Source organism: Caulobacter sp. 17J80-11 (assembly GCF_014349105.1).
In the GTDB taxonomy this organism is placed as follows: Bacteria; Pseudomonadota; Alphaproteobacteria; order Caulobacterales; family Caulobacteraceae; genus 17J80-11.
The window spans coordinates 1-54,554 of the sequence record NZ_JACSJI010000009.1 but is presented as its reverse complement, the minus strand read 5'-3'; the positions used below and the strand labels follow the sequence as shown (position 1 = coordinate 54,554).

Annotated in this window: 56 protein-coding genes and 2 pseudogenes (1 of these 58 running past the window's edge); 30 read left to right on the top strand and 28 right to left on the bottom strand. The window is 69.5% G+C overall.

The features are described 5' to 3' along the window. A protein-coding gene (locus H8B08_RS10955; protein WP_187450241.1) for a rhodanese-like domain-containing protein crosses the window boundary here: on the top strand, positions 1-218 show its 3' portion. 124 nt of this gene lie to the left of the window's left edge; 218 of the gene's 342 nt are visible here — the last part of the coding sequence; the start codon falls outside the window, past its left edge; it ends in the stop codon at positions 216-218. Next, positions 218-634 carry a DoxX family protein gene (locus H8B08_RS10950; RefSeq protein WP_187450240.1) on the top strand — a complete coding sequence of 139 codons (417 nt, stop codon included), beginning with the start codon at positions 218-220 and terminating at the stop codon, positions 632-634. The genes H8B08_RS10955 and H8B08_RS10950 overlap by 1 nt, the downstream gene beginning before the upstream one ends. 40 nt (positions 635-674) lie before the next feature. Here the strand turns inward: H8B08_RS10950 and hemF are convergent, their stop codons facing one another. Continuing rightward, positions 675-1,547, bottom strand: a complete 873-nt coding sequence (gene hemF, locus H8B08_RS10945) for an oxygen-dependent coproporphyrinogen oxidase (RefSeq protein ID WP_187450239.1) — start codon at positions 1,545-1,547, stop codon at positions 675-677. Positions 1,548-1,662: 115 nt separating this feature from the next. Here hemF and H8B08_RS10940 point away from each other — a divergent pair, with 115 nt between their 5' ends. Next, positions 1,663-1,899 (top strand): DUF1653 domain-containing protein, encoded by a 237-nt coding sequence (locus H8B08_RS10940; protein ID WP_187450238.1) that lies wholly within the window; start codon positions 1,663-1,665, stop codon positions 1,897-1,899. On the opposite strand, the gene H8B08_RS10935 is transcribed toward H8B08_RS10940, so the two are convergent. Continuing rightward, complete coding sequence (locus tag H8B08_RS10935) at positions 1,863-2,327, bottom strand: tRNA (cytidine(34)-2'-O)-methyltransferase (protein WP_187450237.1); 465 nt, start codon at positions 2,325-2,327, stop codon at positions 1,863-1,865. The genes H8B08_RS10940 and H8B08_RS10935 overlap by 37 nt on opposite strands. Before the next feature lie 169 nt (positions 2,328-2,496). Here H8B08_RS10935 and petA point away from each other — a divergent pair, with 169 nt between their 5' ends. The 9 genes from petA to H8B08_RS10890 all read left to right on the top strand — a co-directional run bounded on the left by petA (position 2,497) and on the right by H8B08_RS10890 (position 10,313). After that, on the top strand, positions 2,497-3,039 hold the full coding sequence (gene petA / locus H8B08_RS10930) for a ubiquinol-cytochrome c reductase iron-sulfur subunit (protein WP_187450236.1): 543 nt from the start codon (positions 2,497-2,499) through the stop codon (positions 3,037-3,039). A gap of 11 nt (positions 3,040-3,050) precedes the next feature. Then, entirely contained in the window at positions 3,051-4,379 is a 1,329-nt protein-coding gene (locus H8B08_RS10925; protein ID WP_187450235.1) for a cytochrome b/b6, read from the top strand. A gap of 5 nt (positions 4,380-4,384) precedes the next feature. Then, positions 4,385-5,248 (top strand): cytochrome c1, encoded by an 864-nt coding sequence (locus H8B08_RS10920; protein ID WP_187450234.1) that lies wholly within the window; start codon positions 4,385-4,387, stop codon positions 5,246-5,248. A gap of 75 nt (positions 5,249-5,323) precedes the next feature. Further along, positions 5,324-6,205 carry an S-methyl-5'-thioadenosine phosphorylase gene (locus H8B08_RS10915; RefSeq protein WP_187450233.1) on the top strand — a complete coding sequence of 294 codons (882 nt, stop codon included), beginning with the start codon at positions 5,324-5,326 and terminating at the stop codon, positions 6,203-6,205. A gap of 25 nt (positions 6,206-6,230) precedes the next feature. Continuing rightward, complete coding sequence (locus H8B08_RS10910) at positions 6,231-6,650, top strand: hypothetical protein (protein WP_187450232.1); 420 nt, start codon at positions 6,231-6,233, stop codon at positions 6,648-6,650. Beyond that, positions 6,647-7,213 carry a hypothetical protein gene (locus H8B08_RS10905; protein WP_187450231.1) on the top strand — a complete coding sequence of 189 codons (567 nt, stop codon included), beginning with the start codon at positions 6,647-6,649 and terminating at the stop codon, positions 7,211-7,213. Before H8B08_RS10910 ends, H8B08_RS10905 begins: the two co-directional genes overlap by 4 nt. Continuing rightward, complete coding sequence (locus H8B08_RS10900) at positions 7,210-7,737, top strand: adenine phosphoribosyltransferase (RefSeq protein ID WP_187450230.1); 528 nt, start codon at positions 7,210-7,212, stop codon at positions 7,735-7,737. The genes H8B08_RS10905 and H8B08_RS10900 overlap by 4 nt, the downstream gene beginning before the upstream one ends. A 19-nt stretch (positions 7,738-7,756) precedes the next feature. Beyond that, on the top strand, positions 7,757-8,434 hold the full coding sequence (locus H8B08_RS10895) for a DUF6796 family protein (RefSeq protein WP_187450229.1): 678 nt from the start codon (positions 7,757-7,759) through the stop codon (positions 8,432-8,434). A gap of 244 nt (positions 8,435-8,678) precedes the next feature. After that, on the top strand, positions 8,679-10,313 hold the full coding sequence (locus H8B08_RS10890) for a M28 family metallopeptidase (protein WP_187450228.1): 1,635 nt from the start codon (positions 8,679-8,681) through the stop codon (positions 10,311-10,313). Positions 10,314-10,375: 62 nt separating this feature from the next. Here the strand turns inward: H8B08_RS10890 and H8B08_RS10885 are convergent, their stop codons facing one another. Together H8B08_RS10885 and H8B08_RS10880 are read right to left on the bottom strand one after the other, a co-directional pair. Continuing rightward, the gene (locus tag H8B08_RS10885) at positions 10,376-10,645 is read right to left on the bottom strand and encodes a hypothetical protein (RefSeq protein WP_187450227.1); all 270 of its coding nucleotides are present in this window, start codon (positions 10,643-10,645) and stop codon (positions 10,376-10,378) included. A 5-nt stretch (positions 10,646-10,650) separates the two neighbouring features. Then, positions 10,651-11,130, bottom strand: coding sequence for a hypothetical protein (locus H8B08_RS10880; protein WP_187450226.1), 480 nt, complete (start codon positions 11,128-11,130; stop codon positions 10,651-10,653). Between the two features lie 141 nt (positions 11,131-11,271). On the opposite strand from H8B08_RS10880, the gene H8B08_RS10875 reads away from it, so the two are divergent. Continuing rightward, a complete protein-coding gene (locus H8B08_RS10875; RefSeq protein WP_187450225.1) occupies positions 11,272-12,921 on the top strand; it encodes a M28 family metallopeptidase in 1,650 nt (549 codons plus the stop codon). A gap of 223 nt (positions 12,922-13,144) precedes the next feature. Here the strand turns inward: H8B08_RS10875 and ychF are convergent, their stop codons facing one another. After that, positions 13,145-14,245: a redox-regulated ATPase YchF gene (gene ychF / locus H8B08_RS10870; RefSeq protein WP_187450224.1), complete on the bottom strand. Its 1,101-nt coding sequence runs from the start codon at positions 14,243-14,245 to the stop codon at positions 13,145-13,147. Between the two features lie 173 nt (positions 14,246-14,418). Between ychF and H8B08_RS10865 the strand changes: the two genes are divergently transcribed. Continuing rightward, entirely contained in the window at positions 14,419-15,255 is an 837-nt protein-coding gene (locus tag H8B08_RS10865) for a pirin family protein (RefSeq protein ID WP_187450223.1), read from the top strand. Here the strand turns inward: H8B08_RS10865 and H8B08_RS10860 are convergent. Both H8B08_RS10860 and H8B08_RS10855 read right to left on the bottom strand, forming a co-directional pair. Beyond that, positions 15,252-15,488 carry a hypothetical protein gene (locus tag H8B08_RS10860; protein ID WP_187450222.1) on the bottom strand — a complete coding sequence of 79 codons (237 nt, stop codon included), beginning with the start codon at positions 15,486-15,488 and terminating at the stop codon, positions 15,252-15,254. The genes H8B08_RS10865 and H8B08_RS10860 overlap by 4 nt on opposite strands. A gap of 88 nt (positions 15,489-15,576) precedes the next feature. Continuing rightward, on the bottom strand, positions 15,577-16,344 hold the full coding sequence (locus H8B08_RS10855; protein ID WP_255500775.1) for a hypothetical protein: 768 nt from the start codon (positions 16,342-16,344) through the stop codon (positions 15,577-15,579). Between the two features lie 134 nt (positions 16,345-16,478). Between H8B08_RS10855 and H8B08_RS10850 the strand changes: the two genes are divergently transcribed. Together H8B08_RS10850 and H8B08_RS10845 are read left to right on the top strand one after the other, a co-directional pair. Beyond that, on the top strand, positions 16,479-17,867 hold the full coding sequence (locus H8B08_RS10850; protein WP_187450221.1) for a DUF4139 domain-containing protein: 1,389 nt from the start codon (positions 16,479-16,481) through the stop codon (positions 17,865-17,867). Positions 17,868-17,871: 4 nt separating this feature from the next. After that, positions 17,872-19,479: a DUF4139 domain-containing protein gene (locus H8B08_RS10845; RefSeq protein WP_370545456.1), complete on the top strand. Its 1,608-nt coding sequence runs from the start codon at positions 17,872-17,874 to the stop codon at positions 19,477-19,479. A 16-nt stretch (positions 19,480-19,495) separates the two neighbouring features. Here the strand turns inward: H8B08_RS10845 and H8B08_RS10840 are convergent, their stop codons facing one another. The 8 genes from H8B08_RS10840 to lgt form a co-directional block, all read right to left on the bottom strand. After that, a complete protein-coding gene (locus H8B08_RS10840) occupies positions 19,496-20,635 on the bottom strand; it encodes a TIGR02281 family clan AA aspartic protease (protein WP_187450220.1) in 1,140 nt (379 codons plus the stop codon). 129 nt (positions 20,636-20,764) lie between these two features. After that, positions 20,765-21,385, bottom strand: coding sequence for an aminoacyl-tRNA hydrolase (gene pth, locus H8B08_RS10835; RefSeq protein ID WP_187450219.1), 621 nt, complete (start codon positions 21,383-21,385; stop codon positions 20,765-20,767). Between the two features lie 182 nt (positions 21,386-21,567). Beyond that, a complete protein-coding gene (locus H8B08_RS10830) occupies positions 21,568-22,179 on the bottom strand; it encodes a 50S ribosomal protein L25/general stress protein Ctc (RefSeq protein WP_187450218.1) in 612 nt (203 codons plus the stop codon). 145 nt (positions 22,180-22,324) lie between these two features. After that, positions 22,325-23,380 carry a hypothetical protein gene (locus H8B08_RS10825; RefSeq protein WP_187450217.1) on the bottom strand — a complete coding sequence of 352 codons (1,056 nt, stop codon included), beginning with the start codon at positions 23,378-23,380 and terminating at the stop codon, positions 22,325-22,327. A 106-nt stretch (positions 23,381-23,486) separates the two neighbouring features. Then, a complete protein-coding gene (locus H8B08_RS10820) occupies positions 23,487-24,422 on the bottom strand; it encodes a ribose-phosphate pyrophosphokinase (RefSeq protein ID WP_187450216.1) in 936 nt (311 codons plus the stop codon). Between the two features lie 103 nt (positions 24,423-24,525). Further along, positions 24,526-25,302: a peptidoglycan editing factor PgeF gene (pgeF, locus tag H8B08_RS10815; RefSeq protein WP_187450215.1), complete on the bottom strand. Its 777-nt coding sequence runs from the start codon at positions 25,300-25,302 to the stop codon at positions 24,526-24,528. Next, complete coding sequence (locus H8B08_RS10810; RefSeq protein ID WP_187450214.1) at positions 25,299-26,366, bottom strand: class I SAM-dependent methyltransferase; 1,068 nt, start codon at positions 26,364-26,366, stop codon at positions 25,299-25,301. The genes pgeF and H8B08_RS10810 overlap by 4 nt, the downstream gene beginning before the upstream one ends. Next, positions 26,363-27,220, bottom strand: coding sequence for a prolipoprotein diacylglyceryl transferase (gene lgt / locus H8B08_RS10805; RefSeq protein WP_187450213.1), 858 nt, complete (start codon positions 27,218-27,220; stop codon positions 26,363-26,365). The genes H8B08_RS10810 and lgt overlap by 4 nt, the downstream gene beginning before the upstream one ends. Positions 27,221-27,374: 154 nt before the next feature. Here lgt and H8B08_RS10800 point away from each other — a divergent pair, with 154 nt between their 5' ends. From H8B08_RS10800 to H8B08_RS10780, 6 genes and pseudogenes are all read left to right on the top strand, one after another. Continuing rightward, positions 27,375-27,632, top strand: a complete 258-nt coding sequence (locus H8B08_RS10800; protein ID WP_163262697.1) for an accessory factor UbiK family protein — start codon at positions 27,375-27,377, stop codon at positions 27,630-27,632. Positions 27,633-27,723: 91 nt separating this feature from the next. Further along, positions 27,724-28,221 (top strand): YbjN domain-containing protein, encoded by a 498-nt coding sequence (locus H8B08_RS10795; RefSeq protein ID WP_163262696.1) that lies wholly within the window; start codon positions 27,724-27,726, stop codon positions 28,219-28,221. 211 nt (positions 28,222-28,432) lie between these two features. Further along, positions 28,433-29,242, top strand: coding sequence for a pyrroline-5-carboxylate reductase (gene proC / locus H8B08_RS10790; protein ID WP_187450212.1), 810 nt, complete (start codon positions 28,433-28,435; stop codon positions 29,240-29,242). 58 nt (positions 29,243-29,300) lie between these two features. Then, positions 29,301-29,855 carry a TetR family transcriptional regulator gene (locus H8B08_RS10785; RefSeq protein ID WP_187450211.1) on the top strand — a complete coding sequence of 185 codons (555 nt, stop codon included), beginning with the start codon at positions 29,301-29,303 and terminating at the stop codon, positions 29,853-29,855. Positions 29,856-29,867: 12 nt separating this feature from the next. After that, positions 29,868-29,954: pseudogene (locus H8B08_RS19570) on the top strand (hypothetical protein); the annotation flags it as partial. A gap of 53 nt (positions 29,955-30,007) precedes the next feature. After that, positions 30,008-31,792: an ABC transporter ATP-binding protein gene (locus H8B08_RS10780; protein ID WP_187450210.1), complete on the top strand. Its 1,785-nt coding sequence runs from the start codon at positions 30,008-30,010 to the stop codon at positions 31,790-31,792. On the opposite strand, the gene H8B08_RS10775 is transcribed toward H8B08_RS10780, so the two are convergent. The 7 genes and pseudogenes from H8B08_RS10775 to H8B08_RS10750 form a co-directional block, all read right to left on the bottom strand. Further along, entirely contained in the window at positions 31,789-32,346 is a 558-nt protein-coding gene (locus H8B08_RS10775; RefSeq protein WP_187450209.1) for an ankyrin repeat domain-containing protein, read from the bottom strand. The two genes, H8B08_RS10780 and H8B08_RS10775, sit on opposite strands and share 4 nt — an antisense overlap. A gap of 52 nt (positions 32,347-32,398) precedes the next feature. Then, the gene (locus H8B08_RS10770; protein WP_187450208.1) at positions 32,399-33,796 is read right to left on the bottom strand and encodes a serine hydrolase; all 1,398 of its coding nucleotides are present in this window, start codon (positions 33,794-33,796) and stop codon (positions 32,399-32,401) included. Positions 33,797-33,864: 68 nt separating this feature from the next. Then, positions 33,865-34,389 carry a hypothetical protein gene (locus tag H8B08_RS10765; RefSeq protein ID WP_187450207.1) on the bottom strand — a complete coding sequence of 175 codons (525 nt, stop codon included), beginning with the start codon at positions 34,387-34,389 and terminating at the stop codon, positions 33,865-33,867. A 100-nt stretch (positions 34,390-34,489) separates the two neighbouring features. Beyond that, entirely contained in the window at positions 34,490-35,695 is a 1,206-nt protein-coding gene (locus H8B08_RS10760; RefSeq protein WP_187450206.1) for a winged helix-turn-helix domain-containing protein, read from the bottom strand. Positions 35,696-35,733: 38 nt separating this feature from the next. Further along, positions 35,734-35,820: pseudogene (locus H8B08_RS19220) on the bottom strand (hypothetical protein); the annotation flags it as partial. Positions 35,821-35,845: 25 nt separating this feature from the next. After that, a complete protein-coding gene (ppk2, locus tag H8B08_RS10755) occupies positions 35,846-36,613 on the bottom strand; it encodes a polyphosphate kinase 2 (RefSeq protein ID WP_187450205.1) in 768 nt (255 codons plus the stop codon). Continuing rightward, a complete protein-coding gene (locus H8B08_RS10750) occupies positions 36,613-37,125 on the bottom strand; it encodes a hypothetical protein (RefSeq protein WP_187450204.1) in 513 nt (170 codons plus the stop codon). Before H8B08_RS10750 ends, ppk2 begins: the two co-directional genes overlap by 1 nt. 42 nt (positions 37,126-37,167) lie before the next feature. Here H8B08_RS10750 and H8B08_RS10745 point away from each other — a divergent pair, with 42 nt between their 5' ends. Together H8B08_RS10745 and H8B08_RS10740 are read left to right on the top strand one after the other, a co-directional pair. Continuing rightward, on the top strand, positions 37,168-37,923 hold the full coding sequence (locus H8B08_RS10745) for a 16S rRNA (uracil(1498)-N(3))-methyltransferase (RefSeq protein ID WP_187450203.1): 756 nt from the start codon (positions 37,168-37,170) through the stop codon (positions 37,921-37,923). A 132-nt stretch (positions 37,924-38,055) separates the two neighbouring features. Then, complete coding sequence (locus tag H8B08_RS10740) at positions 38,056-39,411, top strand: glutamate--cysteine ligase (RefSeq protein ID WP_187450202.1); 1,356 nt, start codon at positions 38,056-38,058, stop codon at positions 39,409-39,411. Between the two features lie 3 nt (positions 39,412-39,414). On the opposite strand, the gene H8B08_RS10735 is transcribed toward H8B08_RS10740, so the two are convergent. Then, positions 39,415-39,663, bottom strand: a complete 249-nt coding sequence (locus H8B08_RS10735) for a hypothetical protein (protein ID WP_187450201.1) — start codon at positions 39,661-39,663, stop codon at positions 39,415-39,417. 192 nt (positions 39,664-39,855) lie between these two features. On the opposite strand from H8B08_RS10735, the gene H8B08_RS19215 reads away from it, so the two are divergent. Next, entirely contained in the window at positions 39,856-39,984 is a 129-nt protein-coding gene (locus tag H8B08_RS19215) for a hypothetical protein (protein ID WP_255500774.1), read from the top strand. Between the two features lie 3 nt (positions 39,985-39,987). Here the strand turns inward: H8B08_RS19215 and H8B08_RS10730 are convergent, their stop codons facing one another. Then, positions 39,988-40,410: a DUF1330 domain-containing protein gene (locus H8B08_RS10730; protein ID WP_187450200.1), complete on the bottom strand. Its 423-nt coding sequence runs from the start codon at positions 40,408-40,410 to the stop codon at positions 39,988-39,990. A gap of 101 nt (positions 40,411-40,511) precedes the next feature. Here H8B08_RS10730 and H8B08_RS10725 point away from each other — a divergent pair, with 101 nt between their 5' ends. The 4 genes from H8B08_RS10725 to H8B08_RS10710 all read left to right on the top strand — a co-directional run bounded on the left by H8B08_RS10725 (position 40,512) and on the right by H8B08_RS10710 (position 45,018). Then, positions 40,512-40,847: a GIY-YIG nuclease family protein gene (locus H8B08_RS10725; RefSeq protein ID WP_187450199.1), complete on the top strand. Its 336-nt coding sequence runs from the start codon at positions 40,512-40,514 to the stop codon at positions 40,845-40,847. A gap of 133 nt (positions 40,848-40,980) precedes the next feature. Continuing rightward, positions 40,981-41,736, top strand: coding sequence for a DUF72 domain-containing protein (locus H8B08_RS10720; RefSeq protein ID WP_187450198.1), 756 nt, complete (start codon positions 40,981-40,983; stop codon positions 41,734-41,736). Positions 41,737-41,914: 178 nt separating this feature from the next. After that, the gene (locus tag H8B08_RS10715; protein WP_370545455.1) at positions 41,915-42,952 is read left to right on the top strand and encodes an NAD(P)-dependent alcohol dehydrogenase; all 1,038 of its coding nucleotides are present in this window, start codon (positions 41,915-41,917) and stop codon (positions 42,950-42,952) included. Positions 42,953-43,107: 155 nt separating this feature from the next. Continuing rightward, on the top strand, positions 43,108-45,018 hold the full coding sequence (locus tag H8B08_RS10710) for a peptide MFS transporter (protein ID WP_187450196.1): 1,911 nt from the start codon (positions 43,108-43,110) through the stop codon (positions 45,016-45,018). A gap of 140 nt (positions 45,019-45,158) precedes the next feature. Here H8B08_RS10710 and H8B08_RS10705 read toward each other — a convergent pair whose 3' ends face one another. The 4 genes from H8B08_RS10705 to tldD all read right to left on the bottom strand — a co-directional run bounded on the left by H8B08_RS10705 (position 45,159) and on the right by tldD (position 53,420). Beyond that, positions 45,159-47,237, bottom strand: a complete 2,079-nt coding sequence (locus H8B08_RS10705; RefSeq protein ID WP_187450195.1) for a TonB-dependent siderophore receptor — start codon at positions 47,235-47,237, stop codon at positions 45,159-45,161. Between the two features lie 191 nt (positions 47,238-47,428). Continuing rightward, positions 47,429-49,522, bottom strand: a complete 2,094-nt coding sequence (locus H8B08_RS10700) for a TonB-dependent siderophore receptor (RefSeq protein WP_187450194.1) — start codon at positions 49,520-49,522, stop codon at positions 47,429-47,431. Positions 49,523-49,602: 80 nt separating this feature from the next. Then, positions 49,603-51,687 carry a TonB-dependent siderophore receptor gene (locus H8B08_RS10695; RefSeq protein ID WP_187450193.1) on the bottom strand — a complete coding sequence of 695 codons (2,085 nt, stop codon included), beginning with the start codon at positions 51,685-51,687 and terminating at the stop codon, positions 49,603-49,605. Between the two features lie 302 nt (positions 51,688-51,989). Next, entirely contained in the window at positions 51,990-53,420 is a 1,431-nt protein-coding gene (tldD, locus tag H8B08_RS10690; protein WP_187450192.1) for a metalloprotease TldD, read from the bottom strand. Positions 53,421-53,675: 255 nt separating this feature from the next. Here tldD and coxB point away from each other — a divergent pair. Beyond that, the coding region (gene coxB / locus H8B08_RS10685) for a cytochrome c oxidase subunit II (protein ID WP_187450191.1) at positions 53,676-54,554 on the top strand (879 nt) is incomplete at its 3' end.

Here is a 54,554-nt window from a genome sequence, read left to right as displayed (position 1 = left end):
TGAACTACGACGAGGTGACCGATCGGGCGGCGGTCGTGCTGCCGGACCGGGGCGCGCCCATCATCGTGTACTGCGCCAGCGACACGTGCGCGAACTCGCACAAGACGGCCGAAGCGCTCACCGCGCTGGGCTACGCCGACGTGGCGGTCTACCCCGGCGGCAAGAAGGACTGGACCGAAGCGGGTCTTGCGGTCGTGTCCGAACGGGAGCCGGCGTGATGGTCGAAACTCGCCTGGCCCCCTGGGGCGCGCTGGCGCTGCGCCTCGCGCTCGGGACGATGTGGGTCTCCCACGGCCTGCTGAAGCTGCTGGTCTACACGCCGGCCGGCTTCGTCGCCTACCTGCAGTCCGTCGGTCTGCCGACCCAGGTGGCGGTTCCCGTGATCTTGGCCGAACTCGTCGGCGGCGCGGCCATACTGGCCGGCTTTCACGGCCGGTGGGCGTCGCTGGCCCTGTCGCCGATCCTGGTCGGCGCGACCCTGGCCCACGCGCCCAACGGCTGGGTGTTCTCCAGCCCGAACGGCGGGTGGGAGTTCCCCGTGTTCCTGATCGCGGCCTCGGCGGCGCACGCGCTGCTGGGCGACGGTCGGCTGGCGTTCAGGGCGTGGCGGCCGCTGGCTGCGCAGCCGGCCTGACCCAAAGCCCCGCCCGCCTCGGCCGACGGGGCGGGCGGGTTCAGGGCCACTTCACCTCGGGCGGCATGGAGCTGAGGATCGAGTCGACGTTGCCGCCGGTCTTCAGACCGAACAGGGTGCCGCGGTCATAGAGCAGGTTGAACTCGACGTAGCGGCCGCGGCGGATCAGCTGTTCCTCGCGCTCGGCGTCGGTCCAGGCCTCGTTCATGCGGCCGCGGACGATCTGCGGATAGACCGCCAGGAAGGCCTCGCCCACGTCGCGGGTGAGGGCGAAGTCGCGCTCCCAGTCGCCGCTGTCGTGGTGGTCGTAGAAGATGCCGCCCACGCCGCGCGGCTCGTTGCGGTGCGGCAGGAAGAAGTACTCGTCGCACCACTTCTTGTAGCGCGGCCACCATTCCGGATCGTAGCGGTCGCACGCGCCCTTCATGGCGTAGTGGAAAGCCTGGGCGTCGGGGGCTTCCTGGTCGCGCTGGTAGGCCAGCAGCGGGGTCAGGTCGGCGCCGCCGCCGAACCAGGCGCGCGAGGTGGCGATGAAGCGGGTGTTCATGTGCACCGCCGGCACGCGCGGCGAGCGCATGTGGGCGATCAGGCTGACGCCGGTGGCGAAGAAGCGGGGGTCTTCGTCGGCGCCCGGAATGGTCTTGGCGAATTCCGGCGAGAAGGTCCCGTGCACGGTCGACACGTGCACGCCGACCTTCTCGAACAGCCGGCCGTGCATCATCGACATGACGCCGCCGCCGCCGCCCTCGCGAACCCAGGGGGTGCGCTCGAACCGGCCGGCGGTCTCGCCGTAGAGGTGGGCGGGAGCCTCGTCCTCCAGGCGCTCGAACTCGGCGCAGATGCGGTCGCGCAGGGTCTCGAACCAGGCGCGAGCCTTGAATTTGCGGTCTTCCAGAACGGCGGGATCGGTCATGGGGGCTCAATAGCGGCGCCGGCGACCGCGAGCCACCCCGTGACGATACGTAGTCGACAGGGCGGGCTTGCGGCGGAATCCGGCGCCCGGCATTCGGGGGCGACAGGAGGACGGCATGGACGAACACGAAGCGCTCGGACTGGCGACTCACCGTCACTACAAGGGCGGGCTCTATCGGTTCCTCTTCGAGGCGCGCCATTCGGAGACCGAGGAGGCCATGGTGGTCTACGAGCACCTGTGGCCGCACGCCCGCGCGCCCTGGGTGAGGCCGGCCGAGCTGTTCTACGGCCGCCTGCCGGACGGGCGCCTGCGGTTTCAGCCGCTGGGCGGGGAGGGGAAGCCGTCGACCTGACGCAGCGCCTCGCCCAGCGCCAGCGCCGCGGCGGTGACCACGTTCAATGAGCGTGTCTCCGGCCGGATCGGGATGAACAGGCGCGCGTCGGCGGCCGCGTGCACTTCGTCGGGGACGCCGGCGCTCTCGCGGCCGAACAGCAGAATGTCCGACCGGCGGTACTCGAATCGGTGAAACGGCTCGGCCGCCCGCGTGGTGAACAGCAGGAGCCGCCCCTCGGGCCGGTTCGCCCCGTAGGATTCCCAGGAATCCCAACGGTTCGCGTCGGCCGCGCCGCCGTAGTCCATGGCCGCCCGCTTCAGCGCGCGGTCGCCTAGCGGGAAGCCACAGGGCTCGATCACGTCGAGGGCGACGCCCAGGCAAGCGCTCAGCCTGATCGCAGCCCCCAAGTTTTGCGGAATGTCAGGTTGAAAAAGCGCGAGACGCATTCTAAGGCCATGCCCAACGCGCGATCCGGGGGTTCGTCCGCGCGCCGTCCGGCTTGGTTAAAGCGCCCGGCGGTGTACGGCCGCAAGGGCTGACCTAAGGATCGGGCTCGAGAACTTTGTTAGTGACTGGGCCGCCTAAGGCGCGGCTCGAGCTCGAAAGGGTGATCAAGTGGCCGAAACGGTCGTGAACCCCAACCTGGAGGGGCAGGAGCCCACCCGGCGGGACTTCATCCACATCGCCGCCGGCGCGGCGGCGGTCGGTGGCGCGGCGATGTTCGCCTGGCCGCTGATCGACCAGATGAACCCCGCGGCCGACACGCTCGCCCTGGCGTCGATCGAATTCGATCTGACCAAGGTCACCGAGGGCCAGCAGGTCACCATCAAGTGGCGCGGCAAGCCGGTGTTCGTGCGTTACCGCACCCCGGCGGAAATCGAAGCCGCCCGCAAGACGCCGCTGTCCGACCTGAAGGATCCTCAGAAGGACGAGGATCGGGTGAAGCCGGGCCACGAGCAGTTCCTGATCCTGGTCGGCACCTGCACCCACCTGGGCTGCGTTCCGACCTTCGGCGCCGGCGAATACGGCGGCTGGTTCTGCCCCTGCCACGGCTCGGTCTATGACACCTCGGGCCGCATCCGTAAGGGGCCGGCTCCGAAGAACCTCGCGGTTCCCGACTACGCCTACTTGACCGACACCCGCGTCAAGATCGGCTAAGGCGCACCATCATGAGCGAACACGAATCCACTTACGTGCCCAAGACGGGCTTCGAGCGCTGGCTCGACACCCGCTTGCCGATCATCCGCTTTGCGGCTGACTACGCCACGATCCCGACCCCGAAGAACCTGAACTACTGGTGGACCTTCGGCGGCATCCTGGCCCTGTGCCTGGTGATCCAGATCGTCACCGGCATCGTGCTGGTCATGCACTACACGCCGAACGCCGACCTGGCGTTCGCCAGCGTCGAGCACATCATGCGCGACGTCCGTCACGGCTGGATGATCCGTTACATCCACTCGAACGGCGCCTCGATGTTCTTCCTGGCCGTGTACATCCACATGCTCCGCGGCCTGTACTACGGCTCCTACAAAGCCCCGCGCGAGATGATCTGGATCCTCGGCGTGGTGCTGTTCCTGCTGATGATGGCCACCGCCTTCCTGGGCTACGTGCTGCCCTGGGGTCAGATGTCCTTCCACGGCGCCGTCGTGATCACCAACCTGATCGGCTCGATCCCGATCGTGGGTGAATCGATCACCACCTGGCTGTGGGGCGGCTTCGCGGTCGACAACCCGACGCTGAACCGCTTCTTCTCGCTGCACTACCTGCTGCCGTTCGTGATCGCCGGCGTCGTGGTGCTGCACCTGTGGGCGCTGCACGCCGCGGGCCAGAACAACCCGGTCGGGATCCTGATCCCGCAGGAGCAGCGTTCGCGCGACACCGTTCCGTTCCACCCGTACTACACGGTGAAGGACGGCTTCGCGATCATCCTGTTCCTGATGCTGTTCGCGGTGTTCGTGTTCTTCAATCCGAACGCTCTGGGCCACGCCGACAACTACATCCCGGCCAACCCGCTGGTCACCCCGGCCCACATCGTGCCCGAATGGTACCTGCTGCCGTTCTACGCCATGCTGCGCGCCGTGCCCGACAAGTTCATGGGCGTGCTGGTGATGTTCGGCTCGATCGGCCTGCTGTTCGTGCTGCCCTGGCTGGACACCTCGAAGGTGCGCTCCATGCGCTACCGCCCGGCGATGCGCTGGTTCTTCTTCATCTTCGTGCTGGTGGCCTTCATGCTGGGCTGGTGCGGCGCGAAGTCTCCGGACGACCAGCTGATCCACGGCATCACGACCTTCCGGCTGTTCGACGGCGACCTGAACTCGTACCTGTGGCTGTCGCGTCTGCTGACGCTCTACTACTTCTCGTTCTTCCTGATCATCATGCCGTGGGTGGGCCTGCGCGAGACCCCGCTGCCGGTGCCGGAGTCGATCTCCAGCCCGGTGCTGTCTGGCCACGGTTCCGTCCCGACCGGCGCGGTCGCCGACGCCGAAAAGAAGGGTTGAGCTCGATGAAGCTCTCTGTCGTTAAAACCCTCGCTTCCGGCGTCGCCGCTCTCGCCCTCGCGGGCGCGGCGGCTCCGGCCCTCGCCTCGGGCGGCGCGGAACATCCGAAGGAAGTGGCCTTCAGCTTCGAAGGCCCGCTCGGCAAGTTCGACCAGGCGCAGCTGCAGCGCGGCTACAAGGTCTATCGGGAGGTCTGCTCGGCCTGCCACTCGATGAACCTGATGTCGTTCCGCAACCTGGGTCAGGAAAGCGGTCCGTTCTGGGATCCGAAGTTCAAGCACAACCCGAACGACAACCCGTACGTGAAGGCGATCGCCGCGGAGTACGAAGTCGACGACATCGACTCCGAAACCGGCGAGCCGGTGAAGCGCAAGGCCACCCCGGCCGACAAGTTCCCGTCGCCGTACCCGAACGCCACGGCGGCCGCGGCCGCCAACGGCGGCGCCGCGCCGCCGGACCTGTCGGTCATGGCCAAGGCCCGTCACGGCGGGGCGCGCTACATCTACTCGATCCTGACCGGCTACGTGAATCCGCCGGCCGGTCTGCACGTCGGTCCGAACCAGCACTACAACCCGTACTTCCCGGGCGACCTGACGTCGGCCTGGCACGGCGATCACAAGAACGTCCCCAAGGGCGGCTTCATCGCCATGCCGCAGCCGCTGACGGCCGGCCAGGTGACCTTCGACGACGGCACCAAGTCGACGCTCGAGCAGCAGGCCAAGGACGTCTCGGCGTTCATCGCCTGGGCCTCCGACCCGAAGGCGACCGAGCGCAAGCAGACCGGCGTGGCCGTCATGATCTTCCTGGCGCTGTTCGCCGGGCTGACCTACGCCTCCTACCGTCGGATCTGGCGCGGCATCGCCCACTGACGTCTGGTAGAGCTTTGCTCTAGGAATGAGCCCGCCGGCCCCGCGCCGGCGGGCTTTTTCTTTGCCGGAGGGACCATGGCCGATCGCGGCGGGGAGTGGGTGCTGGGCGTCCTGGGCGGCTCCGGCGTCTATGAGATCGACGGGCTGGAGAAGCGCGAGTGGCGCCGGGTGGACACCCCCTGGGGCCTGCCGTCGGACGACCTGCTGTTCGGCGAGATCGAGGGCGTGAAGGTGGTCTTCCTGCCGCGCCACGGCCGCGGCCACCGGCTCACCCCCTCGGGCGTGAACGGGCGCGCCAACATCGACGCCCTGAAGCGCGCCGGCGCCACCGACGTGCTGTCGCTGTCGGCGGTGGGCTCGCTGAAAGAAGACCTCCCGCCCGGCACCTTCGTGATCGTCGACCAGTACGTCGACCGCACCTTCGCGCGACCGAAGAGCTTCTTCGACGAGGGCCTGGTCGCCCACGTCTCGGTGGCCGATCCGGTGTGCGCGCGCCTTGCCGGTCTGGCCGCGGAGGCCGCCCGCGCGGCCGGCGCGCCGGTCGTCGAGGGCGGGACCTATCTGGCCATGGAAGGCCCGCAGTTCTCCACCCGGGCCGAGAGCGAGCTCTATCGCGCCTGGGGTTGCTCGGTGATCGGCATGACCAACATGCCCGAGGCCAAGCTGGCGCGGGAAGCCGAGCTGCCCTACGCCTCGGTCTGCATGGTCACCGACTACGACTGCTGGCACGCCGAGCACGGGCCGGTGGAGGTCAGCCACGTCATCGAGGTGCTGCTGGCCAACGCCGCCAAGGCCCGCGACCTGGTCGGCCGGCTGGCCCGCGGCCTGAAGGGGCCGCGCACCGCGGTCCCGGCCGACACGGCGCTGGAGCACGCCGTCATCACCCCGCCGCACGCCCGCGACCCCGAACTGGCGCGCAAGCTCGACGTGGTGGCCGGGCGGGTGCTCAACCGCTAGGCTCGCGCGAACGGGGGAGGAAGCCATGCGGGCGATCTTCGCGGCGGCGCTTGTGGCCGGGATGCTGGCGGCTGGTTCGGCCGAGGCCTGCCGCTCTTCGAAGTACGTCACATCGGTGACCTTCGACGAGGCGCCGCCCGAGCTGGCCTACGAGCCGCTGGCGCTGCGGGTGAAGATCACCCGCGTTCGGGACACGGGCGCGCCGCGTCGAAACAATCGGGCCTACGCCTGGGCTAGGGTCATCGGTGTGGAGAAGGGGGCTTATCGCGCGCGTACGGTGCGCATCGCGCTGGCGGTCAACTCCTGCGGGCCGTTTCCGAAGGTCGGCGACACCGGGCTGATCGTGGGCCATCTCGATACCGCCGCCGATGGCCAGCCTGTGTTCACGCCTCAGCTCGACAGCCCGGCCGAACGCGATGCCCGCAAGAAGAACCCCCGTGCGTGAAGGGCGGAGAGGGCGGTGTGCAGGTTAGGGGGAGGCACGACAAAAGCATGCTCAAGCTAAGCTCGATGGCTTTCGCCGTTGGCGTTGCGGCCTTGGTGGCTGGGCGCGCTGAGGCCTGTATCGTTTCAGAGGCCGTCGAATTGATGCTGCACGACGACGTGTCGGCCGCGACGTCTGACGAAGAGCTCGTTCTACGCGTAGAAATCACGCGATTTCCGAGTGAGGAGGAACTTCGCTCGAATGTACCGCATGTCATTTCAGTCGACGCTAAGAATGTAGAGATTGATTCAGCTTCGGTTCCGGTCCCCAGGGAGCAGCTCGAACTCTTGATCTATCCTCGCTACGTTTGGGCTGAAGTTAAGGCCGTCGAGCGCGGGCATTTTTCTGACCGCGTCGTAAGGGTTAGGTACCTGGACAGTTCATGCGGGCCGTTTCCGGCTGTCGGCGACAGGGGCCTGCTGATTGGCCACTTCGAGGTTCAGCCCGACGGTCAGCCCGCGTTTGTGCCTCGGATGGAAACCGAGGGTGATCGGAAGCTCCGCAAGGGACAGCCGGACCGATGAACCTGAAGGACGCCATCCGCACCATCCCGGACTATCCCAAGCCCGGGGTCATGTTCCGCGACATCACGACCCTGCTGGGCCACCCGCGCGCCTTCCGCCAGGCGGTGGACGCGCTGGTGCAGCCGTTCGCGGGGCAAAAGGTCGCCAAGGTGGCCGGGATCGAGGCGCGCGGCTTCATCCTGGGCGGGGCGGTGGCGCACCAGCTCTCGGCCGGCTTCGTGCCGCTGCGCAAGAAGGGCAAGCTGCCCCACCAGACCATCCAGGTGGAGTACGCCCTGGAATACGGCGTCGACGCCATGGAGATGCACCAGGACGCGGTGCTGGCCGGCGAGGAGGTGATGCTGGTCGACGACCTGATCGCCACCGGCGGCACCGCGGAAGCCGCGATCAAGCTGCTGCGCCAGGCCGGGGCCCGCGTCGCCGCCGCCTGCTTCGTGGTCGACCTGCCGGAATTGGGCGGGGCCGAGCGCATCCGCGCCATGGGCGTGCCGGTTTCCACCCTGGTGGCCTTCGAAGGGCACTGAGCCGCCTTCAGAGGCGCGCATGACCGTCTTCGAGCGGGCGCCCGGTCCCCGCACGATCCTGCTCACCGGGCTGTGCGGCCTGGCCGGCGCGCTGCTGCTGTTCGCCGGCGACATGCTGTTCTTCGGCCGCTTCGGCAGCGGGGCAGAGGCGGTGCTGGCCGAGACCACCGCCCGGGCCTCCACCGCCCGGCTGATCATCGGCGGCGCCGTCGCCCCGTTCGCCGGCCTCGGCTACCTGATCGGATGCGCGCACCTGTTCTGGCGGCTGGCGCCTGCGCCGGCCTGGGCGCGGGCCGGGGTCACTCTCGGCGCGGCTCTGCTGTTCCTCGCCGGCGCCTGCGTCCACGCCGCCTGGGGCGCCTACGCCCTGGCGATCCGGGCGGCGGCGACTGAACCCGCCCTGGCGCCGCTGAGGGACACGATCGGCGGCTATACCGACGTGCTGTTCGCGCTCGCCTACGCCGCCGGCTATCCGGCCGCGGTCGTGCTGTTCGTCCTGGTCGCGGCGGGCCGGACCTCGTGGCCGCGCTGGACGGCGCTGGTCAACCCGGTGCTGGTCAAGCCGCTGCTGGAGACCGCCGGCTGGATCCCCGCGCCGCTGGGCGCGGTCCTGGTCGGGGGCGGCTTCAATCTGGCGATGGCCGTGTTCTTCGCCGTCTCAATCGCCACCTGCGGTCGGCGTCTGACGCGGCTGTAACAAAACCGACATGGTTTCGCCCCGATCGCGGCCGGTTTCCGCCTCCGGGGTGCGGCATAAGCGTCGCCATGACGACCCTGACCCCGCTCGACCGCCTGTTCGTCGCCTTCAGCGCGCTGGCCCTGATCTGCGCCGCCCTGCAGGCGTGAGCCGCCGCCACGGCGATTTTTACGGAGCCTGAGCCGCCTCGACGGTCACCCCGCCGCGGGCGATAGTTCGCGCCCGTCGTCGTCGAGGTCCGCCCATGAAGCGTCTCGCCCTGGTCGTCGCCCTGCTGGCCGCGGCCGCAGCGCCCGCCTTCGCCGCCGACACGCCGGTCGATCCGGCCGCCATCTCCGCCCACGTGAAGGTCCTCGCCGACGACAGCTTCGAAGGCCGCGGCGTCGGCACTGAGGGCGAGAAGAAGACCATCGCCTACGTCTCCCGGCAGTTCGCCCAGGCCGGCTTCCAGCCCGGCGGGCCGGACGGCGAGTGGGTGCAGCCGGTGACCCTGCGCCGCTTCGAGGTGACCAACCCGGCCGCGCGCCTGCAGGTCGGCGGCTGGTCCCAGGCCCTGACCCAGGGCGAGCAGATCGTCATGTCGACCCGCCGGCCGGCCCGGCGCGTCGATATTCAGAGCGCGCCGCTGGTGTTCGTCGGCTACGGGATCAGCGCGCCCGAGCGCGGCTGGGACGACTACAAGGGCCAGGACCTGAAGGGGAAGATCGCGGTCGTCCTGGTCAACGACGCCGACTTCGAGGACCCGTCGCTGAACACCTTCGGCGGCAAGGCCATGACCTATTACGGCCGTTGGACCTACAAGTACGAGGAGGCCGCCCGCCGCGGCGCCGAGGGCGTGCTGATCGTCCACGAGACCAGGCCGGCCTCCTACGGCTGGAACACGGTCAAGAACAGCTGGTCGGGGCCGCAGTTCGACATCGTGCGCAAGGACCCGGAGAAGGAGCGCATCCCGCTCGAAGCCTGGCTGCAGCGCGACACGGCGGTCGAACTGTTCAAGCGCGCCGGCCTGGATTTCGAGGGCGAGAAGTCCAGGGCCCGCTCGCGCGACTTCCGGCCCGTGGTGCTGAAGGACGCCAGCCTGTCGGCGGCCTTCGACGTGGCGACCTCGACCATCCAGAGCAACAACATCATCGCCCTGCTGCCGGGTGCGAAGCGGCCCGGCGAGTACGTGCTGTACACCGCCCACTGGGACCACCTGGGCGTGGGCGCGCCGGACGCCAACGGCGACCGCATCTTCAACGGGGCGGTCGACAACGCCACCGGCGTGGCCGCCCTGATCGAGCTGGCGCGCCTGTTCGCCTCGGGCCCGCGCCCGGACCGCTCGATCGTGCTGATCGGCTTCACGGCCGAGGAGAGCGGCCTGCTGGGCTCCGAGTACTATGCGTCCAATCCGGTCTATCCGCTGGCCAGGACGGTGGCCGGCTTCAACATGGACGCCCTGAACGTCGCCGGCCGCACGCGAGACATCGGGGTGGTCGGCTCCGGCGAGACCGACCTGGAGGATGACCTGGCGCGCGTGGCCAAGACCCAGAACCGCGTGGTGGTGCCCGATTCCACGCCCGAGGCCGGCGGCTTCTTCCGCTCCGACCACTTCCCGCTGGCCAAGCGCGGCGTGCCGATGCTCTACGCCGGCGGCGGCGACGACTTCATCGACAACCCGGCCAAGTCGAAGGCCATCGTCGATGACTATGGCAAGAACCGCTATCACCAGGCCGACGACGAATGGAGCCCCGACTGGGACCTGCGCGGGGCGGCCGAGGACGTCTCCTTGCTCTACCTGATCGGCCTGGACCTCGCGAATTCGCCCCGCTGGCCGCAGTGGCGGGCGGACGCGGAGTTCAAGGCGGCGCGGGACGCGACGGCAGGGGAGCGGAAGTAGCACCACGGCCGTCATCCCGGCCGTAGCGGAGGGCAGCGCAGCGAAGAGCCGGGATGACGGCCCTAGGGTTCGTACTCCTCCGTCGTCCGCGGCGCGTCGGGCAGTTCGCGGTCCAGGCTCTCGCGGTACTTCACGCAGCCACGCAGGAACTGCGGCCAGGCGGGAACGGCGATTTCCTTCGGGATCGGCTCGGGCAGCAGGCCCCACAGTTGCGGGTGATGCCAGCACAGGTCCTGGCCGCTGGCGTCGCGGTGGGCGCGCACGCCGGCGCGCAGGCGTTTGGCCTCGGCCAGCAACTCTTCGCGGGTCAGGCCGTCGAGGTCCTCGTCCACCGCCCTCAGTCCGTCGCCAGGATCTCCGGCAGGCCGCGCTCGGCCGGCGCGCGGCCGAACACCGGGTGGTAGTACCAGCTGAGGAACCGCTCCTCCGCCTCGGCCAGGGACACCGGCGCGAAGCCTTCCTGTTCGGCGTAGTCGATGCGCCCGCAGCAGGCGGTCTTCCACCATATGCCGACCTTCTGCCCGGCGGCGGCGCGGACCAGGGCGGCCCGGTCGCTCCAGGCGTCGCCGCACAGCGCCTCGCCGCCGTCGCAGGCCTCCATCAGCTTCAGCGCGTGGGCCCAGCAGTCCCAGACGCTGGTGGCCGACGCGCCGACCTTCAGGGCGGCGCCGCGGGGCTCCAGCCAGGCGACGTAGACGCCCGGCGCGCCGCGGGCGGCGGCGTCGACGGCGACATCGAGGAGACGGCCCGTCGGCGTGACGGAGAACTCGATCCCCTTGCGGAATCCGAAGGCGCTCGGATGTTTCAGCAGATTCAACGGATAACCCCCTTCAGCCCGAAGGGGTGAACTGCGGCGCACGCGCGCAGGTTCCCGCGTTCCGGAGAACCATCTCGACCGCTGGGGTTCGAACTGTATAGTCCGCCGCCAGATGAAGTCATTCGTCGGGGTAGGAAACCAATGAAGCGTATCTCCCTCGCCGTGGCGGCCGTCCTTATGGCCTCCACCGCCACCGCCGCGCTGGCCGCCAGCCAGCCGCAGATCGACGCCGCCAAGATCTCCGAGCACGTGAAGGTGCTGTCGTCGGACGAGTTCGAAGGCCGCGGCCCGGCGACCCCGGGCGAAGAAAAGGCCATCGCCTACATCGCCAAGCAGTTCGAAGCCGCCGGCCTGCAGCCGGGCGGCCCGAACGGCTCCTGGTTCCAGGACGTCACCCTGCTGCGCACCCAGAAGACGGGCCCGGTGACCGCCTCGGTGAAGGCCGGCGCCTGGAGCCACGACTACGTCTACGGCAAGGAGATCGTGGTCGGCACGCAGCAGCCGGTGGACCACATCACCCTGAAGGACGCGCCGCTGGTCTTCGTCGGCTACGGCGTGCACGCGCCGGAGCGTGGCTGGGACGACTATGCGGGCCTGGACATGCACGGCAAGGTCGCCGTCGTTCTGGTCAACGACCCGGACTTCGAGGCGGACCTGGGCGGTCTGTTCGGCGGCAAGGCCATGACCTACTACGGCCGCTGGACCTACAAGTTCGAGGAAGCCGCCCGCCAGGGCGCCGCGGGCGTGATCATCGTCCACGAGACCAAGCCGGCCTCCTACGGCTGGGCCACGGTCGAGGGCTCCTGGTCGGCCCCGCAGTTCGACATCGTCCGCGCCGACCCGATGAAGGAGCGCGCGCCGGTGCAGGGCTGGGTCCAGCGCGACCAGGCCGTCGAGCTGTTCAAGCAGGCCGGCCTCGACTTCGAGGCGCTGCGCACCGCCGCCCACACCAAGGGCTTCAAGGCCGTGCCGATGAACGCCTCGTTCTCGACCGACTTCGCCGTCCAGGCCGACAAGACCGTCACCCACAACGTCATCGCCCGCCTGGTGGGCAAGAAGCGTCCGGGCGAGACCATCATCTACGGCGCGCACTGGGATCACCTGGGCCGCGGCGTGGCCGACGCCAACGGCGACGACATCTACAACGGCGCCCTCGACAACGCGTCCGGCACCGCCGGCCTGCTCGAGCTGGGCCGCGTGTTCGCCGCCGGCCCGCGTCCGGACCGCTCGATCGTGTTCATCGCCTACACGGCCGAGGAGAAGGGCCTGCTGGGCTCGGAATTCTACGCCGCCAACCCGGTCTATCCGCTGGAGACCACTGTCGCCGGCTTCAACATGGACGGCCTGCCGACCAACGGCCCGACCAAGGACGTGGAAGTCGTCGGCTTCGGCCAGTCGGACCTGCAGGACGACCTGCAGCGCGTCGCCGCCAAGCAGCATCGCGTGATCGTGGCGGAGTCCTCGCCGGAAGCCGGCCACTACTACCGTTCGGACCACTTCCCGTTCGCCAAGCGCGGCGTGCCGATGCTCTACGCCGGCGCGGGCGAGGACCTGGTCAACGGCGGCAAGGAAGCCGGCAAGAAGGCCTCTGAGGAGTACAACACCAAGCGCTACCACCAGCCCGACGACGAGTTTAACCCGAACTGGGACTGGAGCGGCGCGGTGCAGGATCTGGACATGCTGCGCCAGATCGGCATGGGCCTGGCCAACACCGATCGCTGGTCGCAGTGGAAGGCCGGCTCGGAGTTCAAGCCGGTCCGCGACAAGTCGGAAGCCGCCCGCAAGAAGTAAGCGCCGGCTGAAGCCTGAAAACGGAAACGCCCGCCTCGCAGGAGGCGGGCGTTTTTCGTTGGAGGGGCCGAAATCCTCGTCCTTCGACAGGCTCAGGATGCGGATGTCTAATCAAACGCAGTAGCCCTCATCCTGAGCTTGTCGAAGGACGAGGGCGGGCCCGCCGCAAAGCAAAACGGCCGCCCGTGAGGGCGGCCGTCGCGCGAACCGATGTGCCGTCGGATCAGACGTTGAAGCGGAAGTGCATCACGTCGCCGTCCTTGACGACGTATTCCTTGCCTTCCGAGCGCATCTTGCCGGCTTCCTTGGCCCCGTTCTCGCCCTTGAACTGGACGTAGTCCGGGTAGGCGATGGTCTCGGCGCGGATGAAGCCCTTTTCGAAGTCGGTGTGGATCACGCCGGCCGCCTGCGGGGCGGTGTCGCCCACGTGGATGGTCCAGGCGCGCGCCTCCTTCGGACCCACGGTGAAGTAGGTCTGCAGGCCCAGCAGGGCGTAGGCCTCGTGGATCAGGCGGTTCAGGCCCGGCTCTTCCAGGCCCAGGGTCTCCAGGAACTCCGTGCGCTCGGCCTCGTCCAGCTGGGCGATCTCGCTCTCGATCTTGGCCGAGATGACCACGGCCTTGGCGTTGTCGCGGGCGGCGCGCTCGGCGATCACGGCCGAGTACTTGTTGCCGTCGGAGGCCGAGCCCTCGTCGACGTTGCAGACGTACAGGGCCGGCTGGGCGGTCAGCAGCTGCAGCATGCGCCAGGCCTTGTCGTCTTCCTTCGACACCTTGGCGGCGCGGGCCGGGCGGCCTTCGCGCAGTTGGTCGAGCGCCAGGTTCACCAGGCGCAGCGTGTTGGCGCTCTCCTTGTCGGAGCCGGCCTTGGCGCGCTTCTCCAGGTTGGGGACGCGCTTTTCCAGGCTCTCGAGGTCGGCCAGCATCAGCTCGGTCTCGATGATCTCCAGGTCCGACAGCGGGTCGACCCGGCCCTCGACGTGGGTGATGTCGTCGTCCTCGAAGCAGCGGGTGACGAAGGCCACGGCGTCGCAGTCGCGGATGTTGGCCAGGAACTGGTTGCCCAGGCCTTCGCCCTTCGAGGCGCCGCGGACCAGGCCGGCGACGTCGACGAAGTTGATGCGGGCCGGGATGATCTCCTTGGAGCCGGCGATCGCGGCCAGCTTCTCCAGGCGCGGCTCCGGCACGGCCACGTCGCCCACGTTCGGCTCGATGGTGCAGAACGGATAATTGGCGGCCTGGGCGGCGGCGGTCTGGGTCAGGGCGTTGAACAGGGTCGACTTGCCCACGTTGGGCAGGCCGACGATCGCGACTTTGAGGGCCATGAACGTCTCGGGATGCGTGGCGGCCGTCAGGAGAAGCCGCGGATGTCGGCGCGCTATATGGCCGTTTCCGCCTTCCGGGGCAACGCGACGGTTCGCCGGGTGCGGCGTCCGCTCTTGGAAAGAACGGCAACCGCGCTAGATATCGTTTCGAGTTTGCAGCTGGAGACGTCGATATGGCCGAACGCGCGGTGCTGAAGGTGGTCAAGGGCATGGCCGCGTCCGACGGGGCGGGCGTGCGCCTGACCCGCATCCTGGGCACGCCCGAGGCCCAGATGTTCGACCCGTTCCTGATGCTGGACTACTTCGACACCGCCGAGGCGTCCGACTACGTCGGCGGCTTTCCCGACCACCCGCACCGGGGCTTCGAGACGGTCACCTACATGCTCGAAGGGCGCATGCGCCACGCCGACAATCAGGGCAACGCCGGGGTGATCGAGACCGGCGGCATCCAGTGGATGCGCGCGGGCAAGGGCCTGGTCCACTCCGAAATGCCGGAGCAGGCGGAAGGCCGCATGAGCGGCTTCCAGCTGTGGGTGAACCTGCCGCGTGAGCTGAAGATGAGCGCGCCGGCCTACCAGGAGTTCGACGCGCCGAAGATCCCGGTCGAGAGCCGCGACGGCGGCGCCAGCGTGAAGGTCGTGGCCGGCCGCACCGCGCAGGGCACGGCAGGGCCGGTCTCGGGCGGGGCGGTCGACGCCCTCTACTTCGACGTGACCCTGCCGCAGGGCGCGGTGTTCGAGGAGCCCGTGGCCACCGACCGCGCCGCCATGCTGGTGGTGTTCGACGGCGCGGTCCGCGTCGGCGGACAGGTGGTCTCGGCGCTCGGCGCGGCCTTCCTGGGCGAGGGCGACACCATCAAGGCGGAGAGCGTCGGCGACTGGCCGGCCCGCTTCCTGGTGCTGGCCGGCCGTCCGATCCGCGAGCCGGTGGCCTGGGGCGGCCCGTTCGTCATGAACTCCCGCGAAGAGGTGCAGCAGGCGTTCGAGGACTTCCGGGCCGGGCGGTTCTAAGCGGGCTTACGCCCCGTGAGGCGCGCCCAGATGCGGCGGCGCGCCTCGAAGACGGTCAGGCCAAGGGCGGCGGCGAAGGTCCACAGCACCGCCTCGCCGGAAAGGGCGGCCAGGGTGACCAGCACGGTGCGGGCCTTCAGGTCGACGCCCAGGTAGAGGCCCACGAACATGCCCGCCCAGGCGGCCACGCAGACGACGACGGCGACCGCCGGCAGGATCCACTTCAGCTTCACGCAAAACTCCCCTCGCGTTCGGGCGCGCTTATGAGCGGCCCGTCGAGGAGCTAGTCGCGCGAGGCGGCGTGGTTCTTACAGGATCGCCTTACGCGGCCACCTTGGCGGCGGCGAAGTCGCGCCAAACCTTGGCTTCCTTGCGGAAATGGGCGCGAGCCTTGGCGGCGCGCTTGTCGAGGTCGGCCAGCAGTTCGCGCGCCTCGTCCTTGCGGCCGATCTCGGCCAGGAAGGCGGCGTGGCGGGCGACGCCCTCCAGGCCCGGCGTACGGGCCGCGGCGTCGCGATAGGCGCGCTCGGCCTCGGCGTGGCGGCCGGCCCCATGCAGGGCGCGGGCGTTGACCAGCAGGGCGCGCGGCGCGCGCGCCTCGTCGCCCTGCAGGCGCGTCAGCACCTCCAGCGCCTCGGGGGCGCGGCCCAGCTCGACCAGGGCGCGGGCGCGGCCCACGACCAGGGTGGCGTCGTCGGCGTACATGCCCTGCATGGCCGCGGCGAACAGGGTCTCGGCCTCGTCCCAGCGGCCGAGGTCGGCGGCCGCTTCGCCCAGCTTCAGCCCGTTCTGGACCGACGGCGTGTCGTCGTAGGCGGCCTTCGCGGCGCGGTAGGCGCGACCCGGATCGATCGCGTCGCGGGCGGCCTCGCCCATGCGCCGCGCCTTGGGGTCACGGGACAACTCGGGCAGGAAGACGGCGAAGAAATAGACGATCGCGCCGAAGGGCTGGAACACCAGCATCAGCCAGATCCAGTACAGCTCCCGCTTGCTGCGCACCACGTGGATGCAGAGCAGGATGGCCGCCAGGGTCGACACGCCGACCGCGACCGGACCGAAGCCGGCCAGCATTCCAAACAAGGCACTCATACGCCCCTCCACTAAATCCCCGCCGCTCCGGTGACATGCACGGCCCAGCCGGTCAATCGGGCGATGCGCGCGGGGCGTGCATGCTCGACAGCTTCGCCGCAGCGTGACAGGCTTCTCCCATCGGGGGAGTAAGCATGCACCGACTGGCTTTCGTGGCGCTTTTGCTGGCGTCGGCCGCTCCGGCCATGGCCGAGGAGCCGAAGCGCTCCCTGACCATCTACAATTCCGACCTGGCGCTGGTCGAGGAGGTCCGCGACCTCAACCTGCCGGCCGGCCGCTCCAAGCTGGAGTTCAAGGACGTCTCCGCCGCCATCCGGCCGGAGACCGTGGCCCTGACCGGCGGCGAGCTGTCGATCGTCGAGCAGAACTTCGACTACGACCTGCTCACGCCCGCCAAGCTGATGGAGAAGGCGGTCGGCCGCGAGGTGCAGATCGTGCGCACCAACCCCGGCACTGGCCAGCAGACCACCGAACGGGCCACGGTGCTGTCGGTCAACAACGGGGTGGTGCTGAAGGTCGGCGACCATATCGAGGTGCTGCGCGACGACGGCGTGCCCACCCGGGTGATCTTCGACAAGGTCCCCGAGAACCTGCGCGCCCGGCCGACCCTGTCGGTGACGGTCGACGCGGAGAAGGCCGGCCCGCGCAAGGCGACGCTGAGCTATCTCTCGCGCGGCCTGTCCTGGAAGGCCGACTACGTCGCCCTGTTCGACGAGAAGGCCGGCAAGCTGGACCTGCAGGGCTGGATCACCCTGACCAACCAGTCCGGCACCGACTTCAAGGACGTCGACGCCCAGCTGGTGGCTGGCGACGTGAACCTGGTCAGCAATCCGGGCATGCCCGATTGGCAGTGGCAGCAGGAGCAGCAGCGGCGTCGGTCGGGGCAGAGCGCCGGCGGCGCCGAGATCGGGGCGAAGGCCGCGATGGCCGACTACTACCTTTACCCGCTGCCCGAACGCACCACCGTGGCCAACAACCAGACCAAGCAGGTCGGCTTCCTCGATGTTTCGGGCGTCGCCGCGCGCAAGGTCTACGCCTACAGGGCGTCCTGGTTCACCTCTTCGACCGAGCCGCTCAGCGCCGACGTGGTGCTGCAGTTTTCCAACTCGACCCGGGGCGGGCTGGGAGCCCAGCTGCCGGCCGGGGTCATGCGCGTCTACATGCGCGACCAGGCCGGCGAGCCGAAGTTCGTGGGCGAGAACCGGGTCGACCACACCGCCCAGGGCTCGAACCTGACGGTGAAGACCGGGGAAGCCTTCGACGTGACCGTGCAGCCGACCCTGGTCTCCCAGCGCAAGGTGTCGTGGTCTCGCTCGACCTACGAGATGTCCTACCTGGTCCGCAACGCGCGGTCTGAGCCGGTGACGGTCGAGATCGTCCAGGCCGGGCTGTGGCGCGACGGCAAGGTGCTCAAGGAAAGCCAGACGAGCCGCCGGGTGGACGCCCGCTCGCTGGCTTGGGACGTCGCCGTCCCGGCCGGCGGCGAGACCACCCTGACCTTCACCGTCGACAACGGCTGGTGAGGCCGTGCGTCGAGCGGCCCTGATCGCGGCCGTCCACGTCGCGGTCGTTGTGGCGGCCGGTCCGGCGGCGGCCCAGGTCGTGTCGGACCGCGCCGACGCGGTCGCCGTCACCATCTATCGTGAAGGCGACGCGCCGAGAGTGTCGAACTTCGCCGACGTCACGTTCTTTGCGCGGGGCGGGCTGGCGCTGATCACCGAGACCCGCACGGTCGATCTCCCGGCGGGACGCTACCGATTGACCTTCCGCGGCGTCGCCGACGGCGCAGTGCCGGAGACGGCGGCGCTTGAGGGCCTGCCCGGGGAGACCGTGGAGCGGAACTACGATTTCGACCTGCTCAGCCCGGGCGCCCTGCTGGACCGCTCGGTCGGCGAGCGGGTGAGGGTCGTGCGCACCAATCGCGCGTCCGGCGCGGTGGAGGAGCAGGACGCGGTTGTGCGCTCCGGCCCGCGGGGCGTCGTTCTGGAGACGGTCGACGGCGTCGAAGCGCTGGACTGCAGCGGCTCGACCGAGCGGCTGGTGTTCGACCGCGTGCCGGACGGCCTAACCGACCGGGCCACCCTGTCGGCGGTCGTCGACGTCCTGAAGCCCGGCCGCCAGACCGTGCGGCTGAGCTACATCGCCATGAACTTCAATTGGTCGGCGGATTACGTGGCGCGGCTTTCGGCGGATGGGCGGACGCTGGACCTGACCGGCTGGATCACCCTGGCCAACGGAGGGAGCACGACCTTCGTCGACGCGCCGACGCAGGTGGTGGCCGGAAAGGTGGCGCGGGATAGCTCCACGCGTTCGCCGGAGGCCAATCTGATCGGCGTCGCGCCGCAATGCTGGCCGGCTGCAACCACGACCTATGGCCGCGGCCGGACCCGCGAGCGGAGGGAGGAGGGGCCGGTCGTCCGCCAGGACTTCACCGAAATCAGCCCGGCCGAGGATATCGTCGTAACCGGCAGCCGCATCCGCCGCTTGGCGGAGGTCAGCGACCTCGGCGACTACAAGCTCTACACCCTGCCGGAGCCGACGACGGTGGCGGCGCGCCAAAGCAAGCAGGTGCGTTTCCTTGAGCAGGCGAAGGTGCCGGTGAAGCGGATCTATTCGGCGAAGGTCGGGATCGGCGAGCTGTCCCGCGACGACCGCGACGGCTCCGTTGGCCCCGACATCCGGGGCGCGACCGTCTTGCTGCGGATGAGGAACGAGGCGGGCGCGGGCCTCGGCAGGCCGCTGCCCGGGGGCACAGTGGCGGTGATGGAGGCGACCGGTGGCAGGCCGGTGCTGGCCGGCGAGGCCAAGCTGAAGGACATCGCCGTGGGCCTGCCGGTGGAACTGGAGATCGCCCGGGCGATCGACGTGACCGTCTCGCCGAAGCTCGTGTCCGAGCGCCGCCTGATGCGTGCCGGGCGAAGCTACGTTCGGTACGAAGTCGAGGTCGAGCTGACCAACGCCAAGCCCGTGCCGGTCGACCTGGAGGTGGCGCACGAGCCCGAGGGCGAGAGCGGCCTGCGCGTGGTGTCGGAGAGCGGCCGGCATGTCATGAAGGACGGCGCGCCGCTCTGGCCGGTGCGTCTGCAGCCCGGCGGCCGACAGGCTGTACGCTACACCCTGGAGGTCGACGGCTGAATCCGGCGCCGGCCGCTCAGTCCTTCAGCACCAGCTCCTTTTTGTGGTTGTCGATCGACCAGCTTTTGAAGCGGCGCAGGAAGCTCTGGCCCAGCAGGAGCTGGCCCTGGCGGCCGCGGGCGACTACGGCGGTGACGTTGTGCAGGGTGCGGTCGCCGACCGTCAGCGAGTGCAGGTTGTACATCTCGGCGGGCACCTGGGAGCCGTCGGCCAGCACGGCGTAGCCTGAGCCGAGGTAGTCGGACTGGCCGAGCTTCTTCTGGCGGACCAGTTCGCGGAACACGTCTTCCGACAGGCTGACCTGGCTGGCCCCCGAATCGACGGTGAAGTCGGCCTCTATGCCGCCGTCCAGCTTCACCGGCACATAGAGCACGCCTGGCCCGCGCTTCAGCGGGACGCGGGTCTCGCCCTTGCCCGGCGCCGGCGCGTCGCTGGCCGCGAGCTTGCCCGCGGCTGCGGTGACCGCGGCGTCGGCGGCGGCCTGCTGCGCGGCGGCGCCGCCGCGGCCGGCGCGGATGCGGGAGACCTTGGCGGTGAAGTAGGGCGTGTGGCCCTGGTCCTCGAGCGAGCGGTCGAAGCTCTCCAGCAGATTGATCGCCTCGTCGGCCCGGCCCTTGCGGACCAGCAGATCGGCCAGCGAGCCGCGCACGTCGACCAGCGACGGGACGATGTCCAGCGCGCGATAGTTGGCCTTGATCGCGCCGTCGACGTCGCCGGTGGCCTCCAGGCTGCGCGCCTGATTGGCGTAGAAGTCGTAGGTGTCGATCCCCAGCGCGTCGGCCTTGCGATAGTAGGGCAAGGCCTCCTTGTGGCGCCCGTCGCCGGTCAGGACGATGGCCAGCATCGCGTTGGCGCGCGCGTCGTCGGGATACTGCCTCAGATAGGCGATGTAGTTGGCCTCGGCGCACGGGATGTTGCCGTTGCGCAGGCACCGCTGCGCCTCCGAGATCGAGGGCACGCCCTTGGCGACCGCCCCGGCCGGAAGGGCGTGGGCGCCCTTCTTCAGGGCCATGTAGCCCGCGCCGGCCCCGAGCACGCCGAGGACGGAGATGACCAGGACGGTGACGTTGGGCCCGCGCTTGCGGCGGCGTCCCCCGGACATGCCCTGCAGGGTCAGGGGGCTGTCGGCGCTGTCGTTGGTCGGATCGGCGCTCATCGGGCGCGCTCGCGGGCGCGCGGCGGCAGGCGGTCGGCGTGCATGTCTACTCCCCCCGGAACAGGCCGGGGAGCCTATCCTTGCACACCGGTGAGAGCAATTCGGCCGGCGCGCAACTTCTGCGACGCGTCAGTCGCCGGCGCTGATCGCCCGGCGCGGGTCGGCCTTGGGCGCGGGGGCCAGGCGCAGGACCTCGGCCTGGTAGCGCTCGTCCTCGCCCAGCATCAGGAAGGGCAGGGCGTCGGCGCAGGCGCGGGTCAGGCCGTCGACCCAGGGCTGGTCGACCTTGTGGAAGTCCGACAGCACCCAGCCGTGCACCAGCTCCTTCTCGCCGGGATGGCCCACGCCCATGCGGGCGCGACGGAAGTCGGCGGTGATCAGGGCGATGGTGGAGCGGATGCCGTTGTGGCCCGCCGCGCCGCCGCCGGTCTTCATGCGGAAGCGGCCCGGGGCCATGTCGATCTCGTCGTAGAACACCACGACGTTCTCGGGCTTCAGCTTGTAGAAGCGCATGGCCTCGCCGATCGAGCGGCCGCTCTCGTTCATGTAGGTCTGCGGCTTCAGCAGCAGGGCCTTCTGCGGGCCCTGGGGCGTGTCCACGACCCCTTCCGAGGCGATGCCCTGGAACTTGCTGCGCTCGGGGCCGAAGCGCCAGCGGCGGGCGATCTCGTCGATCGCCATGAAGCCGATGTTGTGGCGGTTCTTCTCGTACTTCGGCCCGGGGTTTCCGAGCCCGGCCAGGATCAGCACGGACGCAGCTCCTAGCGCGCATTCAGGTCGAGTGGCCGCCGGTCGACCGCCCGGAATGCGCGCAAGTTGAAAGTTTGTGCACGTTCTAACGCAAAACCGGCTTCCACTTTTGCGGAACGTGCACAAGGAAACGGCCCCGTCCCGAAGGACGAGGCCGTCTACATATCAGATTGTGAAGGCGATCAGCCTTCAGCAGCCTCTTCGCCTTCGGCGGCTTCTTCAGCAGCCTGGCTGGCCGAGCCGGTGACGGTCGCGATCACGAAGTCGCGGTCGGTCACGGTCGGGGTCACGCCCTTCGGCAGAGCGATGTTGGAGATGCGCACGGTGTCGCCGATCTCCAGGCCGGTCAGGTCGACCAGCAGCTCTTCCGGGATCTGGTCGGCCGGGCAGGCGATCTCGACGTCGTGACGGACGACGTTCAGCACGCCGCCGCGCTTGATGCCCGGCGAGGCTTCCTGGTTCTGGAAGTGCACCGGCACCGAGATCTTGATCGTCTGGTGCTCCTCGACGCGGTACAGGTCGAAGTGCAGCGGCACGTCGGTGACCGGGTGGAAGTCGACGGCCTTGGCGATGACCGGCTGGGTCTCATTGCCGTACTTCAGGGTCACCAGGTGGCCCAGCAGCTTGCCGGTGTACAGCGCCTTGCGCAGCGCCTTGGTCTCCATGGAGATCGGCACCGGGCCGCGGTCGCCGCCGTACAGGACGCCCGGGGTTTGGTCGGCCCGACGCGCGGCGCGGGCGGCGCCCGTCCCGGTGCGCTCGCGAACTTCGACGTTGAGAACGATCTCGGCCATCTGCTTCAGCCTCAAAAACGAAACCGCCGCGCACCCGGCGCGGCGTGGGGGTTACCCCGGAATCTAAGAGCGCGGCTTAATACATGCTTCGACGGGGGTGCGCAACCGGCGCGGACCTGAGCCCGCGCCGGCGCGCTGATCCGTCCTATTTGCCGCCCTTCGGGCCCTCGGTCTGGACCGCGTTGGTGGTGTTGGAGGCCGCGTCCAGGGCCGCCGGCGCCGCCGGCAGCGGAATCGGCTCGCCCACCGGCGCGATCTTGCCGGCGACCTTGGTGATGCACTGGCCGGTGTCCATCAGGACGTGCTGGCCCAGGCAGAAGACGTCCTCGTAGTGCGGCTTGGAGACGGCCAGGCACTGGTAGAGGTTCAGCTTCGACAGGTTCAGGCACGAGGGACCGACGTTGTCCTCCAGCAGGGCGTTCACCTGCGTGGCGTTGTCGTCGCCGGCCGCGCCCAGGGCGGCCAGGGCGGCGATGGCCAGCGAGCGCTGCACCGCGGGGGTGTAGGGCTTCTCCGCGCCGGCCGTGACGGACGGCAGGCCGGTGCCGCTCAGGGCCGCCTGCAGCAGCTGGGCCGACAGATCGGTGGAGGGGGCGATCGGCTGCGAGGAGAGCTGCTTGGCCGTGGCCAGGCGCGCCTCGCGCTCCTTCACGAATTCCTTGGACCACTTCTGACGCTGGACGTCGTAGGCGGACTGCTTCACGGCCGAGCCGGCCTTGTGCACGGCCGCGCCGTCGGCGGTGAGTTCGGCGACCACGCGTCCGGCCGCGGCGTCCGCGCCCGGCAGCTGGGCGGCGTAGGCCGGGTCGGCGAAGATCTGGTTGACGATCTGCTGGCGCTGGGCCGGGTCACGGCCCAGCTCGCGCACCCCGGCGACGAAGGTCGGCTCCTGCAGGGCCAGCACGGCGCCGTAGGCGATCACGCCCTGGGCCAATTGCTTGGCCTCGTACGACTCGCCCTTGCGCAGCGACGCCTGGATGGACTCGCCGTCGGCGAAGTTCGCCTGAATTTCTTTCGCCTGGCTGACGTAGGTCTCGTAGGCCGCGGCGGCCTCGGCCACGCCCGACGACAGGGCGACGGGCGGCGGCGGCGGCGGCGGGGCGGGCGGCGGCGGAGCCGGGGGCTCCTGACAGGCGACCAGGACGAGGGACGAAGCGAACGCGCCCAGAAGCGCAGCGCGCCGCAAGTTCACCATGCTCATACCGACACGTCCCCCTTCGAACCCAAGTCAGGCGCCTGCCGCGACCGCGGGCGGACTATAGCGACAGTCCGGGGGTGATTCGACGGGGATTCTGGACGAACCTCGGTCAATCAAAAAGCTTTGATACCGATTCTTCGTTGGCGATACGGCGGATCGCTTCGCCGATCAGGGGCGCCACGGTGACGGTGCGCACTTTGCCGCAGGCCAGAACCTGCTCCGGCTGCTCGATGGAGTCGGTGATCACCAGCTCGCTCAGCACCGACTTCTTCACGCGCTCGACCGCCGGGCCCGACAGCACGCCGTGGCTGACATAGGCCGAGACCGAGGCGGCCCCGCGCTCGATCATGGCGGCGGCGGCGTTGCACAGGGTGCCGGCCGAATCGACGATGTCGTCGAACAGGATGCAGCGGCGGCCCGAGACGTCGCCGATGATGTTCATCACTTCGCTCTCGCCGGCGCGCGGACGGCGCTTGTCGACGATGGCGAGGTCGGCGTTCAGGCGGTCGGCCAGGGCGCGGGCGCGCACCACGCCGCCGACGTCCGGCGACACGATCATCAGCTCGTGGCTGTCCTCGTAGTTGTTCTTGATGTCCCGGGCGAGCACCGGGATGGCCACCAGGTTGTCGGTGGGGATGTCGAAGAAGCCCTGAATCTGGCCGGCGTGCAGGTCCATGGTCAGGACCCGGTCGGCGCCGGCGCGGGTGATCAGGTTGGCCACCAGCTTGGCCGAGATGGGCGTGCGGCCGCCGGTCTTCCGGTCCTGACGGGCGTAGCCGAAGTAGGGCATCACCGCGGTGATCCGCCGGGCCGAGGCGCGCTGCAGCGCGTCGATGCAGATCAGCAGCTCCATCAGGTTGTCGTTGGCCGGATAGCTGGTCGACTGGATGACGAAGACGTCCTCGCCGCGGACGTTCTCGTCGATGGTGGCGAACACCTCCATGTCGGCGAAGCGCTTCACCTGCGCCTTGGTCAGCGGCACGTCGAGGTAGTCGCCGATCGCCTGCGACAGGGATTGGTTGGAGTTGCCCGACAGCAGCTTCATGGCACGCGCCCTTCGATTTGACGCCGCGCTTCTAGCAGCGAACGCCCGAAGGGCAAGGGGCGCGACGCCGCGCCCGCGCCCGTTAAGATCGATTGTGACGGGCTCAGACCAGCGCGATCGCGCTCATCAGCCGGCCGTAGTCGCCCTCGTTGCGCTTGAAGGCGCGGCGGTTGGAGAAGAACAGCTCTTCCTCGGCGCAGGTGTCGTGGCCGATCCACTCGGCGTGTTCGACCCCGGCCTGCTCCAGCCGCCACAGCACGAAGGAGGGCAGGTCGAACAGCTGGCGGTCCGAGCCCTCGACCGGGCCGAAGAAGCGCGCCGAGCCCGGATCGTGGTGGACGAAGCGGTCCACGAACTCAGGCCCGACCTCGTAGGACTTCGGACCGATGCAGGGGCCGACGACGGCGTTGATACGGCTGACCGAGGCGCCGAGCGCGACCATGGCGCTGACCGCGCTGCCGACCACGCCGTCCAGCGCGCCCTTCCAGCCGGCGTGGGCGGAGGCGACGATGCGGGCCTCGGCGTCGGCGAACAGGATGGGCGCGCAGTCGGCCGACAGCGCGCCGCAGACCAGGCCCGGCGTCGAGGTGACGATGGCGTCGCCCTCCGGCCGCTGGCCGGCCCAGGGAGCGTCGGCCACCCGCGCGATCACCGAGTGGGTCTGGTAGCAGCTCAGCAGATTGTCCGGCCCGACCTCGAAGACCGCGGCGGCGCGGCGGCGGTTCTCGGCCACCGCCTCCGGGTCGTCCTTGGAGCCGGGTCCCAGGTTCAGGCTGGAATAGATGCCGGTGGAGACGCCGCCATGGCGGGTGAAGAAGGCGTGGCGCACGCCTTCGAGCTGGAGCCGCGGCGAGGTGAGGGCGGGGGGCGGGGTGGTCATGACGTCTCCTCGAATCCCGGAGGCACGGGGCCGGCGTGAACCGCGCAGGCCTTGAACAGGGTCCCCATCTCGGCCGGATCGACCAGCCGCGCCAGCTGGCGGGCCAGGGTCTCGGCCCGGTCGGGGCGGGCGCGGGCCAGGGTTGCGGCCCGCTGCTCGATCCCGAGGCGGCGCAGCAGCGCGCCTTGCGTGAGGATCGCGGCCTGTGCGCCGGCGCTCCGCGCCCCCGCGGCGAAGGCGGGGAAGTCGGCCCAGACGGTCAGGTCGGCTTCGCCTGGCGTCTCCAGCGGCGATATTTTGGTATGCGCCTTCAGCGCCTGCAGGGTGTCGCCGGGCTCGGGCCGGTCGCGGCCGTAGTCGATGAACAGCGCCGCCCCGCCTTGCGCGGCGATGCGGGCCCCGACCTCCGCGCCTAGCGCCGCCTGGGCGGGCGAGACTTCCCAGACCAGGCCGGCGGCGAGGTCCTCGGGCGCGTCAGCCGGCCGATGGCCCGGGGTCAGGCCGAAGGCGAGCTCGCCGTCCGGCGAAAGGCCGACCCGCCGTTCGGCCCAGCCGCGTTCGGCGCGCACGAACTGGTCGGTCGGCAGGCAGTCCAGCAGCTCGTTCGACAGCAGGATCAGCGGCGCGTCGGACGGGACCTCGGAAAGCGCGTCCGCCCAGCGGGGCGCAAGCGGCGCGTCTGCCAGGCGCGCGGCCTGCGCGGCGCGCAGCGGTTGGGACAGCTCCACCAGCCACAGCTCTGCGGCCGCCAGGAACTCCGGGACCAGGCGGGCGGCGCGCAGCACGTCGCTCATCAGCGTGCCGTCGCCCGGGCCCATCTCGACCAGCAGGACGCGGGGGGGCTGGCCGAGCCGGGTCCAGGTCTCGGCCGCCCACAGACCCAGCATCTCGCCGAACATCTGCGAGACCAACGGTGCGGTGATGAAGTCGCCCTCAGGCCCCAGTCGCGGGCGCGTGGCGTAGTAGCCGCCCTCGGGGTCGAACAGGCAGCGGGCCATGAAGGCCGAGACCGGCATGGGGCCGGTCTGGGCGATCTCGGCCTTCAGCCGATCTTCGAGGCTCATGCGGCGGCGGGGGCTTCCACGCGGCGCGCGCGCCAGATCAGCCAGAGGCCGACGGCGATCATCGGGATCGACAGCAGCATGCCCATGGTGACGTGGCCGCGCAGGAACTCCGGCATGTGCTGGTCGGGTTCGCGCACGTTCTCCAGCAGGAAGCGGCAGATTCCATAGCCGGTCAGGAAGATGCCGGTGACCAGGCCCTCCCGCGGCAGCAGCTTTTTCACGTAGGTCGCCCAGTACAGCACCAGGAACAGGGCCACGCCTTCCAGGCCGGCTTCATAGAGCTGGCTGGGGTGGCGCGGGACCACGCCGGCCGGGCAGTGGCCGTAGGTCGCCTCGATCGTGGCGTTGCAGAAGCGGACGCCCCACGGCGCGTCGGTGGGGCGGCCCCACAGCTCGCCGTTGATGAAGTTGGCGATGCGCCCGAAGAACAGGCCGATCGGCGCGGCCGGCGCGACCAGGTCGCCGATGCTCAGCAGGGCGATCTTGTTGCGCCGCGCGAAGAGCACGATGGCCAGGGCCACCCCGATCAGGCCGCCGTGGAAGGACATGCCGCCCTCCCACAGCTTCAGCATGCCGAGCGGCGACTCCCAGATCATCGACGGCTGGTAGAACAGGATGTAGCCGATGCGGCCGCCGCCGATGATGCCGACGGTGATCCACAGGATCAGGTCGTCCAGTTGCAGCTTGGTCAGGGGCGGGCCCTTGGGGCCCCACAGCGCTTCCCGGGTGAGCAGACGCGCCGCCCACCACCAGCCCAGCAGGATGCCGGCGACGTAAGCCAGGGCGTACCAACGCACGCCGAAGTTGCCCCAGTGCAGGTACGGAACGAACGGGTCGATGTCGGGAAACTGCACGGCGCGTCCTCGCAGGCTGTCAGCCTCGTTTAGCAAGCGACACCGCGTCCGTCGCCCCCTTCGAACCGGACCGTCGCGTCGGCGTCGCTCGCGCTCTATAAAGAAACGGTGCGGGCCGCTTCGGCCCTGAAGAGATCCCCCAGACGAGATCGCCATGCATACGCGCAATCCCCTCCTCGACGAGTTCGCCAAGCTGACCACCGGCGCCATGGGCCTGGCCCAGGCGGCGGGCGAGGAGGCCCGGGCCGCGTTTCGCGCCCAGGGCGACCGGCTGGTGGCCGAACTGGACCTGATCCGCCGCGACGAATTCGAGGCCCTGAAAGCCGAGGTGGCGGCGCTGCGGGCCGAGCTCGCGACCCTGAAAGGGAACACTTCTGTGGATGGCGCTCGCCCGGCAGACGACGCCGGTTGAGCTGGTTTACGAAGCGGTTACCCTCATGAAGCGGGACGTTTGAGTCGTCCGCCCGTTTCGCCCGGTCGGCGCCGAGTACGAGGGACCGCCTATGGACACCCGACCGGAAGAGCTGGACCTCGCCTTCGATCCCCTCGACGTCGTTGAAAACGTCCTGTCGGCGGAAAATCTCCCGTTCGACCGGACCGAGGACGGCGACCTGGCGTTCGCCCTGGCCGGCGACTGGCGCGACTACGAACTCTGGTTCGCCTGGCGCCCCGAGGGCGACTGCCTGCAGCTGTGCTGCTCGCTGGACCTGCGGGCGCCGAAGTCGAAGCGGGCGACCTACGAACTGCTGTCGCTGGTCAACCAGCGCGTCTGGCTGGGCCACTTCGAGATCTGGCCGGAGGACGGCGAGATCGTCTTCCGCCACTCCCTGGCCCTGCCGCACGGCGAGCGCCCGACCCTGGCCCAGGCCGCGTCCATGATCGACGCGGCGGTGGAAGCGGCCGACCGCTTCTTCCCGGCCTTCAACTTCCTGCTCAAGGGCGCCAAGACCCCGTCGGACGCCATGGCCTGCTGCATGTTCGAGACGGTCGGGCGGGCGTAAGCCGCCACCTATCAGTTCGTCATCCCGGAAAGCGCGCAGCGCTTATCCGGGACCCAGCAGCTCGACCTGAACGCTGCGAACGCGGCCTGCAACAAGCGCCGCGCTTGCTGGGTCCCGGCTCTCCGCTGCGCTTCGCTCCGCTGCGGCCGGGATGACGGTTTGAGATCATCGGCCGCGCGTGGGTAGAAGAGCGCGCGTTCCGGAGATTCCCATGACCGATCGATCCTTCTCCCCCGTCCTGCTTGTCGGCGCGGGGCGCATGGGCCAGGCGCTGATCCAGGGCTGGCGGCGCGCCAACGCTTTCCCGTTCTCCGACCTTCTGATCCGCACGCCGTCGCAGAAGCCCGAGTGCGACGCGGCCGCCGCCGAGGGCGCGGCCCTGAACCCGCCAGACGCGGACCTGGCGAACGTGCGCACCGTGGTCCTCTGCGTGAAGCCGCAGAAGTGGCGCGAGATCGCGCCGGCCTACGACGCGGTCCTGCCGAAGGACGCGGTGATCGTCTCGGTGCTGGTCGGCACCCGGGCGGCCGACCTCGAGGCCCGCTTCGGCGGCCGCCGCGTGGCGCGCGTGCTGCCGACCACGGGCGTGGCCCGCGCCGAGGGCGTGACCAGCCTCTACGCCGCCGACCCGGAGGCGCGCGCCCGCGCCGCCGCCCTGTTCGCGCCGATCTCGGCCGTCGTCGAACTGGAGCGCGAAGAGCTCATGGACGCCGCCGGCGCGGTCTCGGCTTCGGCGCCGGCCTACCTCTACGCCTTCACCCAGGCCCTGGAAGACGCCGGCGTCAGCGCCGGCCTGCCGGTCGAGGCGGCCCGCACGCTGGCGCGCGGCACCATCGCCAGCGCCGCGGCCCTGATGGCCGAGAGCGGGGCCGAGCCGGCCGACCTGATCGCCCAGGTCGCCTCGCCCGGCGGCACCACCCGCGCGGCGTTGGGCGTCCTGACCGGCGAGGGCGGACTGGAGCCGCTGCTGCGTGACGCCGTGGCCGCGGCGGTGAAGCGGGCGCAGGACCTGGCGGGTTAGGCTCTCGCAATCCGGCGTGAGAATGCTCACGTTTCGTCCGAGCAGAAGGCGACGCCTCATGACCGACCCCGCCGAAGACCTGCTGGACCGCGCCGCCGCCGCCGCGCTCGCGCTCGCGGCCGAGCGTCCGTGGGGCGAGGTCGCGCTGAAGGACGTGGCCAGGAAGGCCGACATCCCCTTCGCCGACCTCTACGTGCGGGCCTCAAGCAAGGCGGTGGTGGTCGACTGGCTGGCCCGCCGGTTCGACCTGGCGGCGCTGAAGAACGGCCATGACGAGGAGGCCTCGGCCCACGACCGGCTGTTCGACGCGGTGATGCGGCGGCTGGAGGCGATGGAGCCGCACCGCGCCGCCCTGATCGCCATGGCCGGCGAGGATCGGGCCGCCGTGGCGCTGCGTCTGCCGCGCACGGCGCGCGCCCTGCTGGAGGGGGCGGGGATCGACGCGTCTGGGACCCGCGGCGCGGCGCGCCTGGCGGCCATGACGGCGGTGTGGGCGCGGGTGCTGCAGGTCTGGCGCGACGACGAGGGCGCGTTGAACCGCACCATGGCCGAGATCGACAAGCGCCTGCGCCAGATGAACGACGGCCTGAAGCGGGTGGGCGCGGGGTTCTGACCGGGGCTCGAAATCCTCTTCCTTCGACAAGCTCAGGATGAGGATTTCGACTGCGCTTCCAGTAGCCCTCACCCTGAGCTTGTCGAAGGGCGAGGGCGGTCAGCCGCACAACCCTCGCAATCGGCCTTTCCGCGACCTATGTGGCCGCCCGTATGACCGACGACACCGACATCGACGGCGCGCCCAAGCGCGCCCTATCCAACGGCCAGGTGCTGGCCTTCGTCTGGCGCCAGTGGATGCGCCGTCCGAAGGCGTTCGCCCTGATCCTGACCTTCATGCTGGCGGCCACCGCCTGCGACCTGTCGATCCCGTGGGCGGCCGGCCACCTGGTCGACGTGGTCTCCGACCCGGTCCGCCGACCCGAAGTGGCCTGGGGCGCATGGGCGACCCTGACTGCGATCTACGCCCTGTTCTACGGCTTCAGGCAGGGCGGCTTTAGGACCATGAACCCGTTCGCCGCCAGGAACATGGAGGAGATGACCAACGAGGCCTTCTCCAAGGTGCAGGGCTTCTCGTCCGACTGGCACGCCGACACCTTCGCGGGCTCGACCGTGCGCAAGGTCAGCCGCGCCATGTGGGGCTATGACAGCGTCTCCGACGTGCTGATCCTGATGCTGGGGCCGGCGCTGATCGTGCTGTTCGGCCTGTCGCTGTCCATGTTCGCCCGCGACCCGCTGGCCGGGGCGGTCAGCCTGGGTATCGTAGCGCTCTACATGGTCGCCAGCATCCTGATCACCACCAAGTGGATCCGGCCGGCCAACCTGAAGTCCAACGCGCTGGATTCGAAGATCGGCGGCGCCCTGGCCGACGCCGTCGGCGGGGTGGCGGTGGTCAAGAGCTTCGGCGCCGAACAGCGCGAGGCGGCCCGCTTCGGCCAGACCACCAGCGCCTGGCGCGCGGCCACCATCCGCACCTGGAACCGCTTCGCCGACAACGGCCTGGCGATGAACGTCCTGCTGCTGATGCTGCAGGCGTCGCTGACCGGCGTGATGGTCCGCGGCTGGGCCGCGGGCACCGCCCAGCCCGGCGACGTCGCCTTCGCGGTCACCTCGTTCATGCTGATGGCCGGCTATCTGCGCAACTTCGGCGACATGGTGCGCATGCTGCAGAAGGGCATCGACGACCTGGCCGACGTGGCCGCCTATCACCGCCAGGACCCGCAGGTCGCCGACCGCGACGGCGCGCCGGCCTTCCGGCCGCGCCTGGGCGAGATCGCCTTCGACCACGTCACCTTCCGCTACAAGAGCCAGCCGAAGCCGGTCTACGAGGACTTCTCGCTGCGCATCGAACCCGGCGAGCGGGTGGCCCTGGTCGGCCCGACCGGCTCGGGCAAGTCGACCTTCGTGAAGCTGATCCAGCGACTCTACGACCTGGAGGGCGGCCGGGTGCTGATCGACGGCCAGGACGTTTCGGCCGTGACCCAGGCCAGCCTGCGGCAGGCCATCGCCGTCGTCCCGCAGGACCCGGCCCTGTTCCACCGCACCATCGCCGAGAACATCGCCTACGGCCGGCCCGACGCGTCGCCCGAGGAGATCGTCGAGGCGGCCAAGCGGGCGCGCGCCCACGACTTCGTCATGCGCCTGCCCAAGGGCTACGACACCCTAGTCGGCGAACGCGGCGTGAAGCTGTCGGGCGGCGAGCGCCAGCGCGTGGCGATCGCCCGCGCCTTCCTGGCCGACGCGCCCATCCTGGTGCTGGACGAGGCCACCTCGTCGCTGGACGTGGAGACCGAACGCGAGGTGCAGGCGGCGACCGAGGCCCTGATGGCGGGGCGCACCACCATCGTCATCGCCCACCGCCTGTCGACCATCCGCGGCGCCGACCGCATCCTGGTGTTCTCGGGCGGCCGCGTGGTCGAGGAAGGCCGCCACGGCGAACTGGTCGCCCAGGGCGGGACCTACGCGCGGCTGAACGCGGTGGCGGAAGGGGTGGCTTAAGCGGGCGCCGCCGTATTCGTCTGGGCGACGAGTAGCCCCTCGGCCATCGCGGCTTCTGCGGCGGTGCCGTCACCATCGGCGTTCCAAAGCGCGATGCTCCGTGCGATGTCGCGGTGTCCCCACATCATCGCGAAAGCGACGGCGTCCATGTCCTTCATGCGAGCGCCGTTGTAGCGCGCTTTGCTGTCAATGCCGGCCCTTAGAAGAAGGTCGGCGACCTCTCGCGATCCCCCGATGATCGCGCCGAAAAGCGGGTTCCGAACTGGCTCGTCAATGTCCAGGGTCGCCCCGCAGTCCAGGAGGTATCGGACAATGTCGACGTTTCCCTTCGATGCAGCGCATTCAATTGGGCGACCCTGACCGAGGTGGTCAGGCGCGTTGACGTCAAACCCCGAGCTGACCAGGTGCTTGACGATCTCCACTGTCCCGTGGGCTGACGCATAGTGCAGCCAAGTTCCGAAGCCGGGCACGCGAAACGCAACCATTTCCGGATGGTCCGTGAACAGCCTTTGCAGCTGATCAAGGGAGCCATTCCGAATTGCTTCGGTGATCATGGGGTATGGTTTCAACGGACTCGCCTCGTGTTATGGCCGCGTCGCCTCCGCCTCACTCCACCGCCGCGATCACGTCCCTGGTGAACCGCGCCACCTCGAACTGCTCGCCGCCGGGGCCGACGGCGTCGAAGCCGCGGCGCACGACCACCAGCTTCTTCGACGGCACGATGAAGACGTACTGGCCGCGGTTGCCGCGGGCCGCGTAGGTGCCCTCCGGCAGGCCGTCCTTGGCGCCGTACAGCCAGAACTGCGCGCCGTAGCCCGGGCCCTTGTCCGGCTGGGCCGGGGCGGGGGTGGCGACGTACTTCACCCACTCCGAGGGGATGATCCGCTCGCCGTTCCAGACGCCGTCGTTCTGGTAGAGCAGGCCGAAACGGGCCAGGTCGCGCGCGGTGGTCCACACCTGGCTCGACATGATGAAGTCGCCGTTCCAGTCGGTCTCCGGGAAGGTCCGGCGCATGCCGATCTTCCAGAACAGCTCCTGGAACGGGAAGGCCAGGTAGCGGTCGTCGTCGCCGACCGCGGCGCGAAGGGACCGCAGGGCCAGCAGGGTGTCGTCGTTGGCGTACTGCCAGCGCGTGCCCGGCGCCGCTTCCAGCGGCTGAGCGGCGGCCTTTTCCGCGACGGTGGCGCCGCCGACATAGATCTGGTCGGTGCGGTTGCCGGCCTTCTCGGCGTAGAGGCCGCTGCCCATGTGCAGCAGGTTCGCGAGCGTGATCTTCCCGCGCGGGTCGGCGGGCTTGCGCCACTCCGGCACCGGCGCCGGTTCGTCGACCTTCAGCAGGCCGTCGCGCACGCCGATGCCGATCAGGGTGCCGGCCAGGCTCTTGCCGGCCGACCAGGTGCGCTGGGGCGTATGCAGGTCGTAGCCCTCGCGGTAGCGCTCGGCGACGATCTTGCCGTCTTTCACGACGATAACCGCGGTGGTCTCCGAACCCTGACCGTAGGTGGCGTGGTCGAAGGCCGAGGCGATCAAGGCGTCGACCGCCTTGGCCTTGGCCTTCGGCAGCTTGGCGACGGCGTCGCGGTCGCCCATCGGCCAGGCCAGGCCGTCGGTGCTGGGCGGGGCTGAGACCTTCAGGGTGGGCAGCTTGGCGATCGCGTCGGGGCCGGCGCCGATCGGCAGGGTGGTGCAGCCCAGGTTGGGGCGGAAGGCGGCGATGCGCGGCGGCATGTCCGGCGCGAACGGCACCGACACGGTCTTGGCTTCGCGGTCGATGGCAGCCGGCAGCTTGGCGATGGGCTCGCGGTATTCCTGATAGATCAGGCCCAGGTCGTCGGCGGTGATCTGCGCCTCGCTCTGGCCGGCGTCGAAGGCGCCGCTGCACAGGAACGAGGCCTTGTAGCCCGCCACCAGCGCCGCGAAGTGGCGCGGGGTCTCCTGGGCGTGGGCGGCGCCCGCTGCGAGAGCGATGACAGCGCTGGACAGCGCCAGGGTGGAAAGCCGCATTGTTGGTACGCCCCCGGACTCGATAGGGGCGCATCGGGCCTCGTCAGGGCCGGAAGGTCAAGCCTGCCTCAGGCCGCGTGCTGCTGCACCAGCCGCGCCCAGGGCCGCAGGCCTTCGGGGGTGTGCGTGTAGCCCGCCTCGACCAGGTCGTCGGGGCCGGCGTTCTCGACGAGCAGGTCTTCCTCGGGCGTGATCACCCAGGTCTGACCGCCGTCGCGGACGATGATCATGCCTTCGCCCCGGCGCAGGGCCTCGGACCAGTACTTGAACTGGCCGTAGTAGGGCGCCTCGCGCCAGCGGCCGACCGGGGCCAGCGGGTCGACGTCGACCCACAGGGCCACGCCGTCGGGCTCCGAGCGCAGCACGAAGCCGGCCACGTCGGGACGCCAGCGCGCGTCCAGCAGCGGGTGCTTCAGCCACAGGCAGGTGAAGGTCTTGCAGGTCTTGGGGTGACGGCCCCAGATCGCGCAGCCGCTCTCGCAGGAATGGCCGCACAAGAGCCCCGCCGGCTTGCGGAGCTCGTCGATATCGTAGAGGCGGCAGCACAGGTTGCAGTCGCCGCAGGCCTTGGCCGGTGCTTTCCCGGTCGTCATCGCTCGCTGAACCTTCTGTCCAGACCGGGTCTCAAGCCGGCTCCCCAGCGATGCACGATGAATTTTTTATAAACCGTTATTATCGACGCAGGGGGACGGCCTATTCGAACGGCGTCCGCCGCAGCGCCTCGTCCAGCGGCTCGCCGCCGTCCAGCGCCACGTCCTTCAGTCCCAGCCAGCGCGCCATGGCCGAGAGGTCGGCGGCCAGGGCCGGGGCGACCGCGTCGGGGTTCACGCCTTCCTCGGCGTGCGCGGCCTTCACCCGCAGCAGGCCGGCGGCGCGGTCGGACTTCAGGTCCAGGCGCGCGGGGATGCGGTCGCCCTGGAGCCAGGGCAGGACGTAGTAGCCATGGGTGCGCTTCTCGGCCGGCGTGTAGATCTCCAGCCGGTAGCGGAAGTCGAACAGCCGCTCCGCCCGCTCGCGCCGCCAGACCAGCGAGTCGAAGGGCGAGAGCAGGGCGGAGCCCGCCACCTTGCGCGGCCGCCGCGCGTCGGGCGCCAGGAAGGCCGGTCGGCCCCAGCCCTGCACGCTCGCGGGCTCCAGCTCGCCGGCCTCGACCAGCTCGGCGATGCGGGCGCGGGCGTCGGCCACGTCCATGCGGAAGTAGTCGCGCAGGTCGCCTTCGGTGGCGACGCCCATGGCGCGGGCGGCGATGCGGATCAGCTCGCGCTGGGCGTCGGCCGGCGCGGGCGTCGGCGCGCTCGCGACCCCGGCCGGCAGCACCCGCTCGGTCAGGTCGTAGACCCGCTCGAAGCCGCGGCGGGTGGCCGTGGTGATGCGGCCCGACCAGAACAGCCACTCCATGGCCCGCTTGCCGTCGCTCCAGCCCCACCAGGCCCCGGCCGCCTTGCCGCCTTCGCTCAGGTCGCCCGCGGCGATCGGGCCGCGGCTCTCGATCTCGCGCGCCACCGCCTCGATGAAGTCGCGACGCTCGGCCCCGAAGCGGGCCACGTTGCCCCACGTGCCTTCGCCGGCCTCGGCGCGGGCCATGCGCCAACGGAACAGCGGCTGCAGCTCGACCGGGATCAGAGAGGCCTCGTGGCCCCAGTACTCGAACAGCTGCTTCTTGCGCCCCCAGGCGGCCTCTTCCAGCAGGGTCTGCGGATAGGCGCCGAGCCTGGCGAACGGCGGCAGGTAGTGCGAGCGCGCCACCGCGTTGACCGAGTCGATCTGGATCAGCCCGACCCGCTCGAACACCCGCTTCAGGTGCGCGCGCCCGGGCTCGCCCGCGGGCCGCCGGTCGGCCAGGCCCTGGGCGGCGATCGCGATCCGGCGCGCCTCGGCGCGGGAGAGGGAGACGGTCATGGGGGAGATGTAGCGGCGTTCGCGGGATTTGGCGCGGGCCGCCCTCGTCCTTCGACAAGCTCAGGATGAGGGCTACTGAATGCACAGTAGAATTCCTCATCCTGAGCCTGTCGAAGGACGAGGATTTCGGAACCGCGATCAGCGGTGGACCTATCGCGCCAGCCGCCCGTCGGTGAGCGCCGAGGCCTCGAACGGAAAGACCACGTCGGGATCCGGCGGCTGCAGGTCCTTCGAAAGGCCCGGGCAGCCGATCGCCTTCAGGGCGTGGCGGATGATGTTCAGCCGCGCGGACTTCTTGTCGTCGGCCCGCACGCAGAACCACGGCGCGTAGGTCGTGTGGGTGCGGGTCAGCATCTCGTCGCGCGCGGCGGTGTAGTCGTCGAACTTCTCGACCGCGACGGCGTCCAGCGGGCTGATCTTCAGGAGCTTCAGCGGGTCCTCGCGGCGCTCCTCGATGCGCTTGGCCTGCTCCTTGCGGGAGATGTCCAGCCAGTACTTGCCCAGCCGGATGCCGGACTCGATCAGCATGCGCTCGTAGATGGGCGCATCGCGCAGGAACTGCTCGGTCTGCTCCGGCGAGCAGAAGCCCATCACCCGCTCGACGCCTGCGCGGTTGTACCAGGAGCGGTTGTAGAGCACCCACTCGCCCTCGCTGGGCAGGTGGTCGCTGTAGCGCTGGAACCACCACTGGGTGCGCTCGCGGTCCGAGGGCTTGGGCAGGGCCACCACCCGGGTCGAGCGCACCGAGAGGTATTCGGTGATGCGCTTGATCGTGCCGTCCTTGCCGGCGGCGTCGCGGCCTTCGAACACCCCGACCAGCTTCATGCCCTTTTCCAGCGCCCAGACATGGGTGCGCACCAGGCCGACCTGCAGCGCCTCGAGTTCCTCCTCGTAGGCCGCGTCGTTCTTGCGGCCCATCAGCCGGCTTTCCGGAAGACGAGCTTGTAGGTGAGCGGCTTGGGCAGCTTGGGGCTGGTGACCGTCGCGGCCAGGGTCAGGCGCCCGTCGGCGCCGACGGAGTAGACGTTCTTGCGCACGCCGTCCGGCGCGCTGAAGGTCTGGATCAGCTGGCCGCCGGCGATGTGGTTGCTGAGGTCCAGCACCTCGCCGTCGCGGCGCTTCCACTTGACCGTAGAGCCGTCGGCCGGGCCCACCGCGGGCGCGTAGCCGTCGAAGCTGACGCTGATCTTGCCGGGCGGCAGGGTGATGCCGAGGGTTTTGTAGACCGGATTGGTCTTCATCAGCCGGCTCTTCGCAATCGGACGGATCGCGAAGTTCATCGCGGCGATCGCCTTGTCGATCGCAGCCGAGACGTTGTCGCTGGCCTGGGCGTCCAGCGTCCAGTTGCCGGCCAGCGGATCGGCTGGCGCGGCGGCGAAGAGCAGGGGCGCGGCGGCCAGGGCGGCGAGGGCGAGGCGTCGGTCCAGCATGGCGTTCTTCCTTCGATCGACGCGGAGGGCTAAGTCGCGCGGATGATCCGTCTTCACGTCGAACCTTCGCTCAGCGCCGGCGCCCGAGTCGAGCTTCCGGCCGACCAGGCGCGCTACCTCCTGACCGTCATGCGACTCCAAACGGGCGAGGCGGTGTTGCTGTTCAACGGCCGCGACGGCGAATGGCGGGCGCGGCTGGCCGAGACCTCCAAGCGCGCCTGCGTGCTTGAGGTGGAGGAACAGACCCGCGCCCAGGCCGGCGTGCCCGACGTCGAGCTGGTCGTCGCGCTCGTCAAGCGCGCGGCGCTGGAGACCATCGTCGAGAAGGCGACCGAGCTGGGCGCGGCGCGCGTGCGGCTGGTGACCACGCGGCGCACCAACGCCGACCACACCAATGTCGCGCGCCTGCAGGCGATCGCCACCGAGGCGGCCGAGCAGACCGAACGGCTGGACGTGCCGCAGATCCTCGCGCCGGAGAAGCTGGAGCGCCTGCTGGACGGCTGGGACGCGAACCGCCAGCTGATGTTCTGCGACGAGGCCGGCGACGATCCCCAGGCCGAGTGGGGCGGGGCGGCCGGACGCGCCCAGCCGGCCCTCGACGCTTTGGGCGGGAACGAAAGCAGGTCTTGGGCTATATTGATCGGGCCGGAAGGCGGTTTCGATCCCGCCGAGCGGGCGCGGCTGCGCGAACTTTCCTTCGTCACGCCGGTGACCTTGGGGCCGCGCATCCTCAGGGCGGATACGGCGGCGATTTCGGCCCTGACGCTCTGGCAGGCCGCGCTGGGCGACTGGGCCTGAACGTTGGGGCTGAACTACAAGCTCTGCGTTAGGGGCTTGAGCCGGTCGCCTGTACCGCCCATGTAGCGGCCACTGTTGCGAATTGCGCGGAAGGGAGGCGCGAACCTCCCCGCCATCTGGGAGTCCGAATTCATGGCCGACGTCGTGCTGGACCGCCCGCTGGTCTTCGAGGACCTGGTGGCCTACCTGGCCAAGGGCTCCAAGCCCCGCGAGCAATGGCGCATCGGCGCCGAGCACGAGAAGTTCGGCTTCCGCCTGAAGGACTTCCGCCGCCCGGCCTACGAGGGCCCGGACGGCATCCACGCCATGCTGCAGGGCCTGACCCGGTTCGGCTGGACGCCGGTTTCCGAGGGCGGCCACGTGATCGCGCTGGAACGCGGCAAGGCGTCGGTGACGCTCGAGCCGGGCGGTCAGTTCGAACTGTCCGGCGCGCCGCTCAGCGACATCCACGAGATCTGCGACGAGACCGGCAGCCACCTGCGCGAGGTGAAGGCGGTGGCCGACGAGATCGGCTTGGGCTTCATCGGTCTGGGCTTCGATCCGATGTGGCGGCGCGAGGACGTGCCGATCATGCCCAAGGGCCGCTACGACATCATGCGCGCCTACATGCCCAAGAAGGGCACGCTCGGCCTCGACATGATGCTGCGCACCTGCACGGTGCAGACCAACCTCGACTTCGGCTCCGAGGCCGACATGGTCGAGAAGTTCCGCGTCGGCCTGGCCCTGCAGCCGATCGCCACCGCCCTGTTCGCCAATTCTCCGTTCACGGAAGGCAAGCCGAACGGCTTCCTGACCTTCCGCGCCAACGTCTGGACCGACACCGATCCGGACCGAACCGGCATGCTGGACTTCGTGTTCAAGGAGGGCTTCGGGTTCGAGGCCTACGCCCGCTACGCGCTCAAGGTGCCGATGTACTTCGCCAAGCGCGACGGCAAGTACGTCGACCTCTCGGGCCGCAGCTTCGAGGCCTTCATGAAGGGCGAGCTGGCCGAACTGCCGGGCGAGCGTCCGACCCTGAAGGACTGGGCCGATCACCTGACCACCCTGTTCCCGGAAGTCCGCCTGAAGAGCTATCTGGAGATGCGCGGGGCCGACGCCGGTCCGTGGAGCCGCATCTGCGCCCTGCAGGCGTTCTGGACCGGCATCATGTACGACGCCGACGCCCAGGCCGCCGCCTGGGACCTGGTGAAGGACTGGCCGATCGAAACGCACGAGAAGCTGCGCCGCGACGTCACGCGCCTGGGCCTGAAGGCGGTGGTGAACGGCCGCAGCGTTCAGGACATCGCCAAGGACGTGCTCGACATCTCCCGCCACGGCCTGCGCCGCCGCGCCCGCTTCCACGCCGGCCTGGTCGACGAGACCGGCTATCTGTCGGAGCTGGACGAGATCGCCGAGAGCGGCATGACCGCGGCCGACCGCCTGCTGGAGCGCTACCACGGGCCGTGGAACGGCGACGTGACCAGGGTCTACCAGGAGTTCGCGTACTAGGGGCTACGCCCGGCCGCCGCCGTAAGCGCTGGTGAATTGTTGCGCTTCGGCCAGTCGGCGACGCACCTGGTGCTGAACGCTTTCGTCTTCCGAAGGCGTTCCGGCGTGTGTATGCGCCGTGTCGGACAGCACGTCGTTCAGTTCGTCCAGAAGCTCCGGGTGCCGGAGGCTGAGCACGCGTATCAGGGCGTCGACAATCCGTTCCTGAGCCAAGAAGCGGGCGTCGGCCGCCGTCGAATAGGTGGCGTTCATCTGGCCGGATTCCGTTTGCTGCTTTCCCGGGTCAAATGGCGCGCCTTGGACCGACTCTCAACCGGAGCGGCCGCCCGCGAGGGCCGCGCCTACGGGAAACACCGGAATGTCCGTCGCCGAGGACGCCGCCTAAGCAGGACGGGCGCCCGGGGCCGTCCACGCCCGGACGGCCCGGCGCGGGGAGCTGCGGCGATGTCCTACGAGACCATGTATGAAATCCTGATCCTGGCCGTGTTCGGGGCCTTCATGGGCGCGCTCGCCTACGCCCGGTTCGTCACCCAGCGCCCGGCCCGCAAGCCGCGGGAAGTCTCGAAGCGCTGAGCCCTAGAGCGGCGCGGTCTGCACCAGCGGCAGCAGCCGGGAGTCCTCCAGCGCCGCGGTCCGGTGGCCGATCCCGGCCAGGTAGGCGGCGTCGGAGGCGAAGGCCAGGAAGCTCTGCAGGCTGGACTGACGAACCAGCATGGCCGCGTCCCAGCGCTCGTCCGCGGGACCGATGAGGAAACCGCCGCCGTCGCCGTAGAACCGCAACTCGCCGCCGCTGGCCGTGAGGAAGGGCAGGGTGTGCCGGATATAACGGTCGAAAGCTGCGGCGCCGCTGATCGGGGCGGCGGGCGCCAGCTCCGGCGCGGCGGCATAGTCCGCGACCGCGCGAAACCGCATCAGGTTCAGCATGACCACCGGCCCGACGATCCCGCGCATGAACAGGGCGCGCCCGGCCGCTTCAGTCGGTTCGAGGTGGGCGGTCATGGCGGCTCCTTGCGGCTTTCCGCCGCCAATATCGCCCGGGTAAATTGACCGCAAGTGTTTCATCCGGGTAGAACCCTGCCGAACCTCACGGAGCAGGGCTGATGGACGCCGCCGATCGGAGGGCCGCCGCCGCGGCCTACAAGGAACGCAAGACCGCGGCGGGCGTGTTCGCCGTCCGCTGCGCCGCGACTGGCCAGGTCTGGGTCGGCGAGAGCCGCCACCTGGCCACCCAGCAGAACGGCCTGTGGTTCTCGCTCAAGCACGGCAGCTGCATGAACCGGGACGTGCAGGCGGCGTGGGCAGCGCACGGGGAAGACGCCTTCAGCTTCGAGCCGTTGGAACAGCTGGAAGCCGACCTCTCGCCCTACCTGGTTCGCACCGCGCTGAAGGAGCGCTCCATCGAGTGGCGATCGAAGCTGGCGGCCGCGCGGCTCTGACGCGTCGACCGCAGACGATTCCCCAAGGCGCTTGGCGCGCCATACGCCCGAGGTTTACGAAGGGCCCGCAATCCTCGTCCTTCGACAGGCTCAGGATGAGGGCGGGCCGGCGTACAGGGAACGGGGCACACCAATGAGCGGAAAGATCTACGTCGGCGTCGGCGGCTGGACGTTCGAGCCGTGGCGGGGGCCGTTCTATCCGGACGGCCTGGCCCAGAAGCGCGAGCTTGAATACGCCTCGCGCCAGCTGACCTCGATCGAGATCAACGGCACCTACTACTCCACGTTCAAGCCGGACAGCTGGATGAAGTGGGCGGCCGAGACGCCCGACGGCTTCGTGTTTTCGGTGAAGGCCAGCCGCTACTGCACCAACCGCAAGGTGCTGGCCGACATGGGCGAGTCCATGGACCGCTTCCTGTCCCAGGGGCTGACGGCGCTGGGCGACAAGCTGGGCCCGATCAACTGGCAGTTCATGGGCACCAAGAAGTTCGACGCCGAGGACTTCGAAGGCTTCCTGAAGCTGCTGCCCAGGGAGAAGGACGGGCTGCGCCTGCGCCACGCGCTGGAGGTCCGTCACCCCAGCTTCGACACCCAGGCCTTCTACGACCTGGCCGCCAAGTACGGCGCGGCGATCGTCTACGCCGTGGACGACGAGGAGCCGAACTGGCCGCGCATCGACCAGCCGACCGCCGACTTCACCTACGCCCGGCTGATGTCCAGCCGCGAGGACGAGCCGACCGGCATGACGGCTGCGGAGCTCGACGCGGCGGCGAAGCAGGCCGAGGGGTGGGCGAAACGCGGCGACGTGTTCGCCTACTTCATCTCCGGCGCGAAGGTGCGCAATCCATCCGCGGCCGTGGCGCTGATCGAGCGGGTCGGCCGGCCCTGATCTCCTTCTCCCGGTCGGGAGAATGAAGGGGCCCGCCCGCGAAGCGGGTGGGAAGGATGAGGGGCCCGCGGTCGGCCGCGTAACCCCTCACCCTCCCATGCTTCGCATGGGCCCCACCCTCTCCCTCTGGGAGAGGGATTCCGATAGCGTGCAAACGGCACAGCTTGGAGAACCGTCCGTGATCCCCGTGAAAGGCTACGCTGCGTTCGACGCCGAGACCCCGCTCAAGCCGTGGTCGTTCGAGCGGCGCGAGCCGGATCCGGGCGAGGTGCTGATCGACATCCGCTGGTGCGGCGTCTGTCACTCCGACGTGCACCTGGTGAAGAACGACCTGGGCAACACGCGCTATCCGCTGGTGCCCGGCCACGAGATCGTCGGCACGGTCGCCAAGGTGGGCGAGGGGGTGACCCGCTTCCGCCCCGGCGACCGGGTGGGCGTGGGCTGCATGGTCGACTCCTGCCGCCACTGCGGCGAGTGCGCCGAAGGGCTGGAGCAGTACTGCGATCACATGGTCCCGACCTACGGCGGGACCGACAAGCACGACCAGCCGACCCAGGGCGGCTACTCGACGAAGATCACCGTCGACCAGGACTTCGTCCTGACCATCCCGGCCGCCATCCCGTTGGAGAAGGCCGCGCCGCTGCTGTGCGCGGGGATCACCACCTGGTCGCCGCTGAAGCGGTGGAAGGCCGGGCGCGGCACGCGCGTGGCGGTGATCGGCCTGGGCGGTCTCGGCCACATGGCGGTGCAACTGGCCGTGGCGCTGGGCTGCGAGGTGACGGTGATCTCCACCTCCGACCGCAAGAAGGCCGACGCCCAGCGCTTCGGCGCCCACGACTTCCTGATCTCGAAGGACCGCGACGCCATGCGCGCCGCGCGCGGCCGCTTCGACCTGATCCTCAACACCGTCTCGGCCACGCACGAGATCGGCCAGCACGTGGGCCTGCTGGCCCGCGACGGCACCATGGTGATGCTGGGCCTGACCACCGAGGCCCTGCACGTCAACGCCCTGCCGCTGATCGCCCGCCGGCGCAGCGTGGCCGGTTCGCTGATCGGCGGGATCCGCGAGACCCAGGAGATGCTCGACTTCTGCGCCGAGCACGGCATCGCCGCCGAGGTCGAGACCATCCGGCCCGAAGGGATCAACCAGGCCTACGAGCGCATGCTGAAGAGCGACGTGCGCTACCGCTTCGTCATCGACCTGTCGGCGATGTGACCGATCGCGCGACACCTCGCCGCTTGGCGCATGGCCGCACCCGCCTTAAGGGTACTTGCTTGTAAACCCTTACAGTGCGTGATCTCATCCCGCGCTTATGGGGGGCGGCCGTGGTGTAAATCTCTGCGCCGCCTTGGGAAACGCGAAGGTCGCGCATGAATAATATCGTCATCCTGGTCGGGCTGGTGATCACCCTGGTGACAGGGATCCCCGTCCTGATGCAGATCCTACGGAATCATCCGAAGGGCCTGATCATCCTGTTCTTCGCCGAGATGTGGGAGCGCTTCTCCTACTACGGCATGCGCGGGATCCTGATTTTCTATCTCACGCAGCACTTCCTGTTCGACGACAAGTTCTCGAGCAACCAGTACGGCTCCTACACCTCTCTGGTGTATCTGCTGCCGCTGCTGGGCGGCTTCGTCGCGGACCGTTTCCTGGGCACCCGTAAGGCGGTGGCGTTCGGCGCCCTGCTGCTGGTGTTCGGTCACCTGCTGATGGGCGCCGAAGGCGACCCGGCCAAGCAGCACCTGACCTTCCAGGGCCAGCAGTACGAGATGCAGATGGAAGGCCGCGGCGCCGACCGTCAGGTGCGCCTCGTCGTCGACGGCAAGCCCTTCGAGTACAAGGCCAGCCCGGACGGCGGCCTGGAAATCCAGGGTCTGCCGGCCAACGCCTCGATCCCGGCCGTGCTGCCCAAGGGCGAGTTCAAGCTGACCGAGACCCGCGACCCGCTCTACGTCAACATCTTCTACCTGGCCCTGTCGCTGATCATCATGGGCGTCGGCTTCCTGAAGCCGAACATCTCGACCATCGTCGGCCAGCTGTACCCGGAAGCCGACCCGCGTCGGGACTCTGGTTTCACCCTCTACTACTACGGCATCAACCTCGGCGCGTTCTGGGCCTCGGCTCTGTGCGGCTACCTGGGTCAGAACGTCGGCTGGTGGGCGGGCTTCGGCCTGGCCGGCGTCGGCATGCTGGCCGGCTACGTCGTGTTCGTGCTCGGCAAGCCGCTGCTGCAGGGCAAGGGCGAGCCGCCGAACCCGGAACAGCTGAAGAAGCCGCTGGTCGGCCCGATCAACCGCGAGTACCTGATCTACATCCTGGGCCTGCTGGGCGTGGGCGTGGTCTGGCTGCTGGTCCAGCGCAACGACTGGGTCGGCATCGCGCTGAGCGCGGGCATCATCGCCTCGCTGGCGGCGATCGCCTTCATCCTGGTGTTCGTCTGCAAGAACTGGGTCGAGCGCCAGCGCATGCTGCTGGCCGTGGTGCTGATCTTCGGCGCGGTGGTGTTCTTCACCCTGTTCGAACAGGCCGGCACCTCGCTCAACCTGTTCGCCGACCGCAACGTCGACCTGAACATCACCCAGGCGCCGATGGTCATGTTCAACGGCCTGCTCACCTTCGCCACCGAGGCGCAGCTGAAGGCGGCCGGGATCGCCCTGTCGAACGGCATGTTCACGCCGACCGGCATCTGGATCGACTCCCAGATCACCGCGGCTCAGACCCAGTCGTTCAACGCCGGCTTCATCCTGATCTTCGCCCCGATCTTCGCGGCCCTGTGGGCCTTCCTGGGCCGGCGCAACAAGGATCCGAACCCGGTGCTGAAGTTCGGTCTGGGCCTGCTGCAGGTCGGCCTCGGCTTCCTGGTGGTGGTGTGGGCCGCGAACAGCGGCCTGGTCAGCGACGCCTTCCGCGTGCCGCTGATCATGCTGGGCCTGCTCTACATGCTCCACACGACCGGCGAGCTCTGCCTGTCGCCGGTGGGCCTGTCGGAGATCACCAAGCTGTCGGTGGCCTCGGTCGTCTCCTTCATGATGGCCGTGTGGTTCCTGGCCAGCTCGATCGCCCAGTTCGTCGGCGGCTGGATCGCCGGCATGGCCGGCACCGAGACCGTCGGCGGCCAGGTGCTGGACCCGAAGGCGGCCCTCGACACCTCGCTGAACATCTTCGAGATGCTCGGCTGGTGGGGCGTGGGCTTCGGCGTCGCCTTCCTCGTGATCAGCCCCTTCATCAAGAAGTGGGCCCACGGGGCGGACAACACGACCGGCGGCCCGGCTGGCCACTAAGGGCTGAGGGGCGGTCCGCCGCCCCGGTCCCGCAAACGCTGAAGGGCGGCGCGCAAGCGCCGCCCTTTTTCGTTGCGCAACGAAAAGGGCGGGCGACGTCTCCGTCGCCCGCCCTCGACAGGTCGCTCCCGGATCCGGCGTCAGCCGCCGAAGGTGCGCCGCACGCGGAAATAGACGAACGGATCGAAGTCCAGGTCCTGGTCGGCGACGTAGGACAGCGCGCCGCCGGCCCGCGCGCCGGTCGGGCAGACGTCGGCGGCGCAGTCGTAGACCCGCCGGATCGTGCGATAGTCGCGCGAGTCCAGGTTCTGGGCCTCCAGCCGCAGCGACAGGTTCGGCCTCACCCGGTACTCCACGAAGGCGGTGTACCAGGCCCCCAGCTCGATGGTCCGCACCTCGTTGACGTTGAAGGAGGTGAACTCCCTGGCGAGATAGGCGTCGATCCCCCAGTTCAGCTTGTGCAGCGGCAGGTCCTGGGTGAAGTGCAGCTCGCCGCTGAGCGGCGGCTGGTCCGAAATGCGCCGGTCCTCGCCGGTGGTGGGATCCGTCACCGACGACCAGCTCCAGGTCGCCGCCGCCTTCAGCAGGCCGCCCTTCACCGCCAGGCGCTCCAGCGGCAGGGTCAGGCTGACCTGCACCTGATCGCTGGTCCCGTCGCCGAGATTGCCCGCCGCGTCGAACACCTCGTCCGGCTCGGGCGCGGCGCCGTCGCCGACGGCCACCGGCACCCGGTCGACCACGTCCTCGATGGCCTGGTGGCGCAGCGTCAGCACCGCCGCGCCATCCTTCCAGAACCGCCGCTCGTAAGCCGCCTCGTAGGTCCAGGACTTCTCCGGGGTCAGTTCGCGCGCGCCGGCGCTGGTGACGCCGGTCGAGGCGCTGAGCGAGGACACGAAGTCGCCGAAGTCGAGCTGGCCGACCTCACGCTCGACGCGCAGCCGCAGCTGGCTATGGCCGTCCGGCGACCAGGAGGTGACCAGACGCGGCTTTGGATAGACGAACGAGCTCTCGGCGCCTCCGTAGCTGGTCTGGCTGATCTTCGACAGCTCCACCCGCGCGCCGGCCTCGACCGTCAGGGTCTTGCTGGGTTTCCAGGCGCTGGACAGGAAGCCCTCGCCGCGCAGCTCCTCGACCCGCACCTGCTCGTCGCCGAGGTCCACCGGGGCGCCGCCGACCGTCATGGCCACCGTGCTGTCGAGGAAGTTGAAGGCCGCCTCCGCCCCCCACTCCAGCGACAGGGCGTCGGACTTGCGGAAGCGCACCACGCCGCGCGCGATGCTCTCGCCGGCGCGCGCGTCCTCGGTGAAGCGCACGTCGCCGGGCGCGGTCTGGTGCAGCAGGTAGGCGGTGTCGCGCAGCTGCTGGATCAGCACGGTCTGCAGCTCGGTGCGCGGGCCCAGCGCATGGTCGTACTGCAGGCCCAGCTCGCCCGCGACCTGGTCGTTGTCCTGGCTGGACAGGGCCAGCCGCGGCGCGGGCAGGGTGCGCGCCTCGTCCATGCTCCAGCCCCAGCTGTCGTATTCCAGGGTGGCGTTGGCGCTGAGCTTGCCGCCGGCCAGCGGGGTCTGGAAGCCGCCCTTCAACCGCGCGCCGTCCGCGCCGGCGGTCTCGTCGCGGTGCGCGCGCTCGATCTCGGCGCCGCCGGGGCCGTAGCGGACGCGCGGGCCCTCGCCGGCGTCGTCGTCGACGTTGGTGTAGGCCAGCAGCGAGCCTTCCAGCCGCTTGCCGTCCCAGTTGCGCGAGCCCTCCAGGCGGAGGGCGGGCGTGACCCGGCCGTCCGGATAGAACTGCGAGCCCAGCGCGACCAGGCCGCGGGCGCCCGCGCCCTTCTTGCGGATCACGTTGGCGAGCACGGTCTGGCCCTGCATGTCCACGCCGGGCGCGCCGCCGCGGATCAGCTCGATGCGCTCCACCTGCGAGGCGGGGATGCGGGTCAGCAGGTCGTCCAGGCGGTCGCGCTTGCTGGCCGGGCGTTCGCCGTCGATCAGCACGTTGCCGGCCGCGCCCGCGAAGCCGCGCACGCTGTCGCCGGCCTCGAAGGTGAAGCCCGGCAGCCGCTTGATCATGTCCATGGCCGTGTTCGGCCGGGCGTCGGCGAAGAAGGCCGGCTCGAAGGCGATCACGCCCTGGGCGGCCCCGGCCGACGGGCTCGCGGCGGCCTGGGCGTGAGCCTGGGTCGCGGCCGCGGCGAGGGCCACGGCCAGAATGGTGCGCTTCAACTGAAATCCCCCCGAGGCCGGCGCAAACCGGCTACTTCGGCGCAAGTAATGCCCCGAGCTTCGCCGGAGGCGCCAGTCGTTCCGTGCACGGAGATGCGATCGGGGTTCGCTGAGCGTGCGCGGCGGGCAAAGAAAGAGGGGCGGCGCTCGGGCGCCGCCCCTCTAGGTGGACGCGTCGTTTGGGACGCGGCTCAGAAGGTCCGGCGCACGCGCACGTAGGCGCGCAGCTGCGATTGGGTGGTGAAGCTCTCGACCCCGGCGACCGAGCCGGTGTCGCGCGGCGCGTCGTAGACCGTCCGCTCGCGGGTGAACTCGAACGGGTCCAGGTTGTCGATCTCGAACAGGAAGCTGGTCTTGCCGTCCGGCTTCCATTCGACGAAGGCGCTGTAGAAGTTCCAGATGTCGAGGTGCTGGATCTCGTTGAAGCGCCAGTAGGTCTCCTCCCACCCGCCGAACCAGCCCATGCCCCAGGTCAGCTTCAGCTCCGGCAGGTCCTGTCGGAAGTTGACCTCGGTGGACTGCGGGCGCAGGCCCGAGATCGGGCGCTTTTCGCCGGTGGTCGGGTCGGTGACCTCGCTGTCGTTCAGGGTGTAGTTCACCTTGAACTCGCCGCCCTTCACCTTCAGCCGGTCGAGCGGCAGGGTCAGGTCGACCTGCAGCGAGTTGTTCACGCCGTCGCCGATGTTGCCGGGGCCGTCGAAGATGGCGATCACGTCCGGGTCGGTGCCGGCGTCCGGACCGTCGGGGCCCAGCTGCTCGATCGGCACGCGGTCGATGGCGTCGGTGATCTGCTGGTGACGCAGGGTCAGGACCAGCGCGCCGTCGCCCCAGAAGTGGCGCTCGTAGGCGGCCTCGTAGACCCAGGTCTTGTCAGGCACCAGGCTGGAATTACCCGAGGTGAAGGTGCCGCCGCCCAGTCCGTTGGACAGGTTGGCGGAGGCGACGAAGTCACCGAAGTTCAGCTGGCCGACCTCGCGTTCGACCCGCAGACGCAGCTGGTTTTCTTCGTTCGGCGACCAGGTCGCGAGCACCCTGGGCTTCGGATAGAAGAACGACTCTTCCTTCTCGACCGTCACGCCCAGGCCGGTGGCCGTGCTGCTGATGGTCGAGCTCTCGAACCGCGCGCCCGCCTCGACGGTGAACTGCTTGGACGGACGCCAGTTGGCCTGGGCGAAGACCTCGCCGCGGCGTTCTTCGGCGCGAACGTCAGCCGAGGGCAGGGGGATGTCCGTGCCGTTCTCGGCGTAGCGGACCTGGCTCTCACGGAAGTTGAAGGCCGCCTCGCCGCCGCCCTCGAAGGTCAGGGTCGGCGACTTCTGGAAGCGCAGCACGCCGCGCACGATGCTTTCGCCGGTCTCGGAGTCCGACGTGAAATAGGAGCCGTCGGGCGCGCTCACGTAGCTGGAGCCGTAGGTGTTGTCGCCCAGCTTCTGCAGGGCCAGGGTCTCCAGCGACAGCCGCTCGGTCAGCGGACGGTCGTAGTTGACCCCGATCTCGACGCTCTTGTTGACCGACTTCTCGACCACGTCGGTCTTCGACGACGAGGTGTAGAAGTGGTCCTCGTATTTGAAGTCGTTGCTGGCCAGGGCGACGTTGCTGCGGAATTCGCCGCCGAACAGCGGCGTTTTGATCGACGCCTTGGCGCCCAGCGGCCCGCCGTCGCCCTCGGTGAAGGCTTCCTGCTGGCCGGTCACCGCGCCGGTCCCGTCGCGGAAGGTGCGCTGGCCGTGGCCGACCGAGTCGTCCATCGACACGCCGCGCGACAGCTGGCCCTCGATGGTGGTGTCGCCCGAGCGGCGGGTGAACTCGTAACGCAGGGCGGGCAGCATCTTGCCCGTGCCGAAGAAGATGTGGCTGCCGACCGCGCCGGTCTGCTGGAAGGAGTCGGTCTTCTTGCGGATCACGTTGGCGATGATGTTGCGGCCCTGCATGTCGATGCCGGGGGCGCCGCCGCGGATCAGCTCGATGCGCTCCACGTCGCCGGCCTGGATGCGGTTGAGCACGTCGCTCAGCGCCTCGGCCTTGGTGGTCGGGCGCTTGCCGTCGATCAGCACGTTGCCGGCGGCGCCGGCGTAGCCGCGCACCTGCGCGCCGTTGTCGAAGGCGAAGCCCGGAATGCGGTTGATCATGTCCCAGGCCGAGTTCGGACGGGAGTCGGCGAAGAACTCCGGCGGATAGACCGTGACGCCTTGGGTGGCGGCCGGCGCGGCGGCGTCGGCGGTCTGGGCGTAGGCGGGCGCTGCGGCGGCCGCCGCGAGCGCGGCGAGCAGGAAGATGCGCTTCATTTAAGGTCCCCCGTGGGAGCCGCTCTGGGGCGGCTTTTGGTTTTCTTGGCGTGAGAGATGGCGGTGTCGGGCCCGGCGGTTCAGCCGCCGAGGGTTTTGCGGACGCGGATGTAGAAGAGGTGGCCGAACTTCAGGTCGCGGCGGTCGCGGTAGTCGAGCGCGGCGGTGTCGCGTGGTCCGTTCCAGACCTCCTGGGTCTGGGTGAAGGGACGGCGGCCGAAGTTGTCGAGCTCGACGCGGATGCTGAGGTCGGTCCGCGGCTTGTACTCGGCGTACAGGACGCCCCAGGTGCCCAGATCGAAGGTCTCGATCCGGTCGAGCTTGAAGTACTCCTCACGCCAGCTGTTGAAGACGTCCACGCCCCAGGTCGTTTTCCACTTCGTCACGTCCTGACTGAAGTGGAATTCGCCGTCGAAGGGGTGTTGGCCGGAAATGCGGCGGCCCGCGCCGATGGTCGGGTCGGTGACTTCCGACACCCGCCAGGTGCCCTCGCCGCGCAGCAGGCCGCCTTTGACGCCCAGGCGGTCCAGCGGCAGGTTCACGCTCAGCGCGACCTCGTCGTTCTTGCCTTTGCCGATGTTGCCGGGCGCGTCGAACACGTCGACCACGTCCGGGTCGGAGTCGGCGTCGGGGCCGTCGGGGCCCAGCACTTCGACCGGCACGCGATCGACCACGTCCGACAGTTCGGCGTGACGCAGGGTCACGGTGACCGCGCCGTCTTTCCAGAAGCGGCGTTCGTAGGCCGCCTCGACGACCCAGGCCTGGCCCGGCTCGATGTCCGGATTGGCGACGGTGATGCCGCTGGTCGCCAGGTTGGCGTTGGCCACGAAGTCGTTGAAGTTGAGCTGGTCGACCTGGCGCTCGACGCGGAAGCGCAACTGGTTCTTGTCATTAGGCGACCAGGTCGCGACGGCGCGCGGCTTGGGGAAGACCAGAGTCTTCTCCAGCTCCACGTCGCCTTCCGAGGAGATGGTCGAGGTCTCCACCCGCAGGCCCGCCTCGAGGGTGAGCTTGGGGGAGGGGCGCCAGGTGCCGGTCCCGAACACTTCGGCGCGCTTTTCGGTGACGCGGACGTCGGCGGCCGGCAGCGGGATGTCCGTGCCGTCGATCGAGAAGCCGGTCTCGCTTTCCTGCCAGTTGTAGGCGACCTCGCCGCCGGCCTCGTAGGAGAGCGTGTCGGACTGCTTGAAGCGCAGCACGCCGCGCACGACGCTCTCGCCGGACAGCCGGTCCAGTTCGAAGCGCTGCTGAGATCCGTCGTTGAAGTCCGAGACGTAGTTGATGTCGCGGATCTGCTGCAGGCCCACAGCCTCGATCGAGGTGCGCGGTCCGAGGTTGCGGCTGTAGCGAACCCCGAACTCTCCGAGCAGCTTGTCCTGAACGTCGTGCTGGACCTCGTCGCCGTAGGGCAGGCGATCGATGGAGTCGTAGAAGAAGCCCTCGCGCAGCACCATGACGTTGGTGCGCAGCTTGCCGCCGGCCAAGGGCGTCTCGAAGGCGGCGGTGCCCACCGCCTGCCAGCCGTCGCCCTCGGTGTCCGGATAGGATTGCAGCAGCACGTTGCCGTCGGCGTCGGTGCGCACGCGCGGGCCGTCGCCGGCCCCGTCGTCGACGAACTCGGCCACTACGAACGAGCCCTCCAGGGTCTTGTCGTCCCAGCGGCGGGTGCTTTCCAGGCGCAGCGCCAGATGGTCGCGGCCGTCCTCGAGCAGGGTGTTGGACACCCCGATCAGGCCGGTGACGCCGCCGGCCTTCTTGCGCACCACGTTCACCAGCACGGTCTGGCCCTGCATGTCGATGCCGGGCGCGGCGCCGCGGATCAACTCGATCCGCTCGACCTGGCTGGCCGGGATGCGGCGAATGATGCTTTCCAGGTTGTCGGTCTTGCTGGCCGGGCGCTCGCCGTCGATCAGCACGTTGCCGGCCGCGCCGCCGAAGCCGCGCACGTTGTCGCCGCCGTTGAAGGTGAAGCCCGGCAGGCGGGCGATCATGTCCATCGCCGTGTTCGGCTGCGCTTCGGCGAAGAAGGACGGCGGATAGGCGATCACGCCTTGCGCGGCGTCCTGGCCGGCGGCCGGAGCGGGGGCGGACGTCTCCGTGGCTTGTGCGTGAGCCTGGCTCGCGACCGCCATTGCCATGGCGGCCACCCACATTGACGTCTTCATGCTGTCCCCCTCGAACTTTCGCCCGCAGGGTGAACAGCGAAGCTACTGAAGCTCCAATTAAATGCCGGAAAGGTTGATTAAATCGGCGCAATCTTATCGGCGTTATTTGAGGCTTTGCTTGCACGGCAAGGCTTTGCCGAATTTCTGACGCCGTCTATTGTTTGTGCGCCATCAAATTGTCGCGGCGCGCCGGCGGCAATTTTCAGCCGAAACGGGCGCGCCGCTCGCCCTCAGGACGCAGCTCCAGGACCGGCGAGGCGCTGTTCCGCCCCGCCGCAGATTCACGCGACGATGTTCGCGGATCAGACCGCGGTGCCGCCGACGGTCAGGCCGCCGATCTTCAGAGACGGCTGGCCGATGCCGACCGGGACGCCTTGGCCGGCCTTGCCGCAGACGCCGACGCCGGGGTCGAAGGCGAAGTCGTCGCCGATCATCTGCACCTTGGTCAGCACGGTCGGGCCGTCGCCGATCAGGGTCGCGCCCTTCACCGGCCGGGTCACCTTGCCGTCCTCGATCAGGTAGGCCTCGGTGCACTGGAACACGAACTTGCCGTTGGTGATGTCCACCTGGCCGCCGCCGAAGTTCACGGCGTACAGTCCGCGCTTGGTCGAGCTGATCATGTCGGCCAGCTTGTCCCGGCCGCCCTCCATCAGCGTGTTGGTCATGCGCGGCATGGGCATGTGGGCGAAGGACTGGCGCCGGCCGTTGCCGGTGGGCGCCATGCCCATCAGCCGCGCGCTCATGCGGTCGTGCATGTAGCCGACCAGAATGCCGTCCTCGATCAGCACGGTGCGGTTCGTCGGCGTGCCCTCGTCGTCCACCGACAGCGAGCCCCGGCGGTTCGGCACGGTGCCGTCGTCGACGATGGTCACGCCGGGCGCGGCCACCCGCTGGCCGATCTTGCCGGAGAAGGCCGACGTGCCCTTGCGGTTGAAGTCCCCCTCCAGCCCGTGGCCGACCGCCTCGTGCAGCAGGACGCCCGGCCAGCCGGGGCCGAGCACCACGTCCATCTCGCCGGCCGGACAGGGCACGGCGTCGAGGTTGACCATGGCCTGGCGAAGCGCCTCGTCGACCTGGTCGCGCCAGCGGTCGGGCGTGATCCAGGCCTCGAAGCCGGTGCGCCCGCCCGCGCCGGTGTAGGCGCTCTCGCGCTTGCCGTCGCGTTCGACGGTGACCGACACGTTGACCCGCACCAGCGGGCGCACGTCGCGCACGCGCCGGCCGTCGGCGCGCAGGATCTCCACCGAGCGGCGCTCACCGGCGATCGAGGCGGAGACCTGCACCACGTGCGGGCCCTTGGCGCGGGCGTAGGCGTCGATCTCGCGCAGCAGTTCGATCTTGTCGGAGAAGGCCGGCGAGGCGAGGGGGTCCATCTCGCCGTAGAGCTTCTGGTTGGTGGCGCGCGGGGCGTCGGCCGCCACGCCTGAATAGCCGCGCTTGGCCATGGCCGCCGAATCGGCGGCGCGGCGCACGGCCGCCTCGGTGATCTCGTTGGCGTGGGCGTATCCGGCGCGCTCGCCCGCCACCACCCGCAGGCCGAAGCCTTCCGAGGCGTCGTAGGCCGCCGACTTCAGCCGGCCGTCGTCGAAGACCAGCGACTCGCTTTCGGTGCGCTCCAGGAAGAGCTCGCCGTCGTCGGCCCCGCTGAGGGCGTCGCCCAGAATCGTCAGGGCTTTGTCGGCCCCGATTTCGGCCTGGTCGAGCAGGGAGGGAACGGCGGCGGAGGCGGTCATGGACAAGGCTCCAGAAGGCGACGCGACGGCCGCCAACATAGGGACCCTCGTTCGCACGCGAAACCTTGAAGGCTTTTGGCCCGCAATCGCTTGGCAAGGCGCCGTCGAGCCGATATGACCCGCGCCCTGAAGGGGTGCGACTTCACGGCCGCCCGCGCTCGCCTCGTCGAGGCTTGCGTTCGGCCTGAGTCTGGGGGCGTTAGACGTCCCGTACGCCTTAGTAGTTTGGCCGACCTAATGCGGGCCGTGAGGGACATGAAGATTTCGGGAATGGGGATTGGGAAGCTGGCCGCCGGCGCCTCCGTCGCGCTCGGCGCCATGCTGACCGCCGGCGCGGCCTTCGCCGACGAACTGCTGGGTCGTCCGACGCCGGGCGGCATCGGCCTGCAACCGGCCGCGTCGCCGCTGAAGCACTCGGCGCATTTTTTCCACGACGCGATTCTGCTGCCGATCATCACGGTGATCACGCTGGTCGTGCTCGGCCTGCTGCTGTGGGTGATCGTTCGCTACAATAAGAAGGCGAACCCGACCCCGGCGCGCTGGAGCCACAACACGCTGGTCGAGATCATCTGGACCGTCGTGCCGGTCCTGATCCTGATGGTCATCGCCATCTTCTCGTTCCGCCTGCTGTTCCAGTATCACGACACCCCGAAGGTCGACCTGACCGTGAAGGTCACCGGCTACCAGTGGTACTGGGGTTACGAATATCCGGACCAGGGCGTGGCCGAGATCACCTCGACCATGGTGCCGGAAGAGAAGACCACCAAGGAGCTGTACCGCCTCGACGCGGACGAGCCGATGGTCGTTCCGGTGAACAAGGTCGTTCGCGTGCTGGTCACCGGTTCGGACGTGATCCACTCCTTCGCCATGCCGGCCTTCGGTCTGAAGACCGACGCCATTCCGGGCCGCATCAACGAGACCTGGTTCAAGGCTGAGAAGACCGGCACCTACTACGGCCAGTGCTCGGAGCTGTGCGGCGTCGACCACGCCTTCATGCCGATCGAGATCAAGGTCGTGACCCAGCCGGAATTCGACGCCTGGGTCGCCTCCAAGGGCGGCTCGACCGCGCCGAAGGTCGCCGCCGCCGGCGCCGTTCCCGCCGCGGCCCCGGCCGCCGCGGGCGCCACGCCCGCC

Excerpts from the sequence above, each read along its gene's own strand:
- H8B08_RS10950 (WP_187450240.1), top strand. The coding sequence starts at position 218 with ATGGTCGAAACTCGCCTGGCCCCCTGGGGCGCGCTGGCGCTGCGCCTC.
- ychF (WP_187450224.1), bottom strand. The coding sequence starts at position 14,245 with ATGGCCCTCAAAGTCGCGATCGTCGGCCTGCCCAACGTGGGCAAGTCG.
- H8B08_RS10770 (WP_187450208.1), bottom strand. The coding sequence starts at position 33,796 with ATGCGGCTTTCCACCCTGGCGCTGTCCAGCGCTGTCATCGCTCTCGCA.
- tldD (WP_187450192.1), bottom strand. The coding sequence starts at position 53,420 with ATGACCGCCTCCGCCGCCGTTCCCTCCCTGCTCGACCAGGCCGAAATC.
- H8B08_RS10710 (WP_187450196.1), top strand. The coding sequence starts at position 43,108 with ATGAATAATATCGTCATCCTGGTCGGGCTGGTGATCACCCTGGTGACA.
- H8B08_RS19215 (WP_255500774.1), top strand. The coding sequence starts at position 39,856 with ATGTCCTACGAGACCATGTATGAAATCCTGATCCTGGCCGTGTTCGGG.
- H8B08_RS10820 (WP_187450216.1), bottom strand. The coding sequence starts at position 24,422 with ATGAAGCTGCTGTCGGGCAACTCCAACCAATCCCTGTCGCAGGCGATC.
- proC (WP_187450212.1), top strand. The coding sequence starts at position 28,433 with ATGACCGATCGATCCTTCTCCCCCGTCCTGCTTGTCGGCGCGGGGCGC.
- H8B08_RS10890 (WP_187450228.1), top strand. The coding sequence starts at position 8,679 with ATGAAGCGTCTCGCCCTGGTCGTCGCCCTGCTGGCCGCGGCCGCAGCG.
- H8B08_RS10855 (WP_255500775.1), bottom strand. The coding sequence starts at position 16,344 with ATGAGTGCCTTGTTTGGAATGCTGGCCGGCTTCGGTCCGGTCGCGGTC.
- H8B08_RS10745 (WP_187450203.1), top strand. The coding sequence starts at position 37,168 with ATGATCCGTCTTCACGTCGAACCTTCGCTCAGCGCCGGCGCCCGAGTC.
- H8B08_RS10810 (WP_187450214.1), bottom strand. The coding sequence starts at position 26,366 with ATGAGCCTCGAAGATCGGCTGAAGGCCGAGATCGCCCAGACCGGCCCC.
- H8B08_RS10910 (WP_187450232.1), top strand. The coding sequence starts at position 6,231 with ATGCGGGCGATCTTCGCGGCGGCGCTTGTGGCCGGGATGCTGGCGGCT.
- H8B08_RS10730 (WP_187450200.1), bottom strand. The coding sequence starts at position 40,410 with ATGACCGCCCACCTCGAACCGACTGAAGCGGCCGGGCGCGCCCTGTTC.
- H8B08_RS10750 (WP_187450204.1), bottom strand. The coding sequence starts at position 37,125 with ATGCTGGACCGACGCCTCGCCCTCGCCGCCCTGGCCGCCGCGCCCCTG.
- H8B08_RS10940 (WP_187450238.1), top strand. The coding sequence starts at position 1,663 with ATGGACGAACACGAAGCGCTCGGACTGGCGACTCACCGTCACTACAAG.
- H8B08_RS10830 (WP_187450218.1), bottom strand. The coding sequence starts at position 22,179 with ATGGCCGAGATCGTTCTCAACGTCGAAGTTCGCGAGCGCACCGGGACG.
- H8B08_RS10695 (WP_187450193.1), bottom strand. The coding sequence starts at position 51,687 with ATGAAGACGTCAATGTGGGTGGCCGCCATGGCAATGGCGGTCGCGAGC.
- H8B08_RS10700 (WP_187450194.1), bottom strand. The coding sequence starts at position 49,522 with ATGAAGCGCATCTTCCTGCTCGCCGCGCTCGCGGCGGCCGCCGCAGCG.
- H8B08_RS10765 (WP_187450207.1), bottom strand. The coding sequence starts at position 34,389 with ATGACGACCGGGAAAGCACCGGCCAAGGCCTGCGGCGACTGCAACCTG.
- H8B08_RS10740 (WP_187450202.1), top strand. The coding sequence starts at position 38,056 with ATGGCCGACGTCGTGCTGGACCGCCCGCTGGTCTTCGAGGACCTGGTG.
- H8B08_RS10795 (WP_163262696.1), top strand. The coding sequence starts at position 27,724 with ATGGACACCCGACCGGAAGAGCTGGACCTCGCCTTCGATCCCCTCGAC.
- H8B08_RS10900 (WP_187450230.1), top strand. The coding sequence starts at position 7,210 with ATGAACCTGAAGGACGCCATCCGCACCATCCCGGACTATCCCAAGCCC.
- H8B08_RS10735 (WP_187450201.1), bottom strand. The coding sequence starts at position 39,663 with ATGAACGCCACCTATTCGACGGCGGCCGACGCCCGCTTCTTGGCTCAG.
- H8B08_RS10850 (WP_187450221.1), top strand. The coding sequence starts at position 16,479 with ATGCACCGACTGGCTTTCGTGGCGCTTTTGCTGGCGTCGGCCGCTCCG.
- H8B08_RS10840 (WP_187450220.1), bottom strand. The coding sequence starts at position 20,635 with ATGAGCGCCGATCCGACCAACGACAGCGCCGACAGCCCCCTGACCCTG.
- H8B08_RS10760 (WP_187450206.1), bottom strand. The coding sequence starts at position 35,695 with ATGACCGTCTCCCTCTCCCGCGCCGAGGCGCGCCGGATCGCGATCGCC.
- H8B08_RS10725 (WP_187450199.1), top strand. The coding sequence starts at position 40,512 with ATGGACGCCGCCGATCGGAGGGCCGCCGCCGCGGCCTACAAGGAACGC.
- H8B08_RS10800 (WP_163262697.1), top strand. The coding sequence starts at position 27,375 with ATGCATACGCGCAATCCCCTCCTCGACGAGTTCGCCAAGCTGACCACC.
- H8B08_RS10865 (WP_187450223.1), top strand. The coding sequence starts at position 14,419 with ATGGCCGAACGCGCGGTGCTGAAGGTGGTCAAGGGCATGGCCGCGTCC.
- H8B08_RS10920 (WP_187450234.1), top strand. The coding sequence starts at position 4,385 with ATGAAGCTCTCTGTCGTTAAAACCCTCGCTTCCGGCGTCGCCGCTCTC.
- pgeF (WP_187450215.1), bottom strand. The coding sequence starts at position 25,302 with ATGACCACCCCGCCCCCCGCCCTCACCTCGCCGCGGCTCCAGCTCGAA.
- hemF (WP_187450239.1), bottom strand. The coding sequence starts at position 1,547 with ATGACCGATCCCGCCGTTCTGGAAGACCGCAAATTCAAGGCTCGCGCC.
- H8B08_RS10720 (WP_187450198.1), top strand. The coding sequence starts at position 40,981 with ATGAGCGGAAAGATCTACGTCGGCGTCGGCGGCTGGACGTTCGAGCCG.
- H8B08_RS10825 (WP_187450217.1), bottom strand. The coding sequence starts at position 23,380 with ATGAGCATGGTGAACTTGCGGCGCGCTGCGCTTCTGGGCGCGTTCGCT.
- H8B08_RS10775 (WP_187450209.1), bottom strand. The coding sequence starts at position 32,346 with ATGATCACCGAAGCAATTCGGAATGGCTCCCTTGATCAGCTGCAAAGG.
- H8B08_RS10895 (WP_187450229.1), top strand. The coding sequence starts at position 7,757 with ATGACCGTCTTCGAGCGGGCGCCCGGTCCCCGCACGATCCTGCTCACC.
- H8B08_RS10925 (WP_187450235.1), top strand. The coding sequence starts at position 3,051 with ATGAGCGAACACGAATCCACTTACGTGCCCAAGACGGGCTTCGAGCGC.
- H8B08_RS10875 (WP_187450225.1), top strand. The coding sequence starts at position 11,272 with ATGAAGCGTATCTCCCTCGCCGTGGCGGCCGTCCTTATGGCCTCCACC.
- ppk2 (WP_187450205.1), bottom strand. The coding sequence starts at position 36,613 with ATGGGCCGCAAGAACGACGCGGCCTACGAGGAGGAACTCGAGGCGCTG.
- H8B08_RS10915 (WP_187450233.1), top strand. The coding sequence starts at position 5,324 with ATGGCCGATCGCGGCGGGGAGTGGGTGCTGGGCGTCCTGGGCGGCTCC.
- H8B08_RS10935 (WP_187450237.1), bottom strand. The coding sequence starts at position 2,327 with ATGCGTCTCGCGCTTTTTCAACCTGACATTCCGCAAAACTTGGGGGCT.
- H8B08_RS10785 (WP_187450211.1), top strand. The coding sequence starts at position 29,301 with ATGACCGACCCCGCCGAAGACCTGCTGGACCGCGCCGCCGCCGCCGCG.
- H8B08_RS10780 (WP_187450210.1), top strand. The coding sequence starts at position 30,008 with ATGACCGACGACACCGACATCGACGGCGCGCCCAAGCGCGCCCTATCC.